The sequence below is a fragment of the Chelativorans intermedius genome, from assembly GCF_025398255.1.
In the GTDB taxonomy this organism is placed as follows: Bacteria; Pseudomonadota; Alphaproteobacteria; order Rhizobiales; family Rhizobiaceae; genus Chelativorans; species Chelativorans intermedius.
Genome location: NZ_JAODNW010000026.1, coordinates 1 through 45,914 on the forward strand (window position 1 = coordinate 1; position 45,914 = coordinate 45,914).

Genomic DNA, 45,914 nt, shown 5'->3' on the forward strand with positions numbered 1-45,914 from the left:
CAGACCGGCACACGCGTCGGCGAAACCACAATACCGGCCGCGATCACGCTTCACGAGGGGGATTTCGGCAGCAAGGCAGTGATCGTCCTGCGGGTCTTCAAGACCTTTTCGGTCGATAGCGACCTCGCCTTCACGGTAGTCGAACGGCCCGCCATCGGCTCCGTCCTCGTGCTCGACCGCCCCGGCGATGAGGCCGAGCTCGTCCATGTCGCGGCCAACAGTCAGGCCGCCGATGAATGGTTGTCGCGGAACGGCTATCCAAATGCCGTGGTCCGTGAGGTGACCGCCGACGAGGCCGCGGCCGATCAGGTCGAGGGGAGGGCCGGCATGAGCGCACCGGTGCTCACCATCGAAAGCCTCTCCGTCGCCTTCGGGAGCCATGAGGCGGTGAAGGGACTCTCCTTCGGCATTCGCGAGAGGGAGACGCTGGCACTGGTGGGCGAGTCGGGCTCGGGCAAGTCGGCCACCGCGCTTGCCGTCATGCGCCTCGTCGAGCGCGAGGGCGGGCGCATCGCCGGTGGCCGCATCCTTCTTCACGACGAGGGGGAGGAGGATCTTGCCGCTCTGTCCGACAGCGCCATGCGTGCGGTGCGCGGGCGCCTGGTTTCCATGGTCTTCCAGGAGCCGATGACCTCGCTCAATCCGGTCATGAAGATCGGCGAGCAGCTTGTGGAGGTTTTCATCCGCCACAGGAAGATGCCGCGGCGGGCCGCCTTCGAGGCGGCACGCGAGGCGCTGGAGAACGTGCGCATTCCCGAGCCCGAACGTCGGCTCGGGCAATATCCGCACGAGCTTTCAGGCGGGCTTCGTCAGCGGGTGATGATTGCCATCGCGCTTGCTTGCCGGCCGCGGCTGCTGATCGCCGACGAGCCGACGACGGCGCTCGACGTCACCACGCAGGCCGAGATCCTGGCGCTTATAAGGAGCCTGCAGGAGGAGATCGGCATGGCCGTGCTCTTCATCACCCATGACATGGGCGTGGTGGCGGAGGTGGCCGACCGCGTGGTGGTGATGAGACAGGGCCGAAAGGAGGAGGAAGCGGATGTCGGCAACCTCTTCGCCCGCCCGCGGGCGGTCTATTCGCGCCAGCTCATGAACGCCACGCCGAAGCTCGGCTCCGGTGCGCCGCGCCTGCGCCATCCGCCCAGGCCCGTGCTGGAGGTCGAGGGGCTGACCACCTGCTTTGCCCTCGCGCGCGGGCTCTTCGGCCGCAAGCGCTCGCAAATCCGCGCTGTCAGCAACGCCTCGCTCACGGTGGGCGAGGGCGAGACGCTGGGGCTCGTGGGCGAATCGGGCTGCGGCAAGTCCACGCTCGCCCGCTCGATCCTGCGCCTCATCGAGCCTGCCGCGGGATCCGTGCGCCTTGCCGGGCGCGACATAATGCGGCTTTCGCGCGGGGAGCTGCGGGTCGCGCGCCGCGATGCGCAGATGGTTTTCCAGGATCCCTATGCCAGTCTTAATCCGCGCCTGCCGGTGAGCGAGCTCGTGACCGAGCCTGCGCGCATCCATGGCATCGTCAAGCCGCGCGAGATGCGCGACCTCGCGGCAAGTCTGGTCGAGAGGGTGGGGCTCGAAGCCGACGCTGTGGACCGTTTCCCGCACCAGTTTTCCGGCGGCCAGCGCCAGCGGCTGGCGATCGCGCGGGCGCTGTCGGTCGGCCCGCGGCTGATCGTGGCCGACGAGCCGGTCTCGGCCCTCGATGTCTCCATCGCGCGCCAGGTAACGGATCTCATGCTGGAGCTGCAGCGCGCGGAGAAGATGGCCTTCCTGTTCATCTCGCACGACATTGCCGTGGTCGAACGGGTGAGCCACCGCGTTGCCGTCATGTATGACGGCGAGATCGTTGAGACGGGTCCGACGGAGTCGGTCCTCGGCAATCCGCAGCACGCCTACACGAAGCGTCTTCTCTCCGCCGTCCCGCGCCCCGATCCCGCCCGCCGCATGCGCCGTTCACCGTCGCTGGACGCGGCCCTGCCGCAGCTTGTCGCCAAGCCGGGGGAGGGCGGGCCGGCCCTGCCGCTTGTCGAACGCGCCCCCGGCCACTTCGTGCGTGTGGACGCGGCCTGAGCGTTCTGCGCGGTGGGCATGAGCTGCAAGCGCGCTCCCCTGGCGGTTTTTCATCTGGCCCTTTGCCGAATGGCTGCCCTTGTTCACAAGAAAGCCGGTGCGCGCGGAAATGATCGAGGGGAGCGGCCGCTTCTCCGATCCGCCGTCGACCGCCGGCACCCCATCGGCCTCCCGGGGGATCGGGCCACCTGCAGCCGCAACCCTATTTCAGATCGGAAAGGTAGTGCGCCCGCTCGGTCAGGCAGCGCGAGATGCGCAGCTCGACGGGCTTGTGCTCCAGGTCGAAGGCGACGCGGGTGATCCTCAAGAGGGGTGTGCCGCGCTTGCAGCCCAGATGCCTGGCGTCCTCCGCGCTTGCCGCGATGGCCTTGATGCGCTCTGTGCCGCTACCGATGGTCAGGCCCCATCGCTCGGAGTACAGCCGGTAGACATTGTTCGGAATGTCGGTGAGCTTCTCGAAGCCGGGGAAGCGCCTTGCGGGCAGGGAGATGTATTCCACGATGAGGGGGTCTTCTCCGAGATAGCGCACACGTTCGATGCGCCACACGGAGGCGGTCGCGGCGATGTCCAGCGCCTCGGCCTCTTCCTTTTCTGCGCGCTGCTTGGTCCAGGACAGCACCCTGGAGGTCGGGAATGTGCGCTCTCCCGTGTCGCGAACCAGACGGAAGAACTGGAAGAGGATGCGGCTTTCCTCCGGCGCGGCGACATAGGTGCCGTGCCCCTGTCGGCGGATGAGCAGGTTCTCCGCGGTCATTGCGTTGAGGGCCTTCCGGATCGTGCCCTGGCTCACGCCGATTTCGCGGGCCAGCTCCATCTCCGAGGGAATGAGCTGGCCGGGCTGCCAGGAGCCTTCGATCAGCCGGCGTACGAGGCTTTCCTTGACCTGAAGATAAAGCGGGCGAAATCCCAGCGCCCGGGCGGGCGAAGCATCCGTCATTTCCCTTTGCCCCAAATCACACCGTCACCCATTTTTAGCGCATCGATATTGACATAGCTAGAATTTTATATCTTATGTCTTATACAAGACTGTATTGCGCTCATCCCGCCCGCACCGTGTTTCAGGAGGTTTCCATGGAGATCCCGCATCTGCTCGTTCACGAGCATGCCGACAATGTGGGGGTTGTCGTCGTCGAAGGGCTGACGGCCGGCACGAAGATGCTTTGCTGTGTCACCGCCGACAACTCGACCTTCGAGCTTGTGGCCAAGGCGGATGTGCCGATCGGGCACAAGATTGCGATCAGGGATCTGAAACAGGGCGATACGGCTATCAAATATGGCGAGGATATCGGGCGGATGATCGCCGATGTTGAACAGGGTGGGCATGTGCATGTCCACAATCTCAAGACCAAACGCTGGTAGGAGCGAAGGATCATGGTCTCCAGATACTCCAACATGACCTTCATGGGCTATCGCCGCGACAACGGCCGGGTCGGCGTGCGCAACCACGTCGTCATTCTGCCGGTCGATGACATATCGAACGCCGCTTGCGAGGCGGTGGCCAACAACATCAAGGGGACGCTCGCCCTGCCGCATGCCTATGGCCGGCTGCAGTTCGGAGAGGATCTCGAGCTGCATTTCCGCACCATGATCGGTACCGGGGCGAACCCGAACGTGGCCGCCGTCGTGGTCATCGGTATCGAGCCGGGCTGGACGCAGAAGATCGTCGATGGCATCGCCGAAACCGGCAAGCCCGTGGCCGGCTTTTCCATCGAGCAGAACGGCGACCTGAAGACCATCATGGATGCCAGCCGCAAGGCCAAGGAGTTCGTGCACTATGCAACCGAGCTCCAGCGCGAGGAATGTCCGATCTCGGAGCTCTGGATTTCCACGAAATGCGGCGAGAGCGACACGACGACCGGGCTCGGTTCCTGTCCGACGGTCGGCAATATGTATGACAAGCTGCTGCCCGAGGGCATCTATGGCTGTTTCGGCGAAACCTCCGAGATCACCGGCGCGGAGCACATCTGCAAGGCGCGGGCGATCAACGAGGAGGTGGGCGAGCGTTGGTACCGGATGTGGAAGGCCTATCAGGAAGAGGTGATCGAGCAGTTCAAGACCAACGACCTCTCCGAATCGCAGCCGACCAAGGGCAATATCGAGGGCGGACTGACGACCATCGAGGAGAAGGCGCTCGGCAACCTGGAAAAGATCGGCAAGACGTCGCGCTACATCGACATTCTCAAGCCGGCGGAGACGCCGAAATCGGGCAATGGCCTCTATTTCATGGACACCTCCTCGGCGGCGGCCGAATGTGTGACCCTGATGGCGGCGGGCGGTTATGTCGTCCATACCTTCCCCACCGGACAGGGCAACGTCATCGGCAATCCGATCGTGCCGGTCATCAAGATCACTGCCAACCCGCGCACCGTGCGCACCATGAGCGAGCACATCGACCTCGACGTGTCGGGCATTCTGCGGCGCGACATGACGATCGACGATGCCGGCGATGCGCTGATCGACATGATCGTGCGCACCTCGAACGGTCGCAACACGGCGGCGGAGGCGCTCGGCCACCGCGAATTCGTGATGACCAAGCTCTATCGCAGCGCATAGGCCCGCGGGGACGGATTGCCTTGGGAGCGATACCCTTCTGGTGTGTGGCCGAAAGGCTGTCCCTCGCTGCGACCGGCCATTGGCGCCTTGCGGGCGGGCGTCTGCGCTCTCGCGGCGGTCCCTTGAGCGTTGCCCGGGGCAGGCCCCGAGCGCGGTTTTCCAGGCCAGGCCGGATCATGACTCCGTGACCCCGATGGGCGCTCTTCTTTCACATGTGCGGACCCTGGCGCCGGGGATCGGGACGGCACTGCTGATCGCCGCGGCGGCGAGCTTTGTGGCCGATACCTATGGCGGGCCGGTCATGCTGCTGGCGCTGCTCATCGGCATCGCCCTCAACTTCCTGTCCGAGGGCGAGAAGGTGGAGGCCGGGATTCGCTTCACCTCCAAGTCCGTTCTCAAGCTCGGCGTCGCCCTCCTGGGACTCAGGATCGCGGCCAGCGATGTGGTGGCGCTCGGCGCAAGCACGGTGGTGGTCCTGGTCGTTGCCATGGCGATCACCATTCTTGCCGGCATGGCTCTCGTGCGCCTGCAGGGGCATACGCGGATCTTCGGCATTCTCATCGGCGGCGCGACGGCCATCTGTGGAGCCTCCGCGGCCCTGGCGATCTCCTCGGTGCTTCCCGACGGGCCCGCCAAGCAGCAGCAGACGATCTTCACCGTGGTGGCGGTCACCACCCTTTCGACGATCGCCATGGTCATCTACCCCGTTTTTGCGGATCTGGCCGGTTTTGACGACCGGACCACAGGCATCTTTCTCGGTGCCACCATCCATGATGTCGCCCAGGTGGTGGGCTCCGGCTATGCCGTCAGCGAACTGGCCGGCGATACGGCCACCATCGTGAAGCTGTTCCGCGTGGCGATGCTGCTTCCCGTCGTCTTCCTGATCTCCGTGCTGCTGCGGGAGAAGGGGGCGGCTGCGGCCTCGGCCCGTCTGCCGCTGCCGCTGTTCGCGCTCGCCTTCGTTGCGATGGTCGCCCTGAACTCGCTCGGGATCGTGCCCGAGGCGCTGCGCGAGCCGCTTGTCGCCCTCTCGCGCTGGTGCCTGGTTGCGGCAGTGGCGGCAATCGGGCTGACGACGTCCATAAAGGATATTCTGGAGATCGGCGGCACGGCCATCTATGCGGCGGTGGGAACCACCATCGTGCTTCTTGTCACGGTTATGGGCCTTTTGTTTGTCATTGGAGGATAGGCCATGGCGGATGTGATCATCACGGAGTTCATGGACGAGGCGGCGGTGGAGCGCATCCGCGCGCGCTACGAGACGATCTATGATCCGAAGCTCGTCGATGCCGGCCAGGAATTGTTGAAGCGCCTCCCGCAGGCGCGCGCGCTCATCGTGCGCAATCGGACAGCGGTGAGGGGCGAGCTTCTGGCCGCGGCAGGCCGGCTTGAATGTGTCGGCCGCCTGGGGGTCGGCCTCGACAATATCGACGTCGATGCCTGCCGGGCGCGGGGAATCGCGGTCTATCCGGCAACCGGCGCGAACGACCTTTCCGTGGCCGAGTATGTGATGACTGCCGCGCTTCTTCTGCTGCGCGGGGCCTATGGCGCCACCGCCGTGGTGGCCGCCGGCGAATGGCCCCGGCAGCGCCTGATCGGGCGCGAGGTCTCCGGCAGGGTGATGGGGCTTGTGGGCTATGGCGCGATTGCGCGCGAGGTGGCCCGGCGGGCCGCGGCCTTCGGCATGGAGGTGATGGCCTTCGATCCCTTTCTTCCGGCGGGCGATGCGCGCTGGGCCGGCGCGCGCAGCGTGGCCTTCGATGAGCTTCTGGAGGCATCGCACGTCATCAGCCTGCATGTTCCGCTGAGCGAGGGGACGCGGCACATGATCGACGCCGGCGCGATCTCGAAAATGAGACGCGATGCCATCCTCATCAATGCAGCGCGCGGCGGCGTCGTCGACGAGCAGGCGCTTGCAGCCGCCCTGAGGGCGGGGCGCCTTGGCGGGGCCGCGCTCGATGTCTTCGAGGTCGAGCCGTTGACGGCGGATGCCGGCGCCGCATTCTCGGGTATCGACAATCTGATCCTGACGCCGCATATCGCGGGCGTTACCGAAGAATCGAATGTGCGGGTGTCCAACCTTATTGCCGAGACGGTTCTTCACCACCTTGACGGAATGGCATGACCAGCGAACTCATAAGCATCGAAGCCGCCCACAAGCTGATCGTCGACGCGCTCGTGTCCAACGACACATCGCCGCAGAACGCGCGCAGTGTCGCCGATGCGTTGACGGGTGCCGAACTTGCGGGCCAGAGCGGGCACGGCCTGCGCCGCGTTCCCGCCTATGCGGCGCAGACGCGTGCAGGCAAGGTGAAGGGCCATGCCGTCCCCACGGCGCGGCGTGTGCGCCCCGGCGTGGTGCGCATCGACGCCGCCAACGGCTTTGCGTTTCCCGCCCTCGATCTGGCGGTGGGCGAGCTCGCCGAGCTTGCTCCGCAGCAGGGGATTGCAATGGCCGGCATTCATCGTTCGCATCACGCCGGTGTCGCGGGCCTGACGGTTGAGGCGCTGGCAAGGCGGGGGCTTGTCGGCCTGATGTTCGCCAACGCGCCCGCCGCGATGGCGCCATGGGGCGGCCGGAAGGCGCTGTTCGGGACGAACCCGATCGCTTTTGCCGCTCCGGTTGCCGGCGCCGAGCCGGTTGTCGTGGACGTTTCGCTTTCCAAGGTCGCGCGCGGCAAGCTGATGGCCGCCCGGCAGAAGAACATGGCGATCCCGGAGGGCTGGGCGCTCGACCCGGAGGGCAATCCGACCACGGACCCGGCGGCCGGCATGGCAGGCACGATGGTTCCGCTCGGCGATGCGAAGGGCACGGCGCTTGCGCTGATGGTCGAGCTTCTGTGCGCCGGGTTGACGGGCGCGAACTTTGCCTATGAGCAATCCTCGTTCTTTGACGATGCCGGCGACCCGCCGGGCACCGGCCAGGCGTTGATCGCCGTCGATCCGCTGGCCTTCGGACCGGGTGCCACGGAGCGCTTTGCCGAAATGGTGCGCATGATCGACATGCAGGAAGGGGCGCGCGTGCCGGGCCATCGCCGCCGCGAGATTGCCGCGCGCGTGCGCGAGCGGGGGGTTGAAGTCGACACGTCCCTGCTTCATGAAATCAAGGCTTTGATCGTTTGAGATGGACTGAAGGGTGGGTTCGGTGACGCGCGAGTTTTTCGGAAGGACTGCGGCTGGAGAGGTGGTCGAGCGTGTTGCCCTCAAGGGTGGCGGGCTCACCGCGCATGTGATGACGTGGGGGGCCGTCGTCCAGGATCTCAGGCTTGACGGCCATGATGGCCCTCTGGTTCTGGGGTTCGAGCGCTTCGAGGACTATCCGGCCCATTCTCCCTATTTCGGGGCGATTGCCGGCCGCTGTGCCAACCGGATCAAAGGCGGGCGGTTCTCGATCGACGGTGTCGAACATCAGGCCGATACCAATTTTCTTGGGCGGCATCTCCTGCATGGTGGCCGGCAGGGGATCGGCAAGCGCGTGTGGACCATCGCTGCGCTCGGCGAGGATTTCGTTACGCTGACTCTTCGCGATCCCGACGGCACCATGGGCTTTCCTGGCGCTCTCGACATTTCCTGCACCTACCGTCTGGCCGATGGCGGCCGTTTCATCGTCGATTTGCGCGCGCAAACGGATGCGCCGACGCTTTGCAACCTTGCCCATCATTCCTACTTCAACCTCGACGATGGCGGGGCGGGCGACTGCCTCGATCACCTGGTGTCCATCGAGGCCGATGCCTACCTGCCGGTCGACCACGAGCTGATCCCGACGGGCGATGTTCTTGCGGTGAGGGAAACCGTGTTCGATTTCCGCAGGCTGCGGCCCATCCGGGCGATGAGCGAGGGGAGACCCCTCGCCTATGACCACAATTTCTGCCTGTCGGCGCAGCGAGGGCCCTTGCGCAATGTGGCAAGGGTGGAAGGTGGGCGCTCGGGCCTGTCCATGGAGGTCTGGACCACCGAGCCCGGGTTGCAGTTCTATACCGGCGAGAAGGTCGCAAGGGATGTGCCCGGCCTCGAAGGCCGCCGCTACCGGGCCTATGCGGGCTTCGCGATGGAGCCGCAAGTGTGGCCGGACTCACCCAATCACCGCCATTTTCCGCAGGCCGTCCTGCGCCCTGGCGAGACCTTTCATCAGACGAGCGAATATCGGTTTTCCCGGCGCTGAAGCACCGCACGGGAAACGCCCGGAAGACAGGGCATCTCGGAGAAGGCTTTTTGCCGCGGCCTGACCGGGCGTTGCCGCCAAGGCGTTGACAGGGCGGCGCGCGAGGTCATTGCGGCAGCCGGCTATGGCAGCTTCTTCACCCATCGCACCGGCCACGGCGTGGGCGTGGTCTTCTCCATCGAACTCGGCATCTATCTGCCCGGCCGGTTCGGCATCAGGCTCGAAGAGGTGGTCATCCTGCGCCCGGAGGGCGCGGAGGTGCTCTCCAAGATGCCGCGCACGATCCAGGGCTTGCCATAGGCAGAAACGAAGCCACACCGATTGCGCCGTTCGGTTGGTGGCGCGGGGTTGGCCACGGGCTTTCATTGCAGAGGGGCCCCGACCTGTTCCTTGAGCCAGCGTTGAAACTTTTCGAGCGGTCCGCCGACCGGCCGGTCGGTGGGCCACACCAGATAGTAGCTGCCAAGGCTCTGCTGGCAGCCGCTCAGCACCATCTGCAGGCGGCCGTTGCGGATTTCGCTTTCTGCCAGATAGCTGGGCAGGAGCGCCACGCCCATGCCGTGGATGGCGGCCTGCGCCATGGTGGAGAACTGGTCGAACAACATGCCGCGCAGGCCCGCCACGGGATGGCCGTTGCGGGCGAACCAGTTCTCCCACGCGTCGGGCCGCGTCTCCAGATGCAGAAGCGGCAACGCAAGCACGTCTGCAACCCGTCTTATCGGTTGCTTCAGGAGGGCAGGCGCGCAGACTGCGACGACCTGCTCCTCGAGGATCGGCAGATACTCCACGCCGATCCAGTCGCGTCGGCCGAAATGGATCGCCGCGTCGAACGGCTCGGATGCGAAGCTGAAAGGGCGCAGACGTGTCGACAGGTTCACCGTGATCTCGGGGTGGCGGCTGGCAAAATCCTTCAGCCGCGGCGCCAGCCAATGCATGCCGAAGGCCGGCAGGATGGCAAGGTCGAGACTGCCGCCCGCCGGATTCGCCTTCAGCTTCAGGGAAGCCGTTGCCAGCCCGCGCAGGAGCTCACGCACCTTCTGTGCGTAAAGCCGGGCCGCCGGGGTGAGCCGCAGCCGATTGCCGTCGCGCAGGAACAGCTGCGCGCCCATCTGTTCCTCCAGTACCTTCAACTGGCGGCTCACAGCACTTTGCGTCAGTGACAGCTCCGCCGCCGCCGCCGTGGCGCTTCCCAGGCGGTCCACAGCCTCAAGTGCCATCAGCGAGCTGATGGACGGGAGGAATCTGCGGGCGATCATCATGACTTTTCCTCATGGTTTCGCGAGCAGGTATCATTAGGCGGCAGCCACCAGATGCGCAATAGATGGGGCATACGCGCAAAGGTGAGGAATGAGCGTGTTGACGTCACCGCATGATAGCACGCCGTTTCGCCGCGCCCGGCGGGCGGCGGGGCTGGCGCTTTCGGATATTGTGCAGATCAGCGAGGAAAGCGCGCGGCTGAAAGCCCAGGGCCGCGACATCGTTGCGCTCAGCACGGGCGAGCCGGACTTTCCCACGCCGGCGCACGCCATCGAGGCGGCGCATGAGGCCGCCCGCTCCGGCCTGACGAAATATCCGCCGACGGCGGGGCTGAAGAGCCTGCGCGCAGCCATTGCGGCGCGGGCGCCGGGGCCCGAGGTCGGGCCGGAATCGGTGCTCGTCTCCACCGGCGCCAAGCAGGTTCTGGCCATGGCGATGCTCGCCACGCTGGACCCCGGCGAGGAGGTGATCCTGCCCGCGCCATGCTGGTCCTCCTATGGCGACATCGTGACGATGGCCGGCGGCAGGGCGGTGTTTGTGCCCTGTCCCGTCGAGGCCGGATTCAAGCTTGCCCCGCATGCGCTTGCCGCAGCGATCACGTCGCGCACGCGATGGCTGCTGCTCAACTCTCCGTCGAACCCGAGCGGCGCCACCTATGGGGCCGGCGCGCTGGCCGCTCTGGCCGAGGTTCTGCGGGCCCATCCGCGGGTCTGGGTGCTCAGCGACGAAATCTACGAGCATCTGAGCTATGTGCCCTTCGTCTCCCTGCGGGAGGTGGCGCCCGATCTTGCCGGGCGCATGCTGGTGGTCAACGGCGTATCGAAAGCCTATGCCATGACCGGCTGGCGCATCGGCTGGGGCATCGGGCCGGCGGCGCTGATCGACGCCATGGAGGCGGTGCAGGGGCAGATCACCTCCGGTGCCTGCGCCATCGCCCAGGCCGCCGCGCTGGCCGCGCTTGAAGGCGATCAGGAGATTCTCGGGCAGCGTCGTGCGGTGATGCGCGCCCGTCGCGATCGGGTTGTGGCTGCGTTGAATGCCACCGGCCTGATCGACTGCCCCGTGCCGGAAGGGGCCTTCTATGTGTTTCCCTCCTGCATGCGCATTCTGGGCCTGAGGACGCCGCAGGGCGAGGTGCTGGAAGACGACAGGGCGTTCTGCCGGTCCTTGCTGCAGGATCACGGCGTCGCCGTCGTGCCGGGCAGCGCCTTCGGCCTGCCGGGGCATTTCCGACTTTCCTTTGCCTATTCGAACGAGACACTGAGCGCGGGTCTTGAGCGCATCGCCAAGGCCGTCTCATCCCTTCAGGGAACAGCCAGGTGAGCATCGTGATGACATCCGCAAACGGCAACGCGCCGAAACAGGCCCCTTTCAATTGGGAAGATCCGTTCCTGCTGGAAGACGAGCTTTCGCAGGAGGAGCGGCTGATCCGCGATGCGGCGGCAGCCTTTGCGGCCGACAAGCTCGCCCCCCGCATCGAGCGGGCCTATATGGAGGAGGAGACGGACCGGGAGCTCTTCCGCGAGATGGGGGCGGCGGGCCTTCTCGGCGTCACCATCCCGCAGGACTATGGCGGTGCGGGCGCGGGCTATGTTTCCTACGGGCTGGTGGCGCGCGAGGTGGAGCGGGTGGATTCGGGCTTTCGCTCCATGATGAGCGTGCAGTCCTCGCTGGTCATGTATCCGATCCATGCCTACGGCTCGCAGGAGCAGCGCCGGAAATATCTGCCGGGGCTTGCCTCGGGCGCCCTGATCGGCTGCTTCGGGCTGACCGAGCCCGACGCCGGCTCCGACCCCGGCGCGATGAAGACCAGGGCGGAGAAGATTTCCGGCGGCTACCGGCTGACGGGCACGAAGATGTGGATCTCCAACAGCCCGATTGCGGATATCTTCGTCGTGTGGGCGAAGTCTGCCGCCCATGAGGGCGCCATTCGCGGCTTTGTGCTGGAACGGGGGATGAAGGGGCTTTCGGCCCCGAAGATCGGCGGCAAGCTTTCGCTGCGTGCCTCGATCACCGGCGAGATCGTGATGGACGGTGTGGAGGTCCCGGAGGATGCGTTGCTGCCGGGCGTCTGCGGGCTCAAAGGTCCGTTCGGCTGCCTCAACCGGGCGCGCTACGGCATCTCCTGGGGGGTCATGGGGGCGGCGGAAGACTGCTGGTTGCGGGCACGCCGCTACGGGCTGGAGCGCCAGCAGTTCGGCCGGCCGCTGGCTGCCACCCAGCTCTTCCAGAAGAAGCTCGCCGACATGCAGACGGAGATTGCGCTGGGCCTGCAGGCAAGCCTTCGGGTGGGGCGGCTGATGGATGCGGGCAGATTCGCGCCGGAGATGATCTCGCTTGTGAAGCGCAACAACTGCGGCAAGGCGCTGGACATCGCGCGCGCGGCGCGCGACATGCATGGCGGCAACGGCATTCAGATCGAGTATGCCGTCATGCGCCACGCCCAGAACCTGGAAACCGTCAACACCTATGAGGGCACCCACGACGTTCACGCCCTCATCCTGGGGCGGGCCCAGACCGGATTGCAGGCATTCTGCTGATGGACCGGGCGGACATCGTTCACGAAAACTTCCTGCGCAGGGGCGCGGCAAGGGACTTCCCCGCCGGCCGAGCGCCGCGGCCCGGCCTGCCGGCAGAGGACGCGGTGGCGCTCTATCGTGCCCAGTGTCTGAGCCGGGCGCTCGATCGCACCAGCCGTGCCATGCAGAAGGCCGGGCAGGGTTACTACACCATCGGCTCGTCGGGTCATGAGGGCATGGCGGCCGTGGCGCATGCGCTGCGGCCCACAGACATGGCCTTCCTGCACTATCGTGATGCGGCTTTCCAGATCGCGCGGGCGGGCCAGCTGCCGGGGCAGACGGTGGCCTGGGACATGCTCCTGTCCTTTGCCGCCTCGAGCGAGGATCCGATCTCGGGGGGCAGGCACAAGGTCCTCGGTTCCAGGGCACTGAACATCCCGCCGCAGACCTCGACGATTGCAAGCCACCTTCCCAAGGCGGTGGGGGCCGCCTACAGCCTGGGCCTGGCGCGGCGGCATCCGCCCGAGCACCGTCAACTGCCGGAGGATGCCATCGTGATGTGCTCCTTCGGCGATGCCTCGGCCAACCATTCCACGGCGCAGGGGGCCATCAACGCGGCGCAGTGGACGGCCTATCAGGGCGTGCCCCTGCCGCTTCTCTTCGTCTGCGAGGACAACGGCATCGGCATTTCGGTGCGCACGCCGAAGGGCTGGGTGGCTGCGGCCTTCTCTTCCCGTCCGGGCCTCAGATATTTCCACGCCGACGGGCTCGATCTCTACGAGACCTATCGCGTGGCTTGCGAGGCCGCGCACCATGTGCGCACGCGCCGCAAGCCGGCCTTCCTGCATCTTCGCACCGTGCGGCTGTACGGCCATGCCGGCGCCGACGTGCCCACAAGCTATATGAGCCGAGAGGAAATCGAGGCCGAGGAGGCAAACGAGCCCCTGCTTCATTCGGTGCGGCTGCTTGCCGAGGCGGGCGCGCTCGAGCCGGAGGCGGCGCTGGACATCTATCGCCAGACCTGCGCGCGCGTCGAGCGGATCGCGGCAGAAGCCGTCACGCGGCCGCGGCTTGGCGATGCGCGGGAGGTCATGAAGAGCCTCATTCCCCCGCGCCGCGCCTGCAGACCGACCAATGGCCCGCCTGCCGAAGCGCGCGCCAGGCTCTTCGGGGCAGAGCTTCGCGCCATGGACGAGCCGCAGCCCATGGGGCGGCTCATCAACTGGGCCCTTCATGACCTGATGCTGGAGCATGAGGAGGTCGTTGTGGCGGGCGAGGATGTCGGCCGCAAGGGGGGCGTCTATGGCATCACGCAAAAGCTGCAGGCCCGCTTCGGCGCGGACCGGGTCATCGACACGCTGCTTGACGAGCAGTCCATCCTGGGCCTTGGCATCGGCCTTGCGCACAACGGATTCCTGCCCATCCCCGAGATCCAGTTTCTGGCCTATCTGCACAATGCGGAGGACCAGCTGCGCGGCGAGGCGGCCACCCTGCCTTTCTTTTCCAATGGGCAATATGCCAATCCCATGGTGGTTCGCATTGCCGGCCTCGGATACCAGAAGGGCTTCGGAGGCCACTTCCACAACGACAACAGTCTGGCCGTGCTGCGCGACATTCCCGGGCTCATCCTTGCCTGTCCTTCCGATGGGGCGGAGGCTGCCATGATGCTGCGCGAATGTGTGCGCCTGGCGCGAACGGAGCAGCGCGTCTCGGTGTTCCTGGAACCCATAGCGCTCTACTTGGCGCGGGATCTGCACGCGGCCAAGGATGGCCTCTGGACGCGCCGTTATCCTTCGCCCGGCGAGCGGATCGGCCTTGGCGAGGTCGGCATCCATGGCAAGGGGCGCGATCTGGCCATCGTCACCTATGGCAATGGGCGCTATCTGTCTTGCCAGGCGGAGCGGGAACTGCGCAAGGCGGGCATCGACCTGCGCATCATCGACCTGCGGTGGCTTGCCCCGCTGCCCGAGACGGCGCTGGCCGAGGCGGTCAAGGGCTGCCGGCGGGTGCTGATCGTGGATGAATGCCGCCGCAGCGGAAATGTCTCGGAGGCGTTGATGACGTTCATGAGCGATTCCGGCCTCAGGGCCGCGCGGATCGCGGCCGAGGACAGCTTCATCGCCACCGGCCCTGCCTATGCCGCCACCATGCCGTCCGCGCAGGACATTGTTGCGGCGGCCCGAAAGCTGGTGGCGTCATGACGACGGCGGTGGTGATCTGCCCGGGCCGGGGCACCTACAACAAGACGGAGCTTGGCTATCTGGCCCGTCATCATGACGACAAGGGCGCGCTTCTTGCCGGCTTCGACCGCCTTCGCGTGGAAGCCGGCCAGGAAACGCTCACCGCGCTCGACGGGGCGGCGCGCTACAGCGTCGCCCACCACACGCGCGGCGACAATGCCTCCGCCCTCATCTATGCCTGCACGCTTGCGGATTTCCTCTCAATCCGGCCCGACATCGAGATTGTCGCGATCACCGGCAATTCCATGGGCTGGTATTCGGCACTCGCCTGCGGCGGCGCCCTGTCGCCCGATGACGGATTCGGCCTCGTCAACACCATGGGCACCCTGATGCAGGAGCGTCTGATCGGCGGCCAGCTCGTCTATCCTCACATGGGGGAGGACTGGCGCGCGGATCCGGCGCGCAAGGAAGCGCTTCTGGCCCTGGTGGCGGAGATCGACGCGCGCGAGGGGCACAGGCTGGCACTTTCCATCGATCTTGGCGGGATGCTCGTGTTCGGCGGCGACGAGGCCGGGCTTGCTGCCTTCGCGGCGGCGGTGGAGCCGGTGGATGGGCGCTTTCCCATGCGCCTTGCCAATCACGCCGCCTTTCACACGGGCCTGCAGGCGCCGGTGGCCGAGCAGGCGCGGCAAAGGCTGTCAGCCGCGATGTTCGGCCAGCCGCGCCTACCGCTGATCGACGGGCGCGGTGCCATCTGGTGGCCCGGTGCGACGCGGATCGATGCGCTGTGGGACTACACGCTGGGGCATCAGGTGGTGGCGCCCTATGATTTTACGCGCGCGGTGCGCACCGCCGCTCTTGAGTTTGCGCCCGACTTGTTCATCGTTCCCGGACCAGGCACCACTCTGGGTGGGGCGGTGGCGCAATCGCTCATTCTTTGCAAATGGAAAGGCATGGATTGCAAGGCCGCATTCCATGAAAGACAACAAGCCGAGCCTTTGCTGGTCGCCATGGGGATGGAGGCGCAGCGGAACTTGGCGACGGGAGAAGGAGACTGACCCATGAACCATGCTGACGTCCTGCAGGCGGCGGGCCTGAGCGAAGCCGAGACCACGGGCGGCACGCTGGCCGTCACCTCGCCGATCGACGGGGCCGAGGTGGCACGGGTGGCCGAGACGCAGCCCGGCGACATGCCGGAGGTGATTGCGCGCGCGCAAGAGGCTTTCCGCGCCTGGTGCATGCTGCCCGCGCCGCGGCGCGGCGAACTGGTGCGGCTTCTGGGCGAGGAGCTGCGTTCCGCAAAGGCGCAGCTTGGCGCCATGGTGACGCTGGAGGCGGGCAAGATCGTCTCCGAGGGCCTTGGCGAGGTGCAGGAAATGATCGACATCTGCGATTTCGCGGTAGGTCTTTCGCGCCAGCTCTACGGACTCACCATCGCCAGTGAGCGTCCCGGCCATCGCATGATGGAGACCTGGCATCCCCTGGGGCCGACGGCGGTCATCACGGCGTTCAACTTCCCCGTCGCCGTGTGGTCCTGGAACACCGCAATAGCGCTGGTATGCGGCAATCCGGTCATCTGGAAGCCGTCGGAGAAGACGCCGCTGACCGCGATGGCCTGCATGAAGGTCTTTGAACGGGCGCTCAAGCGCTTCGGCGCGGACGCACCGGAGGGGCTTGTGCAGCTCGTGATCGGCGGAGCGCAGATCGGCGAGGCGCTCGTCACCGCGCGTGAAATTCCACTGGTTTCCGCCACCGGCTCCACCCGGATGGGCCGCATCGTCGGACCGAAGGTCGCAGAGCGCTTCGGCCGTTCCATCCTGGAGCTGGGCGGCAACAATGCGATGGTGGTGGCACCGTCGGCCGATCTCGACATGGCGGTGCGCGCCATCGTTTTCTCCGCCGTCGGCACCGCCGGCCAGCGCTGCACGTCGCTGCGCCGGCTGATCGTGCATGAGAGCATCCGCGAGGAACTGGTGGGGCGCCTGAAGAAGGCCTACGAAAGCCTTCCCATCGGCGATCCGCGCAGGGAGGGCACGCTTGTCGGCCCGCTGATCGACATGGGCGCGCGCGAGCGGATGCGTGAGGCGCTCGCGCGGGCGCGTGCCGACGGTGGGCGGGTTCATGGCGGCCAGCCGGTCAGCGAAGGTGTGCCGGCAGGCGGCGCGTATGTCGCCCCTGCCATTGTCGAAATGCCGGAACAGACGGAGGTGGTGCGCGAGGAGACCTTTGCCCCGATCCTCTATGTGATGGGCTACGACAGGCTTGAGGATGCCATCGCGATGCAGAACGCGGTGCCGCAGGGGCTGTCGTCCTGCATCTTCACGCTCGATCTGAGGGAGGCGGAGACGTTCATTTCCGCCGCCGGTTCGGATTGCGGCATCGTGAATGTGAATATCGGGCCCTCCGGCGCCGAAATCGGTGGGGCGTTCGGCGGCGAGAAGGAGACCGGCGGCGGCCGCGAAAGCGGCTCGGATGCGTGGAAAGGCTATATGCGCCGGGCCACCAACACCATCAACTATTCCGACCGGCTTCCCCTGGCGCAAGGGGTGCGCTTTGACATCTGAGCAGGCTGGCAATCTGTGGCGGGCGACCTGTCGCGAGCGGGTTGCCACCCTGCCTCTGGAGGGAGAGCGGGAGGCCGATCTTCTCGTCATCGGCGGCGGCTTTACCGGCTGCGCAGCCGCCCTGCGCGCCGCCGAGGCGGGCGCGCGTGTGATCCTGCTTGAAGGTGAGGAGATCGGCAACGGCGGTTCGGGCCGCAATGTGGGGCTTGTCAATGCCGGTTTGTGGTTGCCGCCCGACGACATCGAAAGGGCCATGGGCAGCCAGGCGGGCAGCCGGCTCATCGAGATCCTCTCGGAGGCGCCGCAACTGGTCTTCACGCTGATCGAGAAGCATGACATCGCCTGCGAGGCGGTGCGCAAGGGCACGCTGCACCTGGCCCATTCGCGCGCCGGCTTGAAGCAGCTTGAAGCCCGGCTTGGCCAGATGCGCGCGCGCGGCGCCCCGGTGAGCCTCCTGTCAGCAGAGGAGACGCGCCGGCGCACGGGCACCGGCGCCTTCTACGGCGCGCTGTATGATCCGCGTGCCGGAACGGTCCAGCCCCTTGCCTATTGCCGCGGTCTGGCCCGCGCGGCCGCCGCGGCCGGCGCGAGCCTGCATGAACGCAGCCCCGTGCTTGCCGTGGAGCGGGCAGACGCCGGCTGGACCGCGCACACCCCGCTCGGGCGCGTGCGCGCACAGGCCCTGCTTCTGGCGAGCAACGGGTATCACATGGCAGGCATGGGTCTGCCCGCGCCGCAAAGCGTGCCGCTCCATTTCTTTCAGATGGCGACCGAACCGCTCGAAGAAGCGCGTCGCGCCAGCATCCTGCCGGGGGGCGAGGGGTGTTGGGATACGGCGCTGGTCATGTCCTCCTTCCGCACCGACGCGATGGGGCGGCTGATCGTCGGCGGGGTGGGCAATCTCGAACATGCCGCTTCGCAGGTGCACCGCGCCTGGGCGGCGCGGAAGCTGGCGCGCCTGTTTCCGGCGCTTGCCGGAACGCGGCTTTCCTATGCCTGGCACGGGCGCATCGCCATGACGAGCGATCACATTCCGAAGATCCTGACGATCGGTCCTCGCGCGCTTGCCTGCTTCGGCTATTCGGGTCGTGGCATTGCGCCAGGAACGATGTTCGGCACGCGGGCTGCCGAAGCACTGCTTGCGGGCGACGAAACCGTTCTGCCCATCGCCCCCGTTGCCGCCCATGCCGAACGCGCGCTGCGCCTGAGGGCAGCCTACTACGAATCCGGCGCCCTGATCACCCATGCAGCGGCCGCCAGACTTTAGACCGGTTCATCGTTTCATTGAAACGCTGATCCGGTCCATCTCTTCGTTTTTGCCGCATTTGTGCGACGCCAGATGATTCCATCTGGCTGCAAAATACTTCAGCGGCGGCGATGGCCTGGCCGCTGTGCCAGAAGGCCTGAAGACCGGCCCGCCGATGATCTTTTCGAAGGCGCATGCAGAGCTTCCCCTGAGCGTGCCCGATGAAAGCCTTGGTCTGGCCGTCAGGTGGCGTGGAGAGGGCGTCGGGCCCGCAAGATGAGCGCGATCAACGCCGAAAACGGCCAAAGGCAGGAGGCAGCCGGCGCACCAGGGGCATTCGGCCGTCGACGGCGAGCAGGCCGAGGCCGATCAGTGCCATGCCCAGAATATGGCGGGCCAGAAGGGTTTCGTCGAGGAAGGCAACGCCGAGCAGGATGGCGCTTGCCGGGATGAGGAAGGTGACGAGCAGCAGGTTGGTGGCGCCGGCCGTGGAAAGAATGCGGAAGTAGAGCACATAGGCAAAGGCCGTCGACAGAACCGCCACGCCGGCAAGGGCGGCGAAGACGGCGGGGCCCGGCATGGGAAGCGTCCACGGGCGGTCCAGCACGGCCATGAGCGGCGCAAGCAGGATGCTCGAAGCCACGAGCTGCCCTGCTGCCGTGGTCATGGGATCGACCCCCATGCGGCGGAACCGGCGCCCGAATATGCCGGCAAGCGCGTAGGAGACCGCGCCACCCAGACACATCAATTGAGCGCCCACGCCGACACCGAGCGCTTGGACCGCGTCGCCGCCGATCATGACGGCCACACCGATGAAGCCCGCGGCCACGCCCAGGAGCTTGCCCGTGGTCAGCTTCTCATCCTCGGTCAGGAAATGCGCGAAGATGACGGTGAAGAGGGGCGTCGATGCATTGAGGATCGATGCGACTCCTGAGGCGATGTGCTGCTGTCCCCAGACGATGAGCGAAAACGGGATGGCATTGTTGAGAAGACCCATTGCGAAGAAGGCCGCCCAGACAGATCGGCCGGCCGGCAGTCTCCGCCCGGTCATCCTCAGGAGCAGGACGAGAAGCAGCGCGGCACCGGCAACGCGCGCGACCACGACCGTGAGCACGGGCAGCGCGCCGAGCGCCACGGCGTTGAAGAAGAACGACCCGCCCCACACGGCAGAAAGGGCAATCAGCATGGCCCATTCGCGCGTCGTCATGGGGCGAGGAGAGCAATGGGAAGACGGCATTCGCAAGTCCCGGGCGGTCGGCAAGGTTCTTGCGGCAGCGATGCTATCGTTCGTTGCGGCTTTCCACCCGTTTCTTGCGCTTGGCCTTCCCCGTCCGATGGGTGAAAGCCCCGGTCCCGGACATCCGCCTTGTCGCCATCATTCACGCGGCACTCGAAACTTGCTGCCATCGCTCCCGCTTTGCGCCGCACGCAGTCTGCGGGACAATGGGCCGCGGGCGGCGGGGCGACGGGGATTTCAAATGGAGGTGGCACCGATGGGCGGTTTGGGTTAGGAAACCGGCCAGTTTGCCGACCGGGGAGCAGGATGTCCGCAGCCCATGATTGAGACGCCGTACTATCTGATCGACAAGGCCAAGCTTCTGCGCAACATGGAAAAGGTTGCCTATGTGCGCGAGCGGTCGGGCGCCAGGGCGCTGCTGGCGCTGAAATGCTTTGCCACCTGGTCGGTCTTCGATCTGATGCGCGACTACATGGACGGCACCACCTCTTCCTCTCTCAACGAGGTGCGGCTCGGCCGCGAGCGTTTCGGCAAGGAGACCCATGCCTACAGCGTGGCCTATGCCGACTACGAGATCGATGCGGTGATCGGCCATGCCGACAAGATCATCTTCAACTCGATCGGCCAGCTCGAGCGCTATGCCGACAAGGCGTCCGGCATTGCCTGCGGACTGCGCCTCAACCCGCGCGTCAGTGCCTCGGGCTTCGATCTTGCCGATCCTGCCCGTCCCTTCTCCCGACTGGGGGAGTGGGATATCGAGAAGGTCGAGAAGGTGATGGACCGCATCACGGGGTTCATGATCCACAATCAGTGCGAGAACGAGGATTTCGCGCTCTTCGACCGCATTCTGGGGCAGATCGAGGATCGTTTCGGCGCGCTTTTTTCGAGGGTCGAGTGGATAAGCCTTGGCGGCGGCATCCATTTCACCGGCGAGAATTATCCCCTCGATGCCTTCTGCGCCCGGCTGAAAGCCTTTTCCGAAAGATATGGCGTGACGGTTTATCTGGAGCCTGGAGAGGCGTCGATCACCAACACCACCACGTTGGAGACGACCGTGCTCGACACGCTCTACAACGGCAAGCACCTTGCCATCGTGGACAGCTCGATCGAGGCGCACATGCTCGATCTCCTCGTCTATCGCGAGAGCGCCAAGGTGTTGCCAAACGCAGGGCCGCACCGGTATCTGGTCTGCGGCAAGTCCTGCCTTGCCGGGGATATTTTCGGAGAGTTCGATTTCGAACGGGAGCTGAAGGTGGGCGACCGCATCTCCTTCCAGGATGCAGCGGGCTACACCATGGTGAAGAAGAACTGGTTCAACGGTGTGAAGATGCCGGCAATCGCCGTGCGCGAGCTCGATGGCAGCATTCGCACGGTGCGCGCGTTCACCTATGCCGACTATGAAGGCAGCCTCTCCTGAGAAGACGTGAACCACTGGGTAGAAGGAGATATTCCGAAAGATGAAGAAGAATGTGCTCATCGTTGGCGCCGGCGGCGTCGCTCAGGTGGTCGCGCACAAATGCGCGCAGAACAATGATGTTCTCGGCGACATCCACATCGCCTCGCGCACGAAATCGAAATGCGATGCGATCGTCGAGAGCGTGCACGAGAAGAAGGCGATGAAGCAGCCGGGCGTTCTCGAGGCACATGCCCTGAACGCGCTCGACATCGAGGCGACCAGGGATCTCATCCGCAACACCGGGGCGCAGATCGTCATCAATGTCGGCTCAGCCTTCATCAACATGTCGGTGCTGCGCGCCTGCATGGACACAGGCGCGGCCTATATCGACACGGCCATCCACGAGGAGCCGGAGAAGGTCTGCGAGACGCCGCCCTGGTACGGCAATTACGAGTGGAAGCGTGCCGATGAATGTGCGCAGAAGGGGATCACCGCCATCCTTGGAGCGGGCTTCGATCCGGGTGTCGTGAATGCCTATGCGCGGCTGGCCAAGGACGAATATCTGGACACGGTGAGCGATGTCGACATCGTCGATGTCAATGCCGGCAGCCATGGGAAGTACTTCGCCACCAATTTCGACCCGGAGATCAACTTCCGCGAGTTCACCGGCGTCGTCTATTCATGGCAGAACGGCCAGTGGCAGAAGAACCGGATGTTCGAGATCGGCAAGGAGTTCGACCTGCCGGTGGTCGGCAAGCGCAAGGCCTATCTCTGTGGGCATGACGAGATCCATTCGCTCTACAAGAACATGGATGGCGCCAATGTCCGCTTCTGGATGGGCTTCTCCGACCACTACATCAATGTCTTCACGGTCTTGAAGAGCATCGGCCTCTTGTCCGAGCATCCGGTGCGCACGGCGGAAGGGCAGGAGGTGGTGCCCCTCAAGGTGGTCAAGGCCTGCCTGCCAGACCCGGCGTCGCTGGCGCCCGAATACGAGGGCAAGACCTGCATCGGCGACTTCGTCAGAGGCGTCAAGGACGGCAGGGAGCACGAGGTCTTCATCTATAACATTTCCGATCACAAGGAGGCGTTCAAGGAGGTAGGCAGCCAGGGCATCTCCTATACGGCGGGCGTGCCGCCGGTTGCGGCCGCCATGCTGATCGCCAGCGGCGAGTGGGACGTGAAGAAGATGGCGAATGTGGAGGAGCTGCCGCCGAAACCGTTCCTGCGCGTCCTCAACAGGATCGGCCTGCCGACGCGCATCAGGGACGCCGAAGGCGACCGGGATCTGGTGCTCTGACAGCCGCCCGGCGACGCGCCAGCGCCCGTTTGTGAACGATCAGCCCCGCCGGTTTCGTTTCGGCGGGGCTTTGTCGTGCCGCAAAGGAAGACAGCATGCGGAGCATGCTTGTCTCCCAGACGAATGACTCAGTACGTTACGGTAACGACAACGGTATCGGTGTAAACACCGGCCGACGGTGTTGCCTGGGGGCGCACGCGACCGTAGACCGGCAGGTACCGGGTCTGCCCGTTCCCGCTTCCTGGCATGGTGCTGCCGGGCGTTGATGCGTCGCCCCATGGCTGGCTGCGTGCGGGATCCTTGTAAAGGCCGTAGGTGACCGTTTCCTTTCCTTTGAACATCTTGCGCGCTGTCGGCGTTCCGTTGGACAAGCCACCACTCAGCGAGACGGTGTAAGATGTGTTCGGTGTGCAGGTTACGGCGACCTGTCCTGTCGCATCGACCGCGGAAGAGAGGACGCCACGCGCGCCAAAGTCGACATCCTTTGTTGCAATGAGACAGTTTGGAGCAACTGTTGCCGTCACAAGGAAGTTTGGGTGGACCATTGATCCTGTCACCGCGCCGTAACAGCTTGAGGGAGCGTATCTGTAGAGAAATGTGGCGTGGGTGCCGGAAAAGGTCGACAAATAGGAACCTGTTGCCGCCGTGGTTTGGCCGCCGAACACTTCGCCGTATATCTGTCGTGAAATGCTCCCGCGGCCGGAAGCATCCAAAGTGAGATTCATTTCCGGAGGCTTGGGGGAATATGGCCACAAATAGGATCCCCAGGGTATCAGGCGCGCAGGGTCGGAGTACAGTTGATATTCCAGGATATTCGCGCTGTTGTTCATACTCCGTGTGGTTGGTTTTGCCCCACCGGTGCCGCTGCCGAGGTTTGGGCAGATCACGACTTCCCGGTTTGGCAATCCATTGCAGCTGGCCCGCAGATTCGCACTGGTTCTCGCTGGCGCGCCAGACAAGCTGTCGACCGTTCCGAAATTGAGGTTATTGATGCTGAAGCTGCAACTCAGGGCTTGAGCCAGGCTCGGCTGCGCCGCCGCCAGAAGCGCGACAGTCACGCATGCCAGGGCCGATGCCAGTGTCAAACGCATGGGACATCCTCCACGACGACCTGCTGTCCGCGAACAGCCTGAAATTCGAAACGGGCGCTGCATGTGGTGCCATCGAGCCGATCGATTTCAACCGCGTTCTGCGCCAGGAGCTGGCGGAGGTAGGCCTCGCCGTCATAGCCGATCACGAACTCGCCGCCCGACCCGGTCAACAGGTGTCCCTGGACGCCGGCCTCCAGCGGATTGCCGCGGCCGTCAACGAAACGGACCAATGCTGCGCTTGGGCTGGTGTCGACTCCGAAATCCGCGACCACGCCACTGCGATCGGCGGGAACGACGACCTGAGTGGTGGAAGCGATGTCGGTATCCACCGGGAGATTGCTCGGGTCGATCGAGATGGTGTTGGGCTCGTAGGCGTTGAGCCCCGGAACGAGGATGCGGCCGTGCCGGTCGGTCTTGCCCACGTGCCGGTTCTGGTGCAGAACCTCAACGTTCGGTGCGCCGACATCGACGACGGCAAAGGCGTCATCAATGCGATTGGACGCAAAGACGCCACCGCCAGCGAGAACGAGCGCGCCATCGAGCTGGCCTGTCGCCCTCAAACCCTGTCCGATCTGCTGAACGCCAACTTCCATCCGAGCAACCGGCGCGCGATAGCTGACGGCAACCGACCTGTCGGGCGTCGTTCCTTCCGAGCTGTGGAGGCGCCATGCGACGCTTCCGTTCTCAAGGCGTTCGGAGCGGGCGACGTCGGTCACCAGGCGTGTTCCGTTTCTGCCGTGATCAAGCGCGGTGGTTGCCGAAATGTCTCCTCCCAGCGGAACCGAGATGCCGGCGAAGAGACCGAAGCCGCCATGGCTCCCGAAGTCCTTGAATCCGGTTGAAAAGAACGTGCTTCGCTCGAAGAGCTGCTGGCTGTAGGAGATCCCGGCAATCCGGCTTGTGTCACCGTTTGCGTATTCGAGGTTGGTAAATAGAAGGGAGAGACTCGATGCTTCGAACGGTGTGGGAACGCTGAGCGTTACCTGATCGAGCGTCCGTGGAACACCCGCATGGAAGGACTTTGGCGCGTTTCTGCCGGTATTCGGGATAGCGGTGATCGAGCCGATGTCTTCGTATTGGCCGAAGGTTCTTTGGGTTCGACCGAAGAGCGACCACCGCTCGAGCTGCAGCTCGAGCGAAGCATTGATGAGAGAACCGGTTTCACCATTGTATTCGCTGGCCGCTGCCGCAAATGATCCCACACCAAAGGAACCGAGCGGGAATGCCACACCGAGCCCACCGTTGTGCAAATCGGTTCCGCCTTCGACGTGTCCCTCAAGCGTAAGCCAATCTGTCAGGCCGTAGCGGGCAGTGGCTGCGCCCATCAGCCGGCCATCGTAATCGTCGGACTCGATGCCGAAATTGCGGCGCGGGTATCCGAGTTCGGTTGAAAAATCGAGCAGACCTTCCCGGAGCAGTCTACTGGAAGCGTAGAACGGAAGGTCGGCGACCGTTTCCTGACCCAGGCTGTCTCTGAGGACAACACGCGCTTCGCCGGCGCCTGCGGTGACCGGGAGGTTGTCGATCCGGAATGGTCCGGGTGCAAGGTCACCGCTATAGGCGCGAGTGTTGTGCGAATAGATCTCGACTGTGGAGGGCACCGCCGCAGTGCCCGAGAATGATGGCAGGGGCATCGTCACGAGGTCGGGCCGAAGTGCGAAGTTGCGCTGCACCTGAAATCCGCCGAGATAGACCGGCCGCGTCCAGGGCAGGCCGCCGGAAATGAGATCCCCGCCGCGATAGGTTATGAGACTTTCTGGATCGGAATAGCTCCAGCTCGTATTCAGGCGGGTGAAACGATCCCATGGACTATTGCTGTAGTTTGTCGTGAAGGACTGGCTGATCGTTCCAAAGGGGCTGAAGAGGCGGGCATCATAACTGCCCGCAAGGCCCTGAAACAACTTGACGTTCTGATCCACCAGCGAATTGGTGCTCGCAAGGAGCGAGTAGTTGAGAACGGCGCCAAAGCTGGACTGTGGCTTGACATCGACGGTTGAGCCGGCGCCGCCAGCATCGATCGATCTGGGCACACGCGCCTCGTCGGTCGATGTGACGAAGAGCCTTTGGGTCGGCTCATCGATGCGCACGCCCACGTTGGGCAACGCGTCGAGGCGAACCAGCCCTTCGGCTGTTCGGGCCGAATCCGTGGCTCTCAGGCCCACCTCCCGCAGTTCCTCGACAGTCGCGACGAGGGTGCCATCGGCCAGTTGTGTGAATTTTCCGATGAGCCCGGTGGAAACGTCATTGATATAGACCTCAAGATAGAGGTCCCGCGGCGCCGCCGGGGAGACATTGGGTTCAGCAGCGGCGCTGCTTGTTCCTCGCATGCCCCCCGAGATTGCCGCGAATAGCGCAACGCCCAGGACGCCTGCGATCCTAGCGCCGGACGATCGAGATGTTCGCATTTAGAGGTCCTGCCTGAGTCTGTGCGGAAAGCGTTACGGGGCCAGAAGCTGGAGCCCCAGAGAGGGGGATAGGCCATTCCATGGTCGAGCCCTCGAGGACATAGCCGAGGAGACCTTCGTAGCCTGCGAATTGCCGGCCATCTTGTGACAGCACGATGTCGGACAGTCTCAGATGGCTCTGGCCCTCGTTGCGGGCAACGAGCACGATCGAGCTTCCCGATGGACGGAGGCTCCATGTTACGCGTGCCGCGGAGGAGTCTGCGTCGCGGAAGAACACGGGAATGGAGTGCCGGACGACGAGACTGACAGCGCCGGCCTGCCGTCGTCTCGGATCGGGCACCTCGTCGACGACGACGCGGTAGCTTTCTTCTTTCGCAACCGGCGCTTTCGCCACGCGAACGACACGCACGACGTAGGTCGCGTCTGCCGCCAGCTCCGCCGCGGGTGGGCTGGCGACGACGTCCGTGGTGGGTTCGAGCCGGTCGACGCCACCTTCCTGGGTCCATCGGAAGACGCGTATTTGGACATTGATCGGACGACCGGCCTCGTTGCTCACGTCGAGCGTGGCTGCGCTGTCCGGCGCGATCAGGTGAACGGTGGTAGGAGAAACACGCAGCGAAGCCGCTTCCCCAACCTGCCCTGAAAGCAGGAGGAAAGCGGCCATGCTGACATATCGCAGCATGGCACGCATGGATCAGTACTGGATGGTGATGGGGACGATGTCGGAATAGGCGCCGGCGCCCGGAGTCCTTTGGGCCGGCACCCGGCCGTAGACGGTCATCGTCTGTGCACTGCCGTTGCCAGTTCCGGCAACCGTGTCCTCGCCTGGCGTGACACCCCAGACTTGCTTGTGTGCAGCATCGCGATACAGCGAGTAGTCCACCGTCGCGGACGACGGTCCGGTCATCTTGCGAACAGCCACCGTCGCGCCTGCGCCGCCGCCCATGCCCAGGCCGACGGTATAAGGTGTGCCGTTGGTACAATGGACGGAAATCGTACTCGTCTCGTCGATGCTGGCGTCGATGACACCGGTTGTTCCGAAGTCCATATCGATCGCCGTAACGACCTTGCACTCATCGACGATACTGATACGGACGTTCATGTTGCTAATTGCGGTTGCAGCAAAGGCAGTACCAGCAACAACTGGTTGAACGATAACCAGAACTGCGAAAGATCGAAAGAGAGTCTTGAACATGTCTACCATTCCTAAAAGCTTTGAAAGCAGCATTTCGAGACCGCTCACTGGCGGTGCGGGATATGCATATGCTTGGGATGCGACTGGCAAGGGAGGGAAGAAGCGCCAATCGCTGGTTTGCCCCAGTATACGGCGGTTGATTCTCTGTCAAGTATGATGACCGAAGGATAAATCATCGCAGGTTTCCTTCGTCGTTGCTTTTCCTCCGAGGCTGTTTAGAATGCTGTATTCCTGATCGTGTTTGCGCCTCATGGTTGCTCTCTGGCGCACCTCGAATTCGGTATCCTGATTATCCGTCGGCGGCCGGCAGCGCGGATTACGGCATCGAACATCGCCGTAAGTACGGGCTTTTTCGCCGCAGATTTTGCGAGCGATCTTCAGGCGCTGGCGCTCAAGAAGTTTGATCGCGGTATGCGATTCCTGTTGCCGATGCCCGGCTGCGGTCGTGTGACCGCGGCGTATGGTGCGACCATTCGGCACAGAGGTATCCGTAAGCACGGAGGTGCGGGCGGGCCGATGCGCATCATTCTCGCCGGCATTGCCGTCTGGGGCGCACGGCGCATCGCGGGGCCTGGGAAGGCTGGCGCGAGGCGGACTTCGCGGCGGTGTCGCACGCGCTTGCGCGGACCGGCATGGAAGACCGGGCGGACCAGCTCTGGTCGACCCTTTCAGGCGGTGAAAAGCAGCGCATTCAGATTGCGCGTGCCCTGGCCCAGGAGCCGAGCGAACTTCTTCTCGATGAGCCCACGAACCATCTCGACATCCGCCACCAGCTGGATCTGTTGAAGTTGCTGCGTGGTCTCGGCACGAGCTGCATCGCCGCCCTTCACGATCTCAACCACGCCGTTGCCTTCTGCGACGGGGTGGTTGAGATCGTGAAGGACGGCAGGCTTGTGGCACAGGGCAGGCCGGAGGAGATCATGACAGCCGCGCTGATCCGGCCCGTCTTCGGGGGTTCAGCCTGTGTTTGCGAGGATCCGAAGAGCGGCCGCCTGCGCCTCGACTTCATCTGGTGATCGCCGGCCGCTCCGCTCTCAATCCCCGACGCCCGTTTGCTCGCGCTCCACGAGCTACTCCACCCTGATCGTTACCCGGCTCAGCACCTTGCGCTGGGGAATGTCGAGCAGCCTGAATTCGTAGAATCCTGTTTCTTGGGGCAGCGTGAAGGTCAATGAGGGGCCTTCGGCCTTTTTTGCCTCGATCCATGTGAAATCAGGCTGGTCCGCTCCGGCCAGGGTGACGCGCCGGTCACCGCCGCTGTCTTCGGCCGTCCAGCGCACCTCCACCGTCTCGCCCGGCTTTCCAGCTTCGGGGGCCTCCAGCGCGCCGCCTTCATTGAGCGCGGCGGTCGCGGCCACCACCTCGACCGGGTGGCGGGCGAGGATTCGCTTTCCCTCGTCGAGCACATAGCGGACCTCATAGAGGCCGGTCTCCTCCGGTGCGCTCAGATCGGCGGAATCGCGGCCGCCGACGCGCACATAATCGCCATAGGCGCCCTCCTGCGCGCCCATCGGCACGATCGTTACATAGTCGCGGCCGTGCGGCGGCGATCCAGACCACACCACGCGGATCTGCGAGCCGGCGCGCACCGTGTCTGGGCCCGCAAGCTCGATATCGGCTTCGACGATCTCAATGGGCACGGAACTCAGCGTCTTGCCGCCCTCCTGGAGCACGTAGCGCACCTCGTAGAGCCCGGGCTCGGCCGGCGCACGAAGACTGCCCTCGCTCTTGTCGCCGACGCGCGTGTAGTCGCCATAGTCGCCTTCCGCCGCACCCGCCGGAACGATGGTCACATAGTCGCGCGGGTGGATGCCCCTTGACCATTGAACCGAGAAGGAGGAGCCGACGACGGCGCTCTGCGGTGCCTGCACCGATGCCTCTGCCTTGACGATCTCGATCTCGGCGGAAGCCAGCGTCTTGCCGCCCTCCTGAAGCACGTATCGCACTTCGTAAAGTCCGGCGTCAGCGGGTGCCTGAAGGCTGCCCTCGTTCTTGTCGGCAACCCGTGTGTAGTCGCCATAGTCGCCTTCCGCCGCGCCTGCCGGAACGATGGTCACATAATCGCGCGGGTGCACCGCACCCGACCAGGAAACGGAAAAGCGCTCGCCTGCCGTCGCGCTTTGCGGCGCCGAGACGGAGACGTCGGCCTCGACGATCTCGATCTCCGTGGAGCCCAGGGTTGAGCCGTCCTCCTGGCGCACGTAGCGGACCTCGTAGAGCCCCGGTTCGGCGGGAGCGCGCAGGCTGCCCTCGCTTTTGTCCTGCACCCGCTGATAATTGGTGTATGTGCCTTCGTCCGCGCCCAGCGGCACGATGGTCACATAGTCGCGCGGCGCCTGGGTGGGCGCCTGCCAGGATATTGCGAAACTGGAGCCGATGACGGCGCTTTCGGGAGCCTCCACCACGACGCTCGGCGCCGGCGCGGGCTCTGGTTCGGGCGTCGGTTCGGGGGCTTCGGCAACAGCCGTTCCGACGGTGCTGAGTGCCGCGCCCAGCCCCTCGGCACTGCGCGCCGCGACAAAGCGCCCCCCGGTGCGCTCGGCCATGCAGGCAACCGCTTCCTGCTCCTCGCCTTTCAGGTCGAAGCCGACGACATGCGCCGTAAAGCCGACGCCCATCCGCTCCAGTTCCTCGGCAAGCGCGCATGGATCGCGCTGGCAGCTCTCGATCCCGTCGGTGATGAGCACCACGGTGGCCGGCCTGTCGCGATAGGCCAATGCCTCTGCGGCCTGTTCCACGGCGGTCGTCAGCGGTGTCTTGCCGCGCGGCGTGATGCTCCGGACGCGCTCCAGGAATGCGTCGCGGACAAAGGGGCCGGGCGTAATCATCGTCTCGATGTCGCTGCAGTCGCCCTCGTGGCGATGGCCGTAGGCCATCAGCCCCACATTGGTGCCGTCGGTCCAGTTGCCGACGAGGCGTTCCATGGCTTGGCGGGCGATCTCGATCTTGGCGACGCCGTCGATCTGTCCCCACATGGAGTTGGAGCCGTCGAAGACAACCATGACATCGTCGGCAGCCTGCGCGCTGCCGACCCACAGGAGCATCAAGGCGACCGCTGCACGTTTCATCGGCTTCATAGATTCCCCCTGTTTTCGATCTGCAGTCACCGAGGCAGAACCGGCGACGGATCGGGCAGTTTGACTCCTTCGAGGAAGGCTTGGCTAGTGCTCGAAGGCCTTTGGGCCGGTCGGTGCTGCGCGCGGTGGCTCGTAGGACCGGGCCTTTTCCTTCAGCTTGGCGAATTTGCCGGACAATTGCTCCAGCCTGGCGTCCCAGACAGGATCCGGCTTCTGGCCCTCGATGGTGCGGAAATAGACCTCCATCAGGCAGGCAATGGCAAAGGGCTCCAGGACGGCCGCCTTGACGCTCCAGGCGAACAGGAGGGCGAAGACCATGCCGCCCGCGGACCAGGCGCCGGGAATGAGATAGACGGCCAGCGCCGCCGGCGTGAGCATGACAAGGAAGACGGCGAAGGAAAGCCCATAGACGATGAGCGCCAGCCAGGCGGCATTCCTGAGCATGGGCTTGTAGTTCTGCGCATAGAGCACGAGCCCCTTGCGGGCCGACTCCCACCCATTGGTGGAGCCGGTGCGGATCGCATAGCCGAGGATTACCTCATCGACAAACCCGACCGCGATCTTGAGGAAGGCATCCAGAAGCGATGCGAGCTGCCGCGCACCGGGGATCGGAAGGATGCCCAGGATGCCGCGCACGAGCCCGACGATGGCACGCAGCACCCCCTTGACGAGCTGGTCCACGCCGAAGAGCAGGCTTGCCTCGGCGAAGCGTGCCTCGACCACCTTGCGGCCATGGGCAAGCTGCGAGCGCCCCTTTGGCAGCTCCTTTCCCTCCATGAGATCGACGAGAACCGCGATGTGCCCGGCCTTGACCAGATAGAGAATGTATTCGCGCAGGAGATACATCACGGCGCCGGCCACGCCGAAACCGATGAGCCCGCCCCAGAACGTCGTCTGCGGCTGAAGATCGGAGCCACCGAAGCCGCCGACGCCCCAGCCAATTCCGGCGCCGATGCCCGTCATCAGGACATAGGCGACCGCCACCCCGAAATAGACGGCAATGCGCAGAAGCAGGAAAGGCAGCGTCCGGGCCATCAGCACCAGAGCGCGGCTTGCCGAAAAATCCCACATCGCAGGCTCCTCCTCTCCTTGCCGATGCAGAGGAGAACAGAAGCCGATGGTGTTTTGCAAGGTCTGAAATCCGCGCGCGGAGGAGAGCTTGAAGGAGGTGCCGCGGCGCGTGCCCGCCATCTCATGGTCGGGGGCCCTGGAAGGCAGGCTTCACGGTCTTTTGATCCCTCCTTCGTGCATTGGGCTGGAAAGGCCGCATCGGCTGCGGGCATGGTGATGCCAGGCGCTTTTCCTCCATCGGCTGGGGGAAGCGTCGGCAATCTTCCTTGCGGTCCGGTTCCAATCGCCGGATCGGCCGATCGAGATCGGGTCCAGAACTCCCGGGAGGCGCACGTGACACCCATCAGCCAGAAACTGGAGTTTCCGGGTCATGCCGGCGCAAGGCTGGCGGCCCGCCTCGACCTGCCGAACGGGCCAGTGCGCGCCTTTGCGCTGTTTGCGCATTGCTTCACCTGCTCGAAGGACCTGGCGGCGGTGCGCCGCATCGCCGCCGAGCTGGCGCGCGAAGGAATTGCCGTCCTGCGTTTCGACTTCACCGGCCTCGGTTCGAGCGAGGGCGAGTTCGCTTCCACCAATTTTTCCTCCAATACGGCCGACCTTCTCGCCGCAGCCGATCATCTTCGCACGCATTATCAGGCGCCGTCGGTCCTGATCGGTCATTCCCTGGGTGGCGCCGCCGTTCTGGCCGTCGCCAAGGACATCCCCGAGGTGCGGGCGGCGGTGACCATCGGCGCCCCGTCCGATGCCGCGCATGTGCTGAAGAATCTCGGCACCAGCCTGGAGGCGGTCGAGAAGGCGGGGGAAGCCGAGGTGACGCTCGCCGGGCGCACGTTCACCTTGCGGCGGCAGTTCGTCGAGGATGTGCGTTCGCAACCCCTCAAGGCGGCCATTTCGGCAATGAGAAAGCCGCTTCTGATCCTGCATGCTCCCCTCGACGAAACGGTGGGAATCGAGAATGCCACGGAGATTTTCCTTGCGGCCAAACATCCCAAGAGCTTCGTCTCCCTCGACACGGCCGACCATCTGCTCACCAGGCCGCAGGATGCCGCCTTTGCCGCGCGGGTGATTGCAGGCTGGCTTTCGCGTTACATCGTCGGCGACAGGCCGCAGGGCGGCGAGGCGGTGGAGCATGTGCGTGTCATGGAGACCGGGGAGGGCCGGTTCCAGAACGCCGTGCAGGCCGGCCGGCACCGCCTCTTCGCCGACGAGCCGGAAAAGCTCGGCGGGCTCGACAGCGGGCCTTCGCCCTACGATTTTCTCTCGATTGCGCTTGGCGCCTGCACGTCCATGACCCTGCGCATGTATGCCGACCACAAGAAGCTTTCGCTTGGGCGCGTTCATGTGGATGTGTCCCACGCCAAGATCCATGCCCGCGACTGCGAGGAGTGCACGGATGCCGAGCGCGCCGGGGGCGGCCGCATCGACCGTTTCGAGCGGGTGATTTCGATCGACGGCGCGCTTCCCGACGAGCTGGCCGACAAGCTCGCCGAAATTGCCGGCAAATGCCCGGTTCACCGCACGCTCGAAGCCAGCGCCAAGATCAGCACCGTCGTCAAGACGGAACCCGCCGACGGTTAAGCCGGACGGCAGACGGGGCGAGGGGAAATGGCTCGGCGCTGCATGCCTCTCAATCTCTCATGGCTGCGATGGAGGATGTTGCCGGGAAGCCGCCGGACATCGGCTCCCGCAAGCAGCCTTCAGACCCTCATTCGGCCTGCGATCAGCCGTGCGATGCTTGGCCCCAGGAGCAGGACGACAAGGAAACGCCCCAGTTGCATCGCCATGACAAAGGACATGTTCACGCTGGAGGACGCCGCCGCGATGATGGCGACCGAATCCATTCCCCCGGGGCTGGTGGCGAGATAGGCCGTCAGGATGTCCACGCCGAGCCAATGGCTGAGGACCAAGGCCATTCCGGCACAGAACAGCATCAACGCGACGATCGAGCCCAGGACCTGCGGCAGGGCCCGCGCGGCATGGCGCACGATTGTACGGGTGAAGTTCAGTCCTATGGTCCAGCCGATGAGCGCATAGCTTGCAGCCAGCAACCAGTGGGGAAGCTGGAAATCGACGCCGCCGCCGAGATGAAGGGCGGCGCCGAGCGTCATGGCGCCAAGGACAAATGGAGAAGGCAGCCGCAGGAGCCAGCCGCCCGCCGCACCGAGCGCAGCCACGCCCGCCACAGTCGCGAAGGCGAGCGGCTCGAAGGGCGGGAACCAAACGACAGGCTCTGGCGCCACACCGGCCTCACCGCCGATCAGCGCGGCAATTGCAGCGGCCACACCGGCCACCATCAGCACGCGCAGATACTGCATGAAGGCGACCAGGCGCGCATCGGCGCCGAAGGCGCCGGCCATCAGAACCATGGCCGTGGCGGCGCCGGGTGCCGAACCCCACACCGCCGTGCTGCCGGGCAGGATCTTCCAGCGGCTGATCTGCCAGCCGAGAAAGCTGGAGGCTGCAACCGTTGAGACCACCCCCAGCAGGAAGGGAGGCCAGTCGTCGGCAAAGGCGGTGAGCATTTCCGGCTCGATGGACCTTGCGATCAGAATGCCGATGATGGCCTGGGCGCCGGCAAAGAGCGGTTTGGGAACCCGCACCGTCGCACCATTGACGCCGGCGACAACGCCGACCAGCATCGGGCCGATGAGGGCGGCTGCCGGCAGGCCCATGGCCTCCAGCCCGATGAAAAGCAGGGCCGATCCGAGAAGGATCGTTGCCCACTGAAAGGCCGATGAGGTGTGCGCCAGCAGCTCGGTCGGGGGGCGTTCGCCTGCGGGTGAGTCCATGTGCTTCTCATATCCGCTTCCGCCGGCAAGGCAAATGTCCTTGTCAGACCTGCGCGCATCGACGGTGGGAATCGGCCGAAACCGTGCGGCGTGTGACCGCCGCGCTGGCCATGGCGTCCTCTCCTGCCGCTCGCGTTTCCGTGATAGTATTCGTGAAGTGAAAATCGAAACCGTGAGGCAGTAGACACAAATATATATCCCGTATGTGAAGTATGATTGTTTTTATTGTTTTCTCCATGGGCGTCATATTGTCGTCAGAGGCGTTGAGATGAGCTCTTCGCACAAGATGAATGGAGAAAACCATGTACAAGATCCTCGTTCTGACACCCGTCATCGCCATGTTGGGCCTTGGCAACGCACTGGCTTTCGACGCCGCAAGCGGCTTTGGTCCCAGCGATGCCAACGATGAGCCCGTTCCCCGCTTCCAGCTTGCCGATCCGGTCGATCGGTCGGTCGTGACCGCCGGCATCGCAACGCGCGCCTCGCGCGGCGCTGCTGCCGGCATCGAACGCACCGGGCGCTTCTCGGCTGCCTGGGGGTTTGGCCCCAGCGATGCCAATGACGAGCCGGTCCCGCGTTTCCAGACCGTCCGCTAGCGGAAACTGGTCAGATGTTTCGCGAGAGGCAGCCCCGGCGCTTGCCGGGACTGCCTGCCTTCCCTTCCCGGTGGGCCGGTCTTCATGTCTCGAATGCCGTTGCAATCCTCGGTCTGCGGCGTTGCGCAGCGTCGAATATCACGGGATTGATTTCCAGTTGATGCACGAGTGGGGCATGAAGGGTGGCCGCCACATGCGGCATGTCTCGGCATGTTCAAGCCATGGTCTCAGGAGATACGAAAGTGGTGAGCGATCGATTGACCGGCAAGGCGAAGGGGAAAGCGGCCTCGCACGTCCCCTCTGCCGGTCGCCCGGCCCGGATGACATATCGGGAGATGGCCGCAGGTGCGGGATGCATCTGCGCGGCCGTCCTGCTTGCCTATGCCGTCGCCTCCTATTCCTGCCTGGCCAGCGAGCGCCTGCAAGCCTCCGCGTCGAGGGCCGCATTTGAGGAAGGCCTCGCGCCGGCTGAAAGGCCCTTGGCCGTGAATGCCTGGTGTGCCGGGACCTTGCTCGACAGGCTGTTTGGCGGGAGCATGGCAGGGCGGGATTGAAGAGGGTACCCGTCGGCCCGGAGCGCATCGCGTGTCCAGCAGCCGCGCCTGCCGTCGTGAACATGTCGTTCCCACCTGCGGCGCCTGGCGCTACCCCGCGCAGCAGGAAAGCCGCGTCACATCCTTCTCGAAGGCCTGTGCAGCCAGCTTCCAGGCTTCCACCGTGGTGAGGTAGGGAAAGATGGTCTCGCCGAGCTCTTTGGCCGTCATTGCGTGTCTTATGGCAAGCGTCAGCGTCTGAATGCTGTCGGCCCCCTCGGGCGCCACGATCTGTCCGCCCAGAAGACGACCGCTGTCGCCATCGGCCACCAGCTTCACCAGGCCCCGTGTGTCGCGCGCTGCCAGGGCGCGCGGCACATGATCGAGCGGGACGAGCGATGTCCTGACCGCGCGGCCTGATGTCCTGGCCGTCGCCTCCGTCAGCCCCACCCCGGCAACCTGCGGATCGGTGAAGACGACCCACGGCATGGCGGAGTTGTCGTAGATGTGCGCGTCGCCTTCAAGGGCGTTCAGTGCGGCAAGCTTCGCGCCATGGGCGGCCATGTAGACGAACTGGTCGCGGCCGGTCACATCGCCTGCGGCATAGGTGTGCGGGCGCGTCGTGCGCAGGCGCGCATCCACGACGATGGCGCCACGGTCGTCGAGCCGGATTCCGGCTTCGGCAAGGTGCATTCCGGCGGTGTTCGGCCTGCGCCCCGTCGCGAAGAGAATGCGCTCGGCCACCAGCGTCTCCGTTCCCTTTTCCGACCCGATTGCAAGCGCGACCCCGTCGGCGGTACGGCCGAGATTGCGGTAGGCGAGGTGCTGGCGCACGGCGAGACCTTCCGCGCGCAGAAAATCTGCCAGTGCGGCGGAAACCTCGGGTTCGGCTTCGGGCAGCAACCGGCTTCGTGTTGCAAGCGTGACCCTGACGCCCATCCGCGCAAACATCTGTGCAAGCTCGCAACCGACATAGCCCCCGCCGACGACGAGGAGTGATCGGGGCAGGGCCTGCAGGGCCAGCGCCGAGGTGCTGTCGAGAAAGGGGATGTCGTCAATTCCCGCAATATCCGGCCGGGCCGGGGAGGCACCTGTGGCGATGACGATCCTGTCGGCGCGGATTGCCACACCGTCGACCAGAAGGCTGCCGCCGTGGAAGCTTGCCCACCCTTCCAGATAGGCAATGCGCTCGTAGCTGGACAGAAGATCGAGATATTTCGTCTTGCGAAGCGCTCCCACGAGATCGTCCTTGGCCGCGGCAAGCGCCGGCCAGTCTGCCAGGTCTGCCTCCCCCACGAGCCCCGGAAAGCGCATCACCGCGCGCGTGTCGTGGAGCGCCTGCGCGGCGCGGATCATCGTCTTGGATGGCACGCAGCCGATATTGACGCATGTGCCGCCGATCGTGCCATGGCCGATCAGCGCCACATTCGCGCCCCGCTCGGCAGCGGCGATGGCTGCCGAGAACCCGGCCGAGCCCGCGCCGACAACGGCGAGGTCATAGGCTCGCCTTTGGCCTTTCCGGCGATTGCGGGCGACGAGGTCAGACAACGCGGTTCTCCGGCCGTGTTGCGGCGGTGCGGCGGCATCTTCGCCGTCTCCACAAACCGCAAGCCGTGAGCCCCACGAACATCGCGAACAAGGGTATGAGCACGAAATCCGCCTGGGCGAGCCATGCCGACAGGCCCGCCGCACCGAAGATGACCACCAGAAGCGGGGTCGCGCAGCACAGCGCGGTAACAAGGGCGCCGGCAAGGCCGGTTCTGACGATCGTCAAATCCCTCATGGGAATCACCTATCCCTTCACCGCTGCCGGATAGCCGGCATTCGTGGAGGCGGCCTTGATCTTCTCCACGTTCGCAAGCGAGGGATCGTAGGTCACGACGGCGGTGCGGGCCTCGAAGTCGATGGTGACCGACTGCACGCCTTCGACACGTTCCATCGCCGTCTTCACCGTCACCGGGCACAGGGCGCAGGTCATGTTTTCGACCGTGAAGGTTGCCGTTTGCAGGGTCTGGGCGCGTGCCGGCTGCATGAGGGGCGAGGGCGGAAACACAGGCAGCATGCTGCCGGTCCCCAGCGCCAGAACGCCGATGGCGAGGATGACGGATGGCTTCATTTGCGTTCTCCCTGGACGCATCGGTCAGTAGAAGAGGGGTGCCCACCACTCGATGCCGAGGGCGAGCGTTACCAAGATGGCGGAGAGCCACAGGGCGGACCTGACGAGAGCCCCGGATTGCGGCCGCGTGGAGCAGGCCCCCTCGGCGCAGGCCGGATTCGGCCGGAAATAGACCTGCCGGAATCCAAGCGCGATGAAAGCGATCGAAATGACGGCGAAGGCAGGTTTCAGGGGTTCAAGTGCTGTGAGGCTGCCGATCCACGCGCCGGAGACGCCGAGCATGACGAGCGCCAGCGGCAGAATGCAGCACGAAGATGCAAGAACGGCGCCGAGCAGGCCGCCGGTGGCATACCATCGCCTGCGCTGCACGCCGCTGCTTGTGGCGGCGCTGTCCGATGCCGGGTTGACGTCCGTGTTCATGTGCCGGTCTCACCGCCTCGTCATTCGCCTCATGGATGCATTCAGGCTACAGTCTGTAGCCGGTACAGGCTCAAGGAGGATGCCGGCCCATGCGCGATCACATTTCCGGGAGGCCGCTGCGGCGCAAGGAACTGGCTCGACGGACGGGCTGCAACATCGAGACCGTCCGCTACTACGAAAAGATCGGCCTGATGCCCGAGCCGCCGCGTTCGGCCGCCGGCTACCGCCTTTATGACGAGGATCATGTCTCGCGCCTGCGATTCGTCCTGCGCGCCCGCGAGCTCGGCTTTGCCATCGACGAGGTGCGCGACCTTCTGGGGCTTGTCGACAGCGGCACGCAGACCTGCGCCGAGGTGAAGGAACGCACCGAGCGGCATCTTTCCGATGTGCGCGCCAGGATTGCCGACCTGCGGCGCATCGAGAAGGTGCTGGCGGCAACGGCGGCGCGTTGCACCGGGGAGCGCGTCCCGGAATGCCCGGTGCTGGAGGCGCTGTCGCGCTGACGCAGTGCCCGGCGCCGTTTCGGGTTTCTCGGGTTTGTTGGTGTGTCTCGACATTGTGCGCCACTGTGCGGGCCTTCGCGCAGGACCGGCACACCGCGTCTTCACGCCCATGCGATCGCCGACGCAGGAACAGTCCTCAGACCTTGTTTTCCAGGTTATCGGGTGCGCCGCTATCGTCGGTTCGGTTGCAGATTTGAGGCGGCTTGGAAGCCGGTCTGAACGATGACGGAACCGACAGACAGCCTGCTTGACAGAATAGGGCGCCGCATGGCGATGCGGCTTCGGGCCGAATGTGCCGATTGCAGGCCGTACACCCCATCCGATCCGCTGACGCTTTATCGCAGTCTCAAGGTGGGCGATGTCCTGCTTGTCGAAGGCAGCAGCCGGATCTCCTCTGCGATCAAGTATCTCACCCAGTCGACCTGGTCGCATGCGGCGCTCTATGTGGGCGACAGCCTGCCACCTCCGGTCGATGGAAGCGAGCGGGCGCGACTGGTCGAGGTGAATGTCGGCGAAGGCTGCATTGCCGCGCCTTTGTCGAAATACGCCCGCCACAACACGCGGATCTGCCGGGCCATAAGCCTATCGGATGATGACCGGCAGGCCGTTGCGCGCTTCATGATCGCCCGTCTTGGCATGCGATACGACATGCGAAACATTCTCGACCTGGTGCGCTACTTCTTTCCCGCACCGCCGGTGCCGGCGCGCTGGCGTCGAAGGATGATCGCCCTGGGGTCGGGTGACCCGACCCGTGCCATTTGCTCGTCGCTGATCGCCCAGGCATTTCAGAGCGTGCGTTATCCCATCCTCCCCAGGGTGACGCGCGTGCTGGAGACGGCAATGCCCAATGGCCGTGCCGTGCGAAAGGAGATCCTTCAGATTCGCCATCACTCGCTGTTCGTCCCGCGCGATTTCGACCTTTCCCCCTATTTCGAGATCGTCAAGCCCGAGCCGGCCTGCGGCGTCGACTACAAGTCGCTTCTTTGGGCGGACAGGCTGGCGGCCGGAAGGCAAGGGGAGGTTGCCGCCGACGCTTCTGCCAGCGGAGGAGGCGAGAAAGCATACGCGAAGGTGATTGGAATGTGAGGTGCCCGTGTGATGCAATCATTGCTCAATTGCACCTGCTGTTTGCTGGACCGGCCATGATGTGGCGAAAGACAATCCTTCTTCTCGTCCTGCTTGCAACGTCTCCGGGCCTGGCTCTAGCCGGCCCGCGGGAATGGGCACGGGAGGGCTGGAAGACGGATTTCACCAGGTCCTCCGTGCCGTTCGAGGAGATCATCTCCGGCGGCCCGCCGCGCGACGGCATTCCCTCCATCGACGATCCGAAGTTTGCGAAGGCTTCCGATGTGTCCGACATCGGCGCGCGCGAGCCGGTCATCCAGTTCGGTCTCGACGGCGATGTCCGGGCCTATCCGCTGCGCGTGCTCACCTGGCATGAAATTGCCAATGACTTTGTGGCCGGCAAGCCGGTTGCGGTCACCTATTGCCCCTTGTGCAACGCAGCCATCGTCTTTGATCGCCGCGTTGGCGGGCAGGTGCTCGCGTTCGGCACCACGGGCAAGCTGCGCCATTCCGACCTGGTCATGTACGACCGTCAGACCGAAAGCTGGTGGCAGCAGTTCACGGGCGAGGCGATCGTCGGCAGCATGACGGGCAAGAAACTGAAGCTCCTGCCCTCGCGCATCGTCTCCTTCGGCGCTTTCCGCAAGGCACACCCGGACGGCCCTGTTCTCGTGCCCAACAATCCGGCCTTCCGGGACTATGGAAGGAACCCTTATGCGAGCTACGACACGGCTGCCGTTCCCTTCCTCTACCGGGGCGACCTTCCCGAGGACATCCCTGCCATGGCGCATGTCGTGGTGGTCAGAACCGGGCAGGCGCCGCTCATCGTCAGCCTCGAACGGGTGCGTGAGGGCGGTTTCGAGCAGGATGGATACCGCATCGTCTACGAGGCCGGGGTGGCTTCGGCGCTTGACAGCCCGGCCATCGCGCAGGGAAGGGAGATCGGCACCGTGCGTGTGACACGCAACGGCAGGGACGTGCCCCACGACATCACCTTTGCCTTTGTCGCGCATGCGTTCCACCCGGACGTGCCGATCATCGTGAAATGAGAGCGGAGAAGGCTGCGGGCGCGCCCATGTCATTCCGGCAGCGCCGGTCGCGCAAGCCGGCCGCCACGGCAAGGCGAAGGCCGATGATCGGCGGGACTACGTAAAATCCCTTAGGGCATGACCGAATTTCAGAGGCGGGCGGGAAAGGGCATACCTCCTCCGACAAGATCGGAGACATCGAGATGCTTGCCCGTCGCACACAAAGACAGATCCTGCACACCGGTCATCCTGCTCATCCGGCATTGCCGGCATCGCAGCCTCATCAGATTGCGTTCTATACCGCCAACAAGGAAATCTACGGCCAGGGCGAGCGCGCGAGCGCGCTTTATCAGGTGGAGTTCGGTGCCGTGCGCCTGTATCGCCTTCTGGCAGACGGACGCCGCCAGATCAGCGCCTTTCACGTGGCCGGCGAGGTCTTCGGCTTCGAGGGAGATGGTCATCACCACTTCTTTGCGGAGGCGATCTGCAACTGTGCGGTGCGCATCTACCGGCAGCCTCTCGACGCGCAGCTTGCCTGCGAGATGCTCCCCATCGCGCTCAAGGCCCTGGTGCGCGCGCAGGAGCATCTTCTGGTCATCGGAAGGCAGAGCGCGGCAGAGCGGGTCGCGGCCTTCCTTCTGGACCTTCACGAGCGTCAGGGCGGCCTGCCGCAGGTGGAGCTCGCCATGTCCCGCACCGACATCGGAGACTATCTCGGCCTGACGATCGAGACCGTTTCGCGTGTTCTTTCCCGCTTCCGCAGCCAGGGCTACATTCGCCTCAAGGGCACCCGCACGGTCGAACTGGTGCGGACAGAAGCGCTGCGCGCGCTGTGCATGTGACGGCCCCTTCGACAATCGACGGATTTTTCGCTCAATCGATCCCGCCTTCGCGTTCGGTATTGCCGTCCGGCGACATCGGGTAGAGAGAGCGGATGTCTTCCGGCAGGCACAGACGGGTGCCGGGCGTGAGCACCGCCGCTGCACCGGCGGCGATGCCCAGATGAAAGGCCCCCTTGACGCTCCAATTCTGTGAAAGCGCCCAGACCATGGCGCCGAGGAAACTGTCGCCGGCGCCGATGGCCGAGCGGGCCACCACGCGCGGCGCGCGCGTTCTCGTCACGCCGCCTGCCGTGGCAAGCAGGGCTCCCTGCGCCCCCATCGTCACGGCCACCATCTGTGCCGCCCCCTCGTCAACCAGCTTCATCGCCGCCGCGCGCGCGCCTTCTTCGTCCAGTTCTCGGCCGACAAGCTGGCCCAGCTCGCCAATGCTGGGTTTTACCAGAAAGACCGGAGCCTTCTGGAGCGTGACGCGCAGCCCGTCGCCAGAGCTGTCCAGCACGAAACGGCCACCCCTTTCGGCAACGATGTGCGCCATCAGCGCGTAGCTGTCTGCCGGAGCGCCGGCGGGCAGGCTGCCGCTTGCTACGACGTAAGGGGCATCCCGGCTGCCGACGATCTCGATCACCCGTTCGATCTCCCGCGCCGAGACGGCGGGTCCGGCGGGCACGAAACGGTAGTCGAAGCCGCTCGCGCGCTCGTGCACGGCATAGGCGACACGGGTGTCGCCGGCAATCGGCAGCCCGTGGCGGGCCACGCCCTCGCGCTCAAGCAGCGCGTCGAGCCAGGCGCCGGTCGGCCCGCCGCCAAGAAAGACGGCTTCGGCATCGCCGCCCAGGGCGAGGATGACCCGTGCGACATTGATGCCGCCCCCGCCGGGATCATGGCGCGCGCCGGAGGTTCTGATCTTGCGTACCGGCCGGACGGCCTCGGCTTCGCAGAAGAGATCGACCGTTGGATTGAGCGTGACGGTAAGGATGGATGACATCGTTGTTTCCTGCTCGTCAGCGCTTCACCGCGCGGCAACGGAAAGGTCGAATTCGATGCCGTTCACGTTGCTCACGTCCTCGACCAAGGCACGCACGGCCTCCCGTTCCGCTTCGGAGCCGACCGTGCCGCCCAGATGCACCACGCCGCGCCGGACACTCACATTTACCCGATCCTTGCCAAGACCGAGATCCTGATCGAGTCGTGTGCGGATGGTGCGGGCGATGGCGGCATCGCCGGAGGCGATGGGCTCCTGCGGCGCCGCGCATATCGCCTTGAGCAGGTCGCGGCGCGTAACCATCCCGACCAGCTTGCCGTCGCGCAGCACCGGAACCCGCTTGACGCCGTGTTCGGCCATCAGCGCGGCGATGCTGTCGACCGATTCGTTCTCGTCGGCGATGACCACATCCCTCGACATGACGTCGGCAACCTTCCAGCCTTGTCGCTTCAGATAGTCAATGGCACGTCTTTCCGGGGTCGGAATGCGAGGCCGGGGCCCGCCGAGTTCCATGCGGCGCAGCAGATCGCCCTCGGTGATGATGCCGATGATGCGTCCCGTATCGTCCAGCACCGGCAGGCCGCTGACACCGCTGTCCAGCATGATCCGGGCGGCGTGGCGCACGCTGTTGTCGGCGGAGACTACCATGCATCCGACCGTCATGATGTCTCTGGCTTTCATGGTGTTGTCGAACTCCGTTTGCGCGTTTCACGGTCAAAAAGCATGCGGGGTCCCCTCATGCCTTGACCGGCATCAAACGGCGGAACGGCGGTTTCCCGGCATATGGGCTGCGGCGCCGGCGAAAGCGCCCCTATGGCGTGGCCCTGCGTCCCGACATCGTCTCGATCACGATGCGAAAGAAGAGCTCCGGCTGGTAGGCCGTCAGAGGCGGGTTCACTGGTTTGCGGCCACCGGGTTCCCACCAGTCGGCATGCTTGCTCAACAGCGACCACGCATGGTCGCGCTGCCGCTTGTGGCCAATGCGATCAGGCAGCTCCTCGTAGCGGCCTTCCGCGAGAACGGTGCGCCATTGCCGTCCCTTGCCCGCCTCCTCGACCAGAACGCACGCTCGCGGATTGGCGCGCATCCAGTCGATCTTCCTGCCGGGCAGGGAAAAGGCGTAAAGACAGCCGTCCGAATAGGCGTAGTGGATCGGCACCACATAGGGACGGTTGTCGCGCGCGCATGCCAGACGGCCGATCCGGTTTTTGGCAAGCACGTCCTTGCACTCCTCTTGCGAGAGGGTGAATATCGAGATCTGTGCATCTTCCATCGGCCTTCTCCTGTACCTTCGGGCTAATCGCGAGGCGCCGCCCGGCCGCCATCGGCGAGCGCGTCAGCGGGATGAAGGATGACGAGATCCCCCTCGCTCACGCCGGCTAGCACCTGCGCCACCTCCCCGTTCATCTGGCCGATCTCGACGGCCTTCTGTCGCGCGCGCCCATCGCGCAGAACGAACAGGCTCCACCGGGCGCCATTTCTCCTGCATTGAGCTCCAGATCCACCCCGCGCAGCGCAAAGGCCTCCACTTCGCCCGTGCGGTAGACCTTCGTCAGGCCCTTTACGGAAAAGATCGGTGTTTCCACAGGATCGGGTCCCTTGCCTGGCCCAGCCATAGTGGCTTGAGACACTCCTGCCTTGACCCGCATCAAACCGGGCGATACCGGCCTTCAGGTGTCGGAGCGGGCGGACCGCCTTGTCAGATGCCGGCCATCCCATCTCTTCTCCATCTCCATGACGACCAGAACGCTTGAGGCGACGAGAAGGAGAATGCCCCACTCGGCAAAGGAGACGGGAGAAACCTGGAGAACGTCACGCAAGCCTGGAACGTACATCGCCGCGATGTGCAGTCCTTGGGCTGCCAGGACGCCGATCAGCAGCAACGGATTTGAGAAGAAGGGCTGCCGGAACACCGAATGGTGCTCGGAGCGGCTGTTGAAGGTCTGGAAATTCTCGAACAGAACGAACAGGAGCAGAAGGAGATTGCGTGCCTGGGTTTCCTCGTAACCCTGCGCCAGAAGCCACCAGAAGATGGCGAACCCGCCGCACCCCATGACCAGCGTGGAATGCCAGATGCGGCGGATCATGAGTCGATCGAAAATCGGCTCGCGGGGGTCGCGCGGCCTGTAGGAGAGCTCGTCGCCTTCTGCACGTTCCGCCGCCAGCGCGACGTCCTGAATACCGTTGGTGACGAGATTGAGCCACAGGAGCTGTACGGGAAGCAGCGGCATCGGCAGCCCCAGCGGCAAGGCCAGCAGGAACAGGACGACTTCTGCCGCGCCCGTCGAGACCAGCATGAAGACGACCTTGCGGATGTTTGCATAGGACACCCGTCCCTCGCGCACGCCGGCGACGATGGAGGCGAAGTTGTCGTCTGTCAGGATGATGTCGGCGCTTTCCTTTGCGACATCGGTTCCCTTGTGCCCCATGGCCACCCCCACGTGAGCGTGCTTGAGCGCCGGCGCGTCGTTGACGCCGTCTCCCGTCACCGCCACGAAATGGCCGTTGCGCGCCAGGGAGAGAACGATGGCGAGCTTCTGGGACGGGCTGACGCGGGCATAGATGCGCGTGTTGCGGGTCAGGCGGTCGAGCGCGTCCTCTCCTTCCTTCTCGGCATCGCGAACGGTGTCGCCGGTGGCGACCTGGTGTGCCTTGAAGCGAAGTCCGGCATCGCGGGCAATGGCGCCGGCGGTGCCTGGGTCGTCACCGGTGACCATCACCACCTCGATTCCCGCTCCATAGCAGGCGCGGATTGCGGAGGGCACCTCCGGGCGCACCGGATCCTGCATGCCCGCAAGTCCCAGAAAGACGAGGTTGACAAGGTGATGGGGCCCGTATCGTCCGTCGGGTTCGGGGGCGATCTCTCCTTCTGCGAAGGCCAGAACACGCAGCCCGCGCTCGGCCATTCGGGTTTTTTGGCGCAGAAGATGCCGGCGGTCGATGGCGATTGTCCGCTCGTCGGCCGCCATGGCCTCGCACATGTCGATCAGCGTTTCCGGTGCCCCCTTTACGAAGACGCGGACACACCCCTCCGCGGCGTGGAAGGAGGCGGCGAATTTCAGGTCCGGCTCATAGGGGATGCGGCTGCGGGGCGGATATGCCTGAAGGATCTGATCGGGTGCGATTCCTGCCTGCCGCGCGGCCGCCAGCAGGGCCACGTCCACCGTGTCGCCGTGGCCTTTCCACTGGTCGCCATCGTGCACGAGCCGTGCCTCGTTGGGCAGGGCGGCGGCGCGCATGAGGCGCGCGATCTGCCGCCGGCCGGCCGGAGAAAACGCGTGCAGCGACTCCGTGCCTTCCCGCTTGTCCTCTGTCGCCACGCATGACAGCGATGTGCCATCGGGCAGGCAGATGTCCGTTACCGTAAGCTGGTTCAGGGTCAGCGTGCCGGTCTTGTCCGTGGCGATGAGCGTGCAGGAGCCCAGGGATTCGATGGCTGGCATCTTGCGCACGATGACATGAACCGCCGCCATGCGGCGCATGCCGATCGCCAGCGCAACCGAGATGGCCACGGGAAGCCCCTCCGGTATCGCGGCGACCGCCAGTCCGATCGCCATCAGGACGAGGTCCGAGAAGGGCATTTCCCGCACGAAGCCGACGGCGATAAGGGCCACGACTGCAATGGCCACGGCGAGCGCGATCAGAGATATGGGCGAAAGTTGGTGACGCTTGATCAGGCGGCGACTTGAAGTTGGCGGAGGCCGTCGCGGAACTCAACCC

At 64.9% G+C, this 45,914-nt stretch carries 42 protein-coding genes and 1 pseudogene; 23 read left to right on the forward strand and 20 right to left on the reverse strand.

What is annotated here, in order from left to right; all coding sequences use genetic code 11:
• A partial coding sequence (locus NYR58_RS17155) for an ABC transporter ATP-binding protein (RefSeq protein WP_261522382.1) occupies window positions 1–2,067 on the forward strand: 2,067 nt, incomplete at its 5' end.
• A gap of 202 nt (window positions 2,068–2,269) precedes the next feature.
• Here the strand turns inward: NYR58_RS17155 and NYR58_RS17160 are convergent.
• Window positions 2,270–3,004, reverse strand: coding sequence for a GntR family transcriptional regulator (locus NYR58_RS17160; protein WP_261522383.1), 735 nt, complete (start codon window positions 3,002–3,004; stop codon window positions 2,270–2,272).
• A 134-nt stretch (window positions 3,005–3,138) separates the two neighbouring features.
• On the opposite strand from NYR58_RS17160, the gene NYR58_RS17165 reads away from it, so the two are divergent.
• The 7 genes from NYR58_RS17165 (at window position 3,139) to NYR58_RS17195 (ending at window position 9,082) form a co-directional block, all read left to right on the forward strand.
• Window positions 3,139–3,426 (forward strand): UxaA family hydrolase, encoded by a 288-nt coding sequence (locus NYR58_RS17165; protein WP_261522384.1) that lies wholly within the window; start codon window positions 3,139–3,141, stop codon window positions 3,424–3,426.
• Between the two features lie 12 nt (window positions 3,427–3,438).
• Entirely contained in the window at window positions 3,439–4,620 is a 1,182-nt protein-coding gene (locus NYR58_RS17170; protein ID WP_261522385.1) for a UxaA family hydrolase, read from the forward strand.
• A gap of 193 nt (window positions 4,621–4,813) precedes the next feature.
• On the forward strand, window positions 4,814–5,809 hold the full coding sequence (locus NYR58_RS17175; protein WP_261522386.1) for a YeiH family protein: 996 nt from the start codon (window positions 4,814–4,816) through the stop codon (window positions 5,807–5,809).
• A gap of 3 nt (window positions 5,810–5,812) precedes the next feature.
• Window positions 5,813–6,745, forward strand: coding sequence for an NAD(P)-dependent oxidoreductase (locus NYR58_RS17180; RefSeq protein ID WP_261522387.1), 933 nt, complete (start codon window positions 5,813–5,815; stop codon window positions 6,743–6,745).
• The gene (locus NYR58_RS17185; protein ID WP_261522388.1) at window positions 6,742–7,743 is read left to right on the forward strand and encodes an Ldh family oxidoreductase; all 1,002 of its coding nucleotides are present in this window, start codon (window positions 6,742–6,744) and stop codon (window positions 7,741–7,743) included. Before NYR58_RS17180 ends, NYR58_RS17185 begins: the two co-directional genes overlap by 4 nt.
• Window positions 7,744–7,765: 22 nt before the next feature.
• Window positions 7,766–8,782 (forward strand): aldose epimerase family protein, encoded by a 1,017-nt coding sequence (locus tag NYR58_RS17190; RefSeq protein ID WP_261522389.1) that lies wholly within the window; start codon window positions 7,766–7,768, stop codon window positions 8,780–8,782.
• A 159-nt stretch (window positions 8,783–8,941) separates the two neighbouring features.
• The gene (locus NYR58_RS17195) at window positions 8,942–9,082 is read left to right on the forward strand and encodes a hypothetical protein (protein WP_261522390.1); all 141 of its coding nucleotides are present in this window, start codon (window positions 8,942–8,944) and stop codon (window positions 9,080–9,082) included.
• Window positions 9,083–9,144: 62 nt separating this feature from the next.
• Here the strand turns inward: NYR58_RS17195 and NYR58_RS17200 are convergent, their stop codons facing one another.
• Window positions 9,145–10,041 carry a LysR substrate-binding domain-containing protein gene (locus NYR58_RS17200; RefSeq protein ID WP_378074698.1) on the reverse strand — a complete coding sequence of 299 codons (897 nt, stop codon included), beginning with the start codon at window positions 10,039–10,041 and terminating at the stop codon, window positions 9,145–9,147.
• Between the two features lie 88 nt (window positions 10,042–10,129).
• Here NYR58_RS17200 and NYR58_RS17205 point away from each other — a divergent pair, with 88 nt between their 5' ends.
• From NYR58_RS17205 to NYR58_RS17230, 6 genes are read left to right on the forward strand one after another with little or no spacing between them, the layout of a single operon-like run.
• Entirely contained in the window at window positions 10,130–11,362 is a 1,233-nt protein-coding gene (locus tag NYR58_RS17205; protein WP_261522392.1) for a pyridoxal phosphate-dependent aminotransferase, read from the forward strand.
• Window positions 11,363–11,370: 8 nt separating this feature from the next.
• Window positions 11,371–12,579, forward strand: coding sequence for an acyl-CoA dehydrogenase (locus tag NYR58_RS17210; RefSeq protein WP_261522421.1), 1,209 nt, complete (start codon window positions 11,371–11,373; stop codon window positions 12,577–12,579).
• The gene (locus NYR58_RS17215; protein ID WP_261522393.1) at window positions 12,579–14,759 is read left to right on the forward strand and encodes a thiamine pyrophosphate-dependent enzyme; all 2,181 of its coding nucleotides are present in this window, start codon (window positions 12,579–12,581) and stop codon (window positions 14,757–14,759) included. The genes NYR58_RS17210 and NYR58_RS17215 overlap by 1 nt, the downstream gene beginning before the upstream one ends.
• Window positions 14,756–15,796 (forward strand): ACP S-malonyltransferase, encoded by a 1,041-nt coding sequence (locus tag NYR58_RS17220; protein ID WP_261522394.1) that lies wholly within the window; start codon window positions 14,756–14,758, stop codon window positions 15,794–15,796. The genes NYR58_RS17215 and NYR58_RS17220 overlap by 4 nt, the downstream gene beginning before the upstream one ends.
• A 3-nt stretch (window positions 15,797–15,799) precedes the next feature.
• Window positions 15,800–17,302, forward strand: a complete 1,503-nt coding sequence (gene amaB / locus NYR58_RS17225) for an L-piperidine-6-carboxylate dehydrogenase (RefSeq protein WP_261522395.1) — start codon at window positions 15,800–15,802, stop codon at window positions 17,300–17,302.
• On the forward strand, window positions 17,292–18,569 hold the full coding sequence (locus NYR58_RS17230; RefSeq protein ID WP_261522396.1) for an NAD(P)/FAD-dependent oxidoreductase: 1,278 nt from the start codon (window positions 17,292–17,294) through the stop codon (window positions 18,567–18,569). Before amaB ends, NYR58_RS17230 begins: the two co-directional genes overlap by 11 nt.
• 265 nt (window positions 18,570–18,834) lie before the next feature.
• Here the strand turns inward: NYR58_RS17230 and NYR58_RS17235 are convergent, their stop codons facing one another.
• Window positions 18,835–19,785 (reverse strand): DMT family transporter, encoded by a 951-nt coding sequence (locus NYR58_RS17235; RefSeq protein WP_261522397.1) that lies wholly within the window; start codon window positions 19,783–19,785, stop codon window positions 18,835–18,837.
• A gap of 319 nt (window positions 19,786–20,104) precedes the next feature.
• Between NYR58_RS17235 and nspC the strand changes: the two genes are divergently transcribed.
• Window positions 20,105–21,202 carry a carboxynorspermidine decarboxylase gene (gene nspC, locus NYR58_RS17240; RefSeq protein WP_261522398.1) on the forward strand — a complete coding sequence of 366 codons (1,098 nt, stop codon included), beginning with the start codon at window positions 20,105–20,107 and terminating at the stop codon, window positions 21,200–21,202.
• Window positions 21,203–21,242: 40 nt separating this feature from the next.
• Window positions 21,243–22,481, forward strand: a complete 1,239-nt coding sequence (locus NYR58_RS17245) for a saccharopine dehydrogenase family protein (protein ID WP_261522399.1) — start codon at window positions 21,243–21,245, stop codon at window positions 22,479–22,481.
• A gap of 128 nt (window positions 22,482–22,609) precedes the next feature.
• Here NYR58_RS17245 and NYR58_RS17250 read toward each other — a convergent pair whose 3' ends face one another.
• From NYR58_RS17250 to NYR58_RS17270, 5 genes are all read right to left on the reverse strand, one after another.
• Window positions 22,610–23,572, reverse strand: coding sequence for a Csu type fimbrial protein (locus NYR58_RS17250; RefSeq protein ID WP_261522400.1), 963 nt, complete (start codon window positions 23,570–23,572; stop codon window positions 22,610–22,612).
• Entirely contained in the window at window positions 23,563–25,899 is a 2,337-nt protein-coding gene (locus NYR58_RS17255; RefSeq protein ID WP_261522401.1) for a fimbria/pilus outer membrane usher protein, read from the reverse strand. The genes NYR58_RS17250 and NYR58_RS17255 overlap by 10 nt, the downstream gene beginning before the upstream one ends.
• Window positions 25,900–25,948: 49 nt before the next feature.
• On the reverse strand, window positions 25,949–26,641 hold the full coding sequence (locus tag NYR58_RS17260) for a fimbrial biogenesis chaperone (protein WP_261522402.1): 693 nt from the start codon (window positions 26,639–26,641) through the stop codon (window positions 25,949–25,951).
• 30 nt (window positions 26,642–26,671) lie between these two features.
• Window positions 26,672–27,172, reverse strand: coding sequence for a Csu type fimbrial protein (locus tag NYR58_RS17265; protein ID WP_261522403.1), 501 nt, complete (start codon window positions 27,170–27,172; stop codon window positions 26,672–26,674).
• A 147-nt stretch (window positions 27,173–27,319) separates the two neighbouring features.
• Window positions 27,320–27,652, reverse strand: coding sequence for a hypothetical protein (locus tag NYR58_RS17270; protein ID WP_261522404.1), 333 nt, complete (start codon window positions 27,650–27,652; stop codon window positions 27,320–27,322).
• A gap of 65 nt (window positions 27,653–27,717) precedes the next feature.
• Here NYR58_RS17270 and NYR58_RS17275 point away from each other — a divergent pair, with 65 nt between their 5' ends.
• Window positions 27,718–28,188, forward strand: a complete 471-nt coding sequence (locus tag NYR58_RS17275; protein ID WP_378074701.1) for an ABC transporter ATP-binding protein — start codon at window positions 27,718–27,720, stop codon at window positions 28,186–28,188.
• A 54-nt stretch (window positions 28,189–28,242) separates the two neighbouring features.
• On the opposite strand, the gene NYR58_RS17280 is transcribed toward NYR58_RS17275, so the two are convergent.
• Both NYR58_RS17280 and NYR58_RS17285 read right to left on the reverse strand, forming a co-directional pair.
• Window positions 28,243–30,240, reverse strand: a complete 1,998-nt coding sequence (locus tag NYR58_RS17280; RefSeq protein ID WP_261522405.1) for a vWA domain-containing protein — start codon at window positions 30,238–30,240, stop codon at window positions 28,243–28,245.
• 93 nt (window positions 30,241–30,333) lie between these two features.
• Window positions 30,334–31,320: a hypothetical protein gene (locus NYR58_RS17285; RefSeq protein ID WP_261522406.1), complete on the reverse strand. Its 987-nt coding sequence runs from the start codon at window positions 31,318–31,320 to the stop codon at window positions 30,334–30,336.
• A gap of 333 nt (window positions 31,321–31,653) precedes the next feature.
• Here NYR58_RS17285 and NYR58_RS17290 point away from each other — a divergent pair, with 333 nt between their 5' ends.
• Window positions 31,654–32,898: a bifunctional alpha/beta hydrolase/OsmC family protein gene (locus NYR58_RS17290; RefSeq protein ID WP_261522407.1), complete on the forward strand. Its 1,245-nt coding sequence runs from the start codon at window positions 31,654–31,656 to the stop codon at window positions 32,896–32,898.
• Between the two features lie 119 nt (window positions 32,899–33,017).
• Here NYR58_RS17290 and NYR58_RS17295 read toward each other — a convergent pair whose 3' ends face one another.
• Window positions 33,018–34,109 (reverse strand): AbrB family transcriptional regulator, encoded by a 1,092-nt coding sequence (locus tag NYR58_RS17295; RefSeq protein ID WP_261522408.1) that lies wholly within the window; start codon window positions 34,107–34,109, stop codon window positions 33,018–33,020.
• 302 nt (window positions 34,110–34,411) lie between these two features.
• On the opposite strand from NYR58_RS17295, the gene NYR58_RS17300 reads away from it, so the two are divergent.
• Window positions 34,412–34,705, forward strand: coding sequence for a hypothetical protein (locus NYR58_RS17300; protein WP_261522409.1), 294 nt, complete (start codon window positions 34,412–34,414; stop codon window positions 34,703–34,705).
• Window positions 34,706–35,349: 644 nt separating this feature from the next.
• Here the strand turns inward: NYR58_RS17300 and merA are convergent.
• The 4 genes from merA to NYR58_RS17320 are packed head-to-tail and all read right to left on the reverse strand — an operon-like array spanning window position 35,350 to window position 37,774.
• Window positions 35,350–36,786, reverse strand: a complete 1,437-nt coding sequence (gene merA / locus NYR58_RS17305; protein ID WP_315903348.1) for a mercury(II) reductase — start codon at window positions 36,784–36,786, stop codon at window positions 35,350–35,352.
• Complete coding sequence (gene merF / locus NYR58_RS17310) at window positions 36,779–37,021, reverse strand: mercury resistance system transport protein MerF (RefSeq protein ID WP_261522410.1); 243 nt, start codon at window positions 37,019–37,021, stop codon at window positions 36,779–36,781. The genes merA and merF overlap by 8 nt, the downstream gene beginning before the upstream one ends.
• A 9-nt stretch (window positions 37,022–37,030) precedes the next feature.
• Window positions 37,031–37,354, reverse strand: a complete 324-nt coding sequence (locus tag NYR58_RS17315) for a heavy-metal-associated domain-containing protein (RefSeq protein ID WP_261522411.1) — start codon at window positions 37,352–37,354, stop codon at window positions 37,031–37,033.
• 24 nt (window positions 37,355–37,378) lie between these two features.
• The gene (locus NYR58_RS17320) at window positions 37,379–37,774 is read right to left on the reverse strand and encodes a mercuric transporter MerT family protein (RefSeq protein WP_261522412.1); all 396 of its coding nucleotides are present in this window, start codon (window positions 37,772–37,774) and stop codon (window positions 37,379–37,381) included.
• An 89-nt stretch (window positions 37,775–37,863) separates the two neighbouring features.
• Between NYR58_RS17320 and NYR58_RS17325 the strand changes: the two genes are divergently transcribed.
• From NYR58_RS17325 to NYR58_RS17340, 4 genes are all read left to right on the forward strand, one after another.
• Window positions 37,864–38,277, forward strand: a complete 414-nt coding sequence (locus tag NYR58_RS17325) for a MerR family transcriptional regulator (RefSeq protein WP_261522413.1) — start codon at window positions 37,864–37,866, stop codon at window positions 38,275–38,277.
• A 222-nt stretch (window positions 38,278–38,499) separates the two neighbouring features.
• The gene (locus tag NYR58_RS17330) at window positions 38,500–39,363 is read left to right on the forward strand and encodes a YiiX/YebB-like N1pC/P60 family cysteine hydrolase (protein ID WP_261522414.1); all 864 of its coding nucleotides are present in this window, start codon (window positions 38,500–38,502) and stop codon (window positions 39,361–39,363) included.
• A gap of 56 nt (window positions 39,364–39,419) precedes the next feature.
• Window positions 39,420–40,391 carry a DUF3179 domain-containing protein gene (locus NYR58_RS17335; protein WP_261522415.1) on the forward strand — a complete coding sequence of 324 codons (972 nt, stop codon included), beginning with the start codon at window positions 39,420–39,422 and terminating at the stop codon, window positions 40,389–40,391.
• Between the two features lie 182 nt (window positions 40,392–40,573).
• On the forward strand, window positions 40,574–41,212 hold the full coding sequence (locus NYR58_RS17340; RefSeq protein WP_261522416.1) for a helix-turn-helix domain-containing protein: 639 nt from the start codon (window positions 40,574–40,576) through the stop codon (window positions 41,210–41,212).
• 31 nt (window positions 41,213–41,243) lie between these two features.
• Here the strand turns inward: NYR58_RS17340 and NYR58_RS17345 are convergent, their stop codons facing one another.
• The 5 genes and pseudogenes from NYR58_RS17345 to NYR58_RS17365 all read right to left on the reverse strand — a co-directional run.
• Window positions 41,244–42,197 carry a 1-phosphofructokinase family hexose kinase gene (locus tag NYR58_RS17345; protein WP_261522417.1) on the reverse strand — a complete coding sequence of 318 codons (954 nt, stop codon included), beginning with the start codon at window positions 42,195–42,197 and terminating at the stop codon, window positions 41,244–41,246.
• Between the two features lie 24 nt (window positions 42,198–42,221).
• Window positions 42,222–42,875 (reverse strand): CBS domain-containing protein, encoded by a 654-nt coding sequence (locus tag NYR58_RS17350; RefSeq protein ID WP_261522418.1) that lies wholly within the window; start codon window positions 42,873–42,875, stop codon window positions 42,222–42,224.
• Window positions 42,876–43,005: 130 nt separating this feature from the next.
• Entirely contained in the window at window positions 43,006–43,467 is a 462-nt protein-coding gene (locus NYR58_RS17355; RefSeq protein ID WP_261522419.1) for a pyridoxamine 5'-phosphate oxidase family protein, read from the reverse strand.
• 130 nt (window positions 43,468–43,597) lie between these two features.
• Window positions 43,598–43,810 (reverse strand): hypothetical protein, encoded by a 213-nt coding sequence (locus tag NYR58_RS17360; RefSeq protein ID WP_261522420.1) that lies wholly within the window; start codon window positions 43,808–43,810, stop codon window positions 43,598–43,600.
• Between the two features lie 54 nt (window positions 43,811–43,864).
• Window positions 43,865–45,835, reverse strand: a pseudogene (locus tag NYR58_RS17365) (cation-translocating P-type ATPase); the annotation flags it as partial.
• Window positions 45,836–45,914 lie beyond the last annotated feature (79 nt).

Excerpts from the sequence above, each read along its gene's own strand:
- NYR58_RS17160 (WP_261522383.1), bottom strand. The coding sequence starts at position 3,004 with ATGACGGATGCTTCGCCCGCCCGGGCGCTGGGATTTCGCCCGCTTTAT.
- NYR58_RS17165 (WP_261522384.1), top strand. The coding sequence starts at position 3,139 with ATGGAGATCCCGCATCTGCTCGTTCACGAGCATGCCGACAATGTGGGG.
- NYR58_RS17170 (WP_261522385.1), top strand. The coding sequence starts at position 3,439 with ATGGTCTCCAGATACTCCAACATGACCTTCATGGGCTATCGCCGCGAC.
- NYR58_RS17175 (WP_261522386.1), top strand. The coding sequence starts at position 4,814 with ATGGGCGCTCTTCTTTCACATGTGCGGACCCTGGCGCCGGGGATCGGG.
- NYR58_RS17180 (WP_261522387.1), top strand. The coding sequence starts at position 5,813 with ATGGCGGATGTGATCATCACGGAGTTCATGGACGAGGCGGCGGTGGAG.
- NYR58_RS17185 (WP_261522388.1), top strand. The coding sequence starts at position 6,742 with ATGACCAGCGAACTCATAAGCATCGAAGCCGCCCACAAGCTGATCGTC.
- NYR58_RS17200 (WP_378074698.1), bottom strand. The coding sequence starts at position 10,041 with ATGATGATCGCCCGCAGATTCCTCCCGTCCATCAGCTCGCTGATGGCA.
- NYR58_RS17205 (WP_261522392.1), top strand. The coding sequence starts at position 10,130 with ATGAGCGTGTTGACGTCACCGCATGATAGCACGCCGTTTCGCCGCGCC.
- NYR58_RS17210 (WP_261522421.1), top strand. The coding sequence starts at position 11,371 with ATGACATCCGCAAACGGCAACGCGCCGAAACAGGCCCCTTTCAATTGG.
- NYR58_RS17215 (WP_261522393.1), top strand. The coding sequence starts at position 12,579 with ATGGACCGGGCGGACATCGTTCACGAAAACTTCCTGCGCAGGGGCGCG.
- NYR58_RS17220 (WP_261522394.1), top strand. The coding sequence starts at position 14,756 with ATGACGACGGCGGTGGTGATCTGCCCGGGCCGGGGCACCTACAACAAG.
- amaB (WP_261522395.1), top strand. The coding sequence starts at position 15,800 with ATGAACCATGCTGACGTCCTGCAGGCGGCGGGCCTGAGCGAAGCCGAG.
- NYR58_RS17235 (WP_261522397.1), bottom strand. The coding sequence starts at position 19,785 with ATGCCGTCTTCCCATTGCTCTCCTCGCCCCATGACGACGCGCGAATGG.
- nspC (WP_261522398.1), top strand. The coding sequence starts at position 20,105 with ATGATTGAGACGCCGTACTATCTGATCGACAAGGCCAAGCTTCTGCGC.
- NYR58_RS17245 (WP_261522399.1), top strand. The coding sequence starts at position 21,243 with ATGAAGAAGAATGTGCTCATCGTTGGCGCCGGCGGCGTCGCTCAGGTG.
- NYR58_RS17250 (WP_261522400.1), bottom strand. The coding sequence starts at position 23,572 with ATGCGTTTGACACTGGCATCGGCCCTGGCATGCGTGACTGTCGCGCTT.
- NYR58_RS17255 (WP_261522401.1), bottom strand. The coding sequence starts at position 25,899 with ATGCGAGGAACAAGCAGCGCCGCTGCTGAACCCAATGTCTCCCCGGCG.
- NYR58_RS17260 (WP_261522402.1), bottom strand. The coding sequence starts at position 26,641 with ATGGCCGCTTTCCTCCTGCTTTCAGGGCAGGTTGGGGAAGCGGCTTCG.
- NYR58_RS17265 (WP_261522403.1), bottom strand. The coding sequence starts at position 27,172 with ATGTTCAAGACTCTCTTTCGATCTTTCGCAGTTCTGGTTATCGTTCAA.
- NYR58_RS17280 (WP_261522405.1), bottom strand. The coding sequence starts at position 30,240 with ATGAAACGTGCAGCGGTCGCCTTGATGCTCCTGTGGGTCGGCAGCGCG.
- NYR58_RS17285 (WP_261522406.1), bottom strand. The coding sequence starts at position 31,320 with ATGTGGGATTTTTCGGCAAGCCGCGCTCTGGTGCTGATGGCCCGGACG.
- NYR58_RS17295 (WP_261522408.1), bottom strand. The coding sequence starts at position 34,109 with ATGGACTCACCCGCAGGCGAACGCCCCCCGACCGAGCTGCTGGCGCAC.
- NYR58_RS17300 (WP_261522409.1), top strand. The coding sequence starts at position 34,412 with ATGTACAAGATCCTCGTTCTGACACCCGTCATCGCCATGTTGGGCCTT.
- merF (WP_261522410.1), bottom strand. The coding sequence starts at position 37,021 with ATGAGGGATTTGACGATCGTCAGAACCGGCCTTGCCGGCGCCCTTGTT.
- NYR58_RS17315 (WP_261522411.1), bottom strand. The coding sequence starts at position 37,354 with ATGAAGCCATCCGTCATCCTCGCCATCGGCGTTCTGGCGCTGGGGACC.
- NYR58_RS17320 (WP_261522412.1), bottom strand. The coding sequence starts at position 37,774 with ATGAACACGGACGTCAACCCGGCATCGGACAGCGCCGCCACAAGCAGC.
- NYR58_RS17325 (WP_261522413.1), top strand. The coding sequence starts at position 37,864 with ATGCGCGATCACATTTCCGGGAGGCCGCTGCGGCGCAAGGAACTGGCT.
- NYR58_RS17330 (WP_261522414.1), top strand. The coding sequence starts at position 38,500 with ATGACGGAACCGACAGACAGCCTGCTTGACAGAATAGGGCGCCGCATG.
- NYR58_RS17335 (WP_261522415.1), top strand. The coding sequence starts at position 39,420 with ATGATGTGGCGAAAGACAATCCTTCTTCTCGTCCTGCTTGCAACGTCT.
- NYR58_RS17340 (WP_261522416.1), top strand. The coding sequence starts at position 40,574 with ATGCTTGCCCGTCGCACACAAAGACAGATCCTGCACACCGGTCATCCT.
- NYR58_RS17345 (WP_261522417.1), bottom strand. The coding sequence starts at position 42,197 with ATGTCATCCATCCTTACCGTCACGCTCAATCCAACGGTCGATCTCTTC.
- NYR58_RS17350 (WP_261522418.1), bottom strand. The coding sequence starts at position 42,875 with ATGAAAGCCAGAGACATCATGACGGTCGGATGCATGGTAGTCTCCGCC.
- NYR58_RS17355 (WP_261522419.1), bottom strand. The coding sequence starts at position 43,467 with ATGGAAGATGCACAGATCTCGATATTCACCCTCTCGCAAGAGGAGTGC.
- NYR58_RS17360 (WP_261522420.1), bottom strand. The coding sequence starts at position 43,810 with ATGGCTGGGCCAGGCAAGGGACCCGATCCTGTGGAAACACCGATCTTT.